The sequence below is a fragment of the Stenotrophomonas sp. genome (assembly GCF_059505245.1).
This window is the reverse complement of sequence record NZ_JCACKF010000019.1, coordinates 1-57,671: the sequence shown is the minus strand read 5'-3', so window position 1 is coordinate 57,671 and position 57,671 is coordinate 1. Positions and strand designations below refer to the sequence as shown.

The following is a 57,671-nucleotide window of genomic DNA, read 5'->3' as shown; positions in this document are numbered from 1 at the left end:
ACCGGCAAGCGGGTCGCCACCCGCAACCTGGTGATCTCGATCCCCTCGCTGCTGCTGGCCTTCTCGGTCTGGGTGCTGTTCTCGGCGGTGTCGATCAGCCTGCCGAAGATCGGCTTCAACTTCAGTACCGACCAGTTGTTCTGGCTGGTGGCGCTGCCCAGCCTGTCCGGCGCGACCCTGCGCATCTTCTATTCGTTCGTGATCCCGATCTTCGGCGGCCGCCGCTGGACCGCGCTGTCGACTGCCTCGCTGCTGGCGCCGACGCTGTGGCTCGGCATTGCGGTGCAGGACCCGGCCACGCCGTACTGGGTGTTTGTGGCCATCGCGATCCTGTGTGGCTTTGGTGGCGCGAACTTCTCGTCGTCGATGTCCAACATCTCCTTCTTCTACCCCAAGCAGAAGCAGGGCCTGGCGCTGGGCCTGAACGCCGGCCTGGGCAATGTGGGTGTGTCGGTGGCGCAGGCGGTGATCCCGCTGGTCATCACCGTGGGCGTGTTCGGGGCGCTGGGTGGTGCACCGCAGCCCACGGTGGAGGGTGGGGCGCCGCTGTTCCTGCAGAACGCCGGCTTCATCTGGGTGCCGGCCATCGCGCTGTGCGCCATCGCGGCCTGGTTCGGCATGAACGACCTGACCAGTGCCCGCTCGTCGTTCTCCGAGCAGGCGGTGATCTTCCGCCGCAAGCACAACTGGCTGATGTGCTGGCTGTACATCGGCACCTTCGGTTCCTACATCGGTTTCTCGGCCGGCTTCCCGATGCTGGTGAAGAGCCAGTTCCCGGACGTGAACCCGCTGGCCTACGCCTTCATCGGCCCGCTGCTGGGTGCACTGATGCGCTCGGTGGGTGGCAGCATGGCCGACCGCTGGGGTGGCGCGCGCCTGACCTTCTGGGTGTTCGCACTGATGATCGCGGCAGTGTTCGGCGTTCTGCACTTCCTGCCCAGCGATGGCCAGGGCGGCAACTTCCATGGCTTCCTGCTCAGCTTCATGGCCCTGTTCGTGCTCAGTGGCATCGGCAACGGCACCACCTTCCGCATGATCCCGGTGATCTTCCGCACCCTGCATGAGCGCTGGTCGGCCAACGACAACGCCGAGGGCAAGGCTACCGCCGCCCACCAGGCCAGCATCGAGTCGGCCGCGGTGGTCGGCTTCTCCGGCGCGATCGGTGCCTACGGCGGCTTCTTCATTCCCAAGAGCTACGGCTCGTCCATTACGTTGACCGGCAGCCCCGACATGGCGCTGTACGGATTCGTTGTGTTCTACGTCACCTGCCTGGCCGTGACCTGGTGGTGGTACTACCGGCGCGGTGCCGAGACACCCTGCTGACGACATGAAAACGCACCGCAGCCAGATGACACACACAGCCACGATGCCGATGTCCGCAAAGGGAGACCCCCGATGAGTTATTTCCTCGATCGCTTGCAGTTCTTCAAGCGTGACCCCCAGACCTTTGCCGATGGCCATGGATTTGCCAAGAGCGAGGGCCGCGACTGGGAAAACAGTTACCGTGCCCGCTGGCAGTACGACAAGATCGTGCGGTCCACCCATGGCGTGAACTGCACCGGCTCGTGCAGTTGGAAGATCTACGTCAAGAACGGCCTGGTCACCTGGGAAACCCAGCAGACCGACTACCCGCGCACGCGCCCGGACCTGCCCAACCATGAACCGCGTGGCTGCCCGCGTGGCGCCAGCTATTCCTGGTACCTGTACAGCGCCAACCGGCTGAAGTACCCGCTGATCCGCGGCACGCTGCTGCGCCTGTGGCGCGAAGCGCGCAAGAGCAAGGCCCCGGTCGATGCCTGGGCCAGCATCGTGGAGGACAAGGAGAAGGCGCGTTCGTACAAGACCCGCCGCGGCATGGGCGGCTTCGTGCGCCTGCAGTGGGAAGAGGCCAACGAGATCATCGCCGCCTCCAACCTATATACGGTGAAGCAGTACGGCCCGGACCGCGTGGTCGGGTTCTCGCCGATTCCGGCGATGTCGATGGTGTCCTACGCCGCCGGTGCGCGCTACCTGTCGCTGCTGGGTGGCGCCTGCCTGTCCTTCTACGACTGGTACTGCGATCTGCCGCCGGCCTCGCCGCAGATCTGGGGCGAGCAGACCGACGTGCCCGAATCGGCCGACTGGTACAACAGCCGCTACATCATCGCCTGGGGCTCGAACGTGCCGCAGACGCGCACGCCCGATGCGCACTTCTTCACCGAGGCGCGCTACAACGGCACCAAGACGGTGGCGATCTGCCCGGACTATTCCGAGCTGGCCAAGCTGACCGACCACTGGCTGCACCCCAAGCAGGGCACCGACGCGGCACTGGCCTTTGCGTTCGGTCATGTGATCCTGCGCGAGTTCCATGTCGATTCGCCCTCGCAGTATTTCCAGGACTACTGCCGCCAGTACTCAGACATGCCGATGCTGGTGCGCCTGGAGCGCCGCGACGATGGCCGCCTGGTGGCGGGCCGCTTCCTGCGTGCCAGTGAGCTGGGCGGGCTGGGTGAAGCCAACAACCCGGACTGGAAGACCCTGGCCTACGACGAGAACAGCGGCCAGATCGTGGTGCCCAATGGCTCGATCGGTTTCCGTTGGGGTGAGAAGGGCCGCTGGAACATTGAAGAGAAGGCCAGCAACGGCGCCGACACACACCTGCGCCTGAGCTTGTCCGACGCCAACGACGGCATCGAGGCGGTGAGCTTCCCGTACTTCGGTGGCATTGAAAGCGATGGCTGGACCGCCGCACCGGCCGAAGAAGTACTGGACCGCAACATTCCGGTGCGCCGGCTGGCCACGGCCGATGGCGGCGAGACGCTGGTGGCCACGGTCTACGACCTGCTGCTGGCCCAGTATGGCGTTGAGCGTGGCTTTGGCGGCGGCAACGTGGCATCGAGCTTCGATGACATGGTGCCGGGCACGCCGGCGTGGCAGGAGCGCATCACCGGCGTGTCGCGCGCCGAGGTGATCGAGATCGCCCGTGAGTTCGCGCGTACCGCCGACAAGACCCATGGCCGTTCGATGATCATCGTCGGCGCGGGCATGAACCACTGGTTCCACAACGACATGAACTACCGCGGCCTGATCAACATGCTGATCATGTGCGGTTGCGTGGGCCAGACCGGTGGCGGCTGGGCGCATTACGTGGGCCAGGAAAAGCTGCGCCCGCAGACCGGCTGGCAGCCGCTCGCGTTCGGCCTGGACTGGAGCAAGCCGCCGCGCCACATGAACGGCACCTCGTTCTTCTACTTCAATACCGGGCAGTGGCGCTACGAGAAGCTGCAGGTGGACGAGCTGCTGTCGCCGCTGGCCGATGCCAGCAAGTACGGCGGCAGCCTGGCTGACCTGAACCTGCGCGCGGTGCGCATGGGCTGGCTGCCGAGCACCCCGCAGCTGGACCGCAATCCGCTGCAGCTGGTACGCGAGGCCGAAGCGGCCGGCGTGGCCCCGGCGGACTACGCGCTGGGCAAGTTCAAGGATGGCTCGCTGGACTTCGCCTTCGCCGACCCGGACGCCAGCCAGAACCACCCCCGCATGATGTTCATCTGGCGCTCGAACCTGCTGGGTTCCTCGGGCAAGGGCCACGAGTACATGCTGCGGCACCTGCTGGGTACGCGCCACGGGCTGCAGGGCAAGGACCTGGGCGAAATGGGCGCAGTGAAGCCGCAGGAGGTGAAGTGGCGCGACGAGGCGCCGGAAGGCAAGCTGGACCTGCTGGTCACGCTCGACTTCCGCATGTGCACCACCGCGCTGTACTCGGACATCGTGCTGCCGACGGCAACCTGGTACGAGAAGGACGACCTCAACACCTCGGACATGCACCCGTTCATCCACCCGCTGTCGAAGGCGGTGGACCCTGCGTGGGAATCGCGCAGTGACTGGGACATCTTCAAGGAGGTGGCCCGCACCGTGAGCGAGATGGCGCCGGGCGTGCTGGGTGTGGAGAAGGACCTGGTGCTGGTGCCGACCCTGCACGACACCCCCAACGAGCTGGGCATGCCGTTCGGCGTGGCCGACTGGAAGAAGGGCGAGTGCGAGGCCATTCCGGGCCAGACCATGCCGTCGATGACGGTGGTGGAGCGTGACTACCCGAACCTGTACCGCAAGTTCACCTCGCTCGGCCCGCTGCTGGACAAGCAGGGCAACGGCGGCAAGGGCATGAGCTGGGACACCAAGCACGAGGTGGAATTCCTCGGCAAGTTGAACCACACCGTGCACGAAGAAGGCGTAAGCCAGGGCCGCCCGGCCATCTCGACCGCGATCGACGCGGCCGAAGTGATCCTGCACCTGGCGCCGGAAACCAACGGCCACGTGGCGGTGAAGGCCTGGGAATCGCTGGGTACCTTCACCGGCCGCGAGCACACCCACCTGGCCGTGGGCAAGGAGCACGAGGCGATCCGCTTCCGTGACATCCAGGCACAGCCGCGCAAGATCATTTCCTCGCCGATCTGGTCGGGCCTGGAAGACGACAACGTCAGCTACAACGCCGGCTATACCAACGTGCACGAGCTGATTCCGTGGCGCACGGTGACCGGTCGCCAGCAGTTCTACCAGGACCACGAGTGGATGATCGACTTTGGCGAGGCCTTCATGAGCTACCGGCCGCCGGTCAACACGCGCACGGTGGAGCCGCTGCTGAACCAGCGCCCGAACGGCAACAAGGAGATCGTGCTGAACTGGATCACCCCGCACCAGAAGTGGGGCATCCACAGCACCTACAGCGACAACCTGATCATGCAGACGCTGTCGCGTGGTGGCCCGATCGTGTGGATCAGCGAGGACGACGCGCGCAGCGCCGGCATCGTCGACAACGACTGGATCGAGCTGTTCAACGTCAACGGTGCGATCGCCGCCCGTGCGGTGGTCAGCCAGCGCGTGATGCCGGGCATGGCGATGATGTACCACGCCCAGGAACGCATCATCAACGTGCCGGGCTCAGAGATTTCCGGCACCCGCGGCGGCATCCACAACTCGGTGACCCGCATCGTGCTCAAGCCGACCCACATGATCGGCGGCTACGCGCAGCTGGCCTATGGCTTCAACTACTACGGCACCTGCGGTACCAACCGCGATGAGTTCGTGATCGTACGCAAGATGGACAAGATCGATTGGCTGGACGATGAACAGCCCGCTGGTGCTTCGGCATCGGCCAGCAAGGAGGTGGTGTGATGAAGGTCCGTGCACAGATCGCGATGGTGCTGAACCTGGACAAGTGCATCGGCTGCCATACCTGCTCGATCACCTGCAAGAACGTCTGGACCTCGCGCGAGGGCGTCGAGTACGCCTGGTTCAACAACGTGGAAACCAAGCCGGGCATCGGTTACCCGAAGGAATGGGAGAACCAGGACAAGTGGAACGGCGGCTGGGTGCGCACCCGCGCCGGCAAGCTGGTGCCACGCGCGGGTGGCCGCTGGCGCATGCTGGCCAAGATCTTCGCCAACCCGGACCTGCCGCAGATCGACGACTATTACGAGCCGTTCGATTTCGACTATCAGAACCTGCACACCGCCAAGGACAGCCAGCACCAGCCCACCGCGCGGCCGCGTTCGCTGATCAGTGGCGAGCGCATGCAGAAGATCGAGTGGGGCCCCAACTGGGAGGAGATCCTCGGTTCGGAGTTCAGCAAGCGCTCGCGCGACTACAACTTCGACCAGGTGCAGAAGGAGATCTACGGCGCCTTCGAGAAGACCTTCATGATGTACCTGCCGCGCCTGTGCGAGCATTGCCTGAACCCGGCGTGCGTGTCGGCGTGCCCCTCGGGCGCGATCTACAAGCGCGAGGAAGACGGCATCGTGCTGATCGACCAGGACAAGTGCCGCGGCTGGCGCATGTGCGTGTCGGCCTGCCCGTACAAGAAGATCTACTACAACTGGAAGAGCGGCAAGTCGGAGAAGTGCATCTTCTGCTACCCGCGCATCGAGATGGGTGAGCCGACCGTGTGCTCGGAAACCTGCGTGGGCCGCATCCGCTACCTGGGCGTGATGCTGTACGACGCCGACCGCATCGCCGAGGCCGCTTCGGTGGCCGCCGAGAAGGACCTGTACCAGGCCCACCTGAACATCTTCCTGGACCCGAACGACCCGGCGGTGATCGCCGCCGCGCGCAAGGAGGGCATCCCGGACAGCTGGTTGGATGCGGCCAAGCAGTCGCCGGTGTACAAGCTGGCGATCGACTGGAAGCTGGCGCTGCCGCTGCACCCGGAATACCGCACGCTGCCGATGGTCTGGTACGTACCGCCGCTGTCGCCGATCCAGTCCGCCGCCGAACGTGGCCGCGTGGGCATGAGCGGCGAGCTGCCGGACGTGGCTTCGCTGCGCATTCCGATGCGCTACCTGGCCAACCTGCTGACGGCCGGTGACGAGGCGCCGGTGGTACGCGCGCTGGAGCGGCTGATGGCCATGCGTGCCTGGCGCCGGGCCAGGAACGTGGACGGCGTGGAAGACACTGCGGTGCTGGAACAGACCGGGCTGAGCATCGCCCAGGTGGAAGAGATGTACCGCTACCTGGCCATCGCCAACTACGAGGACCGTTTCGTGATTCCGACCGGCCACCGCGAGTATGCCAACGACGCCTTCGGCGAGCGCGGCGGCTGCGGCTTCACCTTCGGCAACGGTTGCAATGGTGACAGCCCGGCCGGCCTGTTTGGGCAGCGCAAGACCACGACCTTCGTGGTGGACAAGGGCCCGAACCACCGCCGCAAGGAGGTGGTGTGATGAGCGTGCTCAAGCTGGTCGGGGTGTTGCTGGATTACCCCCGTGAAGAACTGTGGCAGCACGGCGAGGAACTGCTCGCTGCCTGTGACGACCCGGCGCTGCACGCCGCCCGCCGCCAGCAGCTGCGCAGCTTCGTGCAGCAGCTGCTGGCCACCGATGCGCTGGATGCGCAGGCGGCGTGGCTCGCCAGTTTCGACCGCGGCCGCTCGATGAGCCTGTTGCTGTTCGAGCACATCCATGGGGAGTCGCGCGACCGCGGGCAGGCCATGGTCGACCTGGTCGAAACCTACCGCCGCAACGGCTTCGAACTGCATGCGCGCGAGCTGCCGGATTACCTGCCGCTGCTGTTGGAGTTCCTGGCCCATCGCCCCGGCAGCGAGGCCCGCGAGTGGCTGCACCACATCGGCCATATCGCCGGGATGCTGGCCGCGCGTGCCGCCGAGCGTGAGCTGCCGCACCGGGTGCTGTTCGAGATCCTGGTCGAAGCCGGGGACGGCAAGGCCGATCTGCAGGCGCTGCGCCAGCGTGCCAGCGAAGAAGTCCGCGACGATACCGCCGAGGCCATGGACCGCTTGTGGGAGGAGGAGGCGGTGCGCTTCGGTGCCGAAGCCCCCGCCGAAGACTGCAAGCCGCCCGTGCGTTCGCCGGCCCGTCCTTCGCATCGAGAGGTCCAGCCATGAGTTACTCCCTGCATCAATTCGCCTTCCAGTACTACCCGTACATCGCCGTGGCCGTGCTGCTGATCGGCAGCTGGGCCCGCTATGACAAGGCCATGTACACCTGGCGCACCGGCTCCAGCCAGATGCTGTCGGACAAGGGCATGCGGATCGGCAGCAACTGCTTCCACATCGGCATCCTGGCCATCCTCGGTGGCCACCTGGTCGGTCTGCTGACCCCGCACGCAGTGTACGAGCACTTCATCACCTCCTCGCAGAAGCAGATGCTGGCGATGGTGGTCGGTGGTGTGTTCGGCGCACTGTGCTTCATCGGCATCAGCATCCTGCTGGTACGCCGCCTGTTCAACGCGCGCGTGCGGGCCACCGGCAGCTTCGGTGACACCCTGGTGCTGGTGTTGCTGTTCGCCCAGCTGTGCCTGGGCCTGTACAGCATCCGCATCTCGTCCGGCCACCTGGACGGCGGGGTGATGGTGCAGCTGGCCGAGTGGGCGCAGCATATCGTGACCTTCCGTGCCGGTGCCGCCGACTACATCGAGGGCGTCAGCTGGGTCTACAAGATGCATATCTTCCTGGGCCTGACCCTGTTCCTGATCGCGCCGTTCACCCGCCTGGTGCACGTGTGGAGCATTCCGATCAGCTACCTGTGGAGGCCGTACCAGGTGGTGCGCCGCCGCCAGGCCACGCTGCGCTACGGGCCGCGGGAGTAAGCCATGGGCAGCCTGCCGAAGTTCCTGCCGATCACCGTGATCGACTCCGCCGCGCCGGTTCCTGCCGAGGCGCATTCGCATCACCATGACGCGGCAGCGCAGGGGGCGCGCTCGCTCGGGCAGCCGGCGCCGTGCCGGCTGTTCGTGGACGAGACCGCGATCAGCGAGGCCGACATCGCCCGCGAGATGCAGCACCATCGGGCGATGCGCCCGGAACAGTCACGTGCCGAAGCGGCACGTGCACTGGTGGTGCGCGAGCTGCTGCGCCTGGAAGCGCAGCGGCTGGGCCTGCAGGCACCGGAGGGCAACCGGGTAAGCGATGAGGAAGTGCTGATCCAGCAACTGCTGGAAGACGCGATCGAAGACCGCGTGCCGACCGATGAAGACTGCCGGCGCTACTTCGTGCAGAACCCGGAGCGCTTCCGCTCTCCCGACCGTGTGCGCCTGCGCCATATCCTGCTGGCCGCGCCGGCCGACGACGTGGCTGGGCGCTTCGCCGCACGTACCGAGGGCGAGCGGCTGGTCGGGCTGCTGAAAGAGTCGCCGCACCTGTTCGCCGATTTCGCCCTGCGCCATTCGCGTTGCCCATCCAGCAGCGAGGGCGGCGACCTGGGCTGGCTGCAGCGTGGGCAGACCACGCCGGAGTTCGACCGCCAGGTGTTCCGCCTGCGCGAGGGCCTGGCCGGTTTCCCGGTGGAATCGCGCTGGGGCTACCACGTGGTCTGCGTCGATGCACGCGAGGAAGGCCAGCCGCAGCCGTTCGATGCCGTGTTGCCGCAGCTGCGCGACTACCTGGAACTGCAGGTGCGCCAGCGCGAGGTGCAGGCCTACCTGCTGCAGCTGCAGGAACGCTACCCGGTGCGCGGGCTGGATGCGATCGAAGCCGAAGCGGATATCGGCTGAAGCGGATATCGGCTGAATCCCCATGAACGAGGAGAATTCATGAACCAGGCCCTTGCCCCCGCCAGTGCCGGTCAGCAGCAACGTGCGCTGTGGCTGACTACGTTCGCCTTCACCGTGTGCTTTGCGGTGTGGATGATCTTTTCGATCATCGGCATCCAGATCAGTCAACAGCTCGGCTTGAATGACACCCAGTTCGGCCTGTTGATCGCCACGCCGGTGCTGACCGGTTCGGTCAGCCGGGTCTTCCTCGGCATCTGGTCCGACCAGTTCGGTGGCCGCAAGGTCATGGTGCTGGTGATGCTGTGTGGCGCAGTGGCCACCTGGATGCTGACCTACGCGCAGACCTACACCCAGTTCCTGATTGCCGCGCTGTGCGTGGGCATCGCCGGCGGCAACTTCTCGGTGGGCGTGGCCTACGTCTCCAAGTGGTTCCCGGCCAGCAAGCAGGGCACCGCGCTGGGCATCTTCGGTGCCGGCAACATCGGCTCGGCGGTGACCAAGCTGCTGGCGCCGCTGGTGATGGTGGCAGCCGGCTGGACCATGGTCGCCAAGGTCTGGGCCGTTGCGCTGGCTGTCACTGCGGTGCTGTTCTTCCTCTTCAGCAAGGAAGACCCGTCGCTGGAGCAGCGCCGCCGCGAGGGCGTGAAGCCGGTGCCGTTCGCCGAGCAGATGGCACCGCTGAAGAACCTGCAGGTCTGGCGGTTCTCGCTGTACTACTTCTTCGTGTTCGGCGGCTTCGTGGCGCTGGCGCTGTGGCTGCCGCACTACCTGGTGGGCGCCTATGGCATGGACGTGGGCCATGCCGGCATGCTGGCGGCGTGCTATTCGATCCCGGCCAGCCTGTTCCGCGTGGTTGGTGGCTGGATGTCGGACCGGATGGGCGCGCGCCGGGTGATGTACTGGACCTTCGGCGTGTCGGCCATCTGCACCTTCCTGCTGGCCTACCCGGATACCGAGTATGTGGTGAAGGGCATCCATGGCCCGATCCACTTCCATCTGGCCATCGGCGTGGTGATGTTCACCGTGCTGGTGTTCGTGCTGGGCTTCTTCATGTCGCTGGGCAAGGCCGCGGTCTACAAGCACATCCCGGTGTACTACCCCAAGCACGTGGGTGCCGTGGGCGGCGTGGTCGGCATGATCGGTGGCCTGGGTGGCTTCATCCTGCCGATCGTGTTCGGTGCATTGAACGATGCGGTGGGCATCTGGAGCAGCTGCTTCATGCTGCTGTTCGTGCTGGTGGCCGCTGCGCTGGCATGGATGCACTTCGCGATCCGTCGCATGGAACGCCGCCACTTCCCGCAGATCGACCGCGAAACCGATCTGCCCGAAGCCATCGATGCGGCCGCCGGCGAGCGGTTGCGCGGCGGGTGACGGTCTTTGCCGGCAAGCGGCCGGCACTACCAGGGCGGCGCGCCGTGCGTCCGTTGATCGTTCGCGCGGCGGGTGAAGGGTGCTGCCGGCCAGCGGCCGGCACTACCAAATGGTGGGTGAAGGGGTAGTGCCGGACGCTGGCCGGCAGCAACCGCCAGATGCGCCACGCTTGATTTCAATCAGGGCCACGCGAAGAGGAACGCCCGAAGATGTCTGCCATGAGCTTCCACGTTGACGAGAGCGAGGACACTGCGCTGCAGGCAGCATTGCTGCGGCAACCGCGGCACGTGCTGTTTCCGCCGGCTGACCAGTTCAGTACTGGTTTTGGCGAAAGCGGCTGGCGCGCTGCCATGCGCGCCAGCAATGAGCACCTGATCCCACGCGGCTTGACGCTCGGCTTCCAGGCCGGTCGTGGCGGGCGCGATGTGCCGCCGCAGGCCTATCTGGACACCTTGCTGCTGGCGCTGCGGCTGCAGGCCGACGTGCTGGCCGAGGACCGTGAAGTGGTGGCGATGGTGCTGCAGCTGGGGCTGGCCGAGACGCTGCCGCCGCCGCAGCTGGGCCAGCTGCTGGACGCGGTGCCTCAGCACCTGCGTACCGTGGCGCGACCGCAGGTGGAGGTGCGGCTGGATGCGGGCAGCGCGTTGGCGCCGGCGCAGCTGCGCGCGGTGGGCTGCACCCGCCTGAACGTGATTGATCGCGCCGACGCACCCGGGCCGACCCTGCTGGCACAGGCGCGACAGGTGGGCTTCACCGCGCGCTACTACCAGTTGCGGGTGCCGGGTCGCGAGGACGCCGGCTTCATCGAGCGGCTGCATGATGTACTGGCCGAGGCGCCCGAGCGCATCCTGCTGCCGGCGCCGTGTGCGCTGCCGGAACACCCCTCGGCCGTCCATTGGCTGCAGGCCTGGCGCCTGCTGCGCGCTACGGGTTACGAACCGATTGGTGGCGATCACTATCAGCGCGGCGATCTGCCGAACCCGCACGGTCCGGGCGATGGCCAGCGCCATTGCGATCTTGCCGGTGTGCCACGCCGCGACCGCAGCGATTTCATCGGCCTTGGGCTGTCCGCCTGCAGCCAGATCGGCGAGGTGTTCTACCGGCTGGAGGACGAACTGGGCGAATGGCGTGCGCGGCTGCAGGCGGGTCACATGGGAGTCTCCGCCGGGCTGATCCTGTCAGAGGACGAGCGGTTGGTGGCCGAAGTGGCGCAGAGCATCGCCTGTGACCATGCCCTCGATGCGGCTGCCTTCGAGTGGCGCAACGATGAACCGTTCGAGGAATGTTTCGCCGAACAGCTGCCCGCGTTGTCGCCGTTGCTGGCACGCGGCTGGGCGCAGTGGGATGCGCGCGTGCTGCGCCTGGCCGAAGAAGGGCGCCTGCTGTGGCGTATGATGGCCGCATGCTTCCGGCCGGCGGCCGCCATCGCTTGAGTCTTGCCCCGATGTCTTCAATTCCGCCTTCGCAGGGCCGTCTCGGCCGGGCCACACCCAACCCCGCCGCCGCCGATGATGGCGACGCACTGCACTTCTGCAGCACCTGCGCGTTCTCCGACGCATGCATGTCGCAGGGTTACGACAAGACCGCACTGGGCGATCTGCACGTGCTGGTCGACCATGTCGGTCCGTTCCATGCGGGTGACTACATTTTCCGCGCCGGCGAATCGTTCGATTCGATTGCTGCGGTGCGCGCGGGCATGGTCAAGACCTTCGTCGATGACAGCCAGGGTAACGAGCAGGTGCTGGGCTTCAGCCTGCCGGGTGAAGTGATCGGCCTCAACGCGATCCACGGTTCGCGCTTCCCCTGCAATGCGGTGGCGCTGGATACGGTGCACCTGTGCCGCATCTCGTTCCCCAAGCTGAGCTCGCTGGCCACGCGCATGCCGGGGCTGCAGGCCAAGCTGTTCAGCCTGCTCAGTGCGGAGATCGGCAAGGTCGCCACGCTGGCCGCCAACCACCGTACCGAAGAGCGCATGGCCGCGTTCCTGCTGGACATGTCCGAGCGTTACGCGCGGCGTGGTTTTTCCGCCACGCGCTTCAACCTGACGATGGCGCGTACCGAGATCGCCAATTACCTGCGGATGGCGCCGGAAACCGCCAGCCGCGTGCTGCGCCGCCTGAGCGATGATGGGATCATCGCGGTGAAGCAGCGCGAGATCCTGCTGCTGCAGCCCGAGCGCCTGGTGGCGCTGGCGGTGGCCGACGAATCCGATCCGAACTGAACCTGGCCGGGAGCCGACGATGAAGCGAGCTGGACTGTTGTTGCTGGGCCTGCTGGCCACGGTGCCGGCCTGGGCGGCCGACCTGACGGTGTCGGCGGCATCGAGCCTGACCGAGAGCTTCCGCGAACTGGGCGCCGCCTATGAGAAGGCGCACCCGGGGACCAAGGTGGATTTCAACTTCGCCGCGTCCGGCGTGCTGCTGCAGCAGATCAGCCGTGGCGCACCGGTGGATGTGTTCGCGTCGGCCGACGAAACCACGATGGACCAGGCCCAGCAGCAGGACCTGCTGGCGGCCGGTACCCGCGAGGTGTTCGCGGTGAATGCGCTGTGGGTGGTGGTGCCGCCGCAGGCCAAGGCCGCGCCGCGTACCTTGAAGGATCTGGCCGGTGCCGGCGTGCAGCGCATCGCACTGGGCAACCCGGACAGCGTGCCGGTCGGACGCTATGCCAAGGGCGCGCTGGAAGCGGCAGGCCTGTGGCCGTCGGTGCAGGGCAAGACCATCACCACGCAGAACGTGCGCCAGTCGCTGGATTACGTGGCGCGCGGCGAAGTGGACGCCGGCTTCGTCTATGCCACCGATGCGCAGGCAATGCCTGATCGGGTGCGCCGCGCCTTCGCGGTGCCGGTGGCGGGGCGCATTGCCTATCCGCTGGCGGTGACCAAGGCCAGCGCGCAGCCCGCCGAAGCAAAGCGCTTCACCACCTTCGTGCGTTCGGCACAGGGCCAGGCGATCCTGGCCAAGCACGGGTTCGGCAAGCCCTGAGGCATGGATCTCGACTGGAGCGCACTGTGGTTGTCGCTGAAGGTGGCCGGCTGGGCCACCGCGATCAATCTGGTGCTGGGCGTGGCACTGGGCGCGCTGCTGGCGCGTCGGCGCTTTTCCGGCCGTGAGCTGCTGGATTCGCTGCTGACCCTGCCGATGGTGCTGCCACCGACGGTGCTGGGCTATTACCTGCTGGTGCTGATCGGTCGCAACGGCCCGATCGGCGCGTGGCTGCAGTCGTGGTTCGGCATCAACCTGGTGTTCACCTGGCAGGCGGCGGTGATCGCGGCGGCGGTGGCTTCGTTGCCGCTGGTGTTCAAGCCGGCGCGCGCGGCGTTTGAGGAAGTGGACGGGCAGCTGGAGCAGGCCGCACGCACGCTGGGTGTGTCCGAAGCGGCGGTGTTCTTCCGCATCACGTTGCCGCTGGCCTGGCGCGGCATCCTCGCCGGCCTGCTGCTGGCGTTTGCGCGCGCGATGGGCGAGTTCGGCGCGACGCTGATGGTGGCGGGCAGCATTCCCGGCCGCACGCAGACGTTGTCGATCGCCATCTACGAGGCGGTGCAGGCCGGACAGGACGGCAAGGCCAATGCGCTGGTGATCCTGACCTCGGTGGTATGCATCGTGATCCTGTTGCTGGCCGCGCGGCTGGTAGGCGGGCGTCGCCGGGAGCTGCGCGATGTGGCTTGACCTGCAGGTGCAGCGCCGCCTGCAGGCGGCCGGCCAGGATTTCGTGTTGGACGTATCGCTGCAGTGCACGCAACGCCAGGTGGTGCTGTTCGGGCCCTCGGGCGCGGGCAAGAGCCTGACCTTGAAGGCGGTGGCCGGCCTGCTGCGGCCGGGCCAGGGCCATGTGCGCGTGCAGGGACAGACCCTGTTCGATGCGGCCACCGGTGTGGATCTGCCGCCGCAGCGCCGCCGGTTGGGCTACGTGTTCCAGGATTACGCGCTGTTCCCGCACCTGAGCGTGCGCCAGAACGTGGCGTTCGGGCTGCAGAAGGGCTGGTTGAATCCGCGCGTGGGTCAGCGATTCGATGCAGTGGAGCAGTGGTTGCACGCCTTCCGCATCGACACGGTGGGCGATCTGCTGCCATCACAGATTTCCGGCGGACAGCGCCAGCGTACCGCGCTGGCGCGCGCGCTGGTGACACAGCCGCAGGCGCTGCTGCTGGATGAACCGTTTTCCGCGCTGGACCATGATCTTCGCCATCATCTGCGCCAGGAGCTGGAGACCGTGCTGGACAAGACCGGCATTCCGCTGCTGTTGATCAGCCATGACCCGCAGGATGTGGCCATGTTCGGCCAGCAGGTGGCGCGCGTGGTGGATGGCCGCATGGTCGGCAATTGACCCGTGATGGACGCGCCGGCGATGGTTGGGCACATCTGATGGTAGTGCCGGCCGCTGGCCGGCAACCACGGAATCCTGAGCAGCCGGCCAGCGGCCGGCTCTACCGGTTCAAGGTCCGTGCGGTCCGGTGGTCATGGATCAGTACAGCTCGCAGTGCGTGCGGCCTTCATCGCGCAGCGCGTCCCAGTGCCCTTCGCCGCCGATGGCATCGATGGCCTCGCGCACCGCGCTTTCCAGGTGGCGCTTGTTGCCGCACAGGTACAGATGCCCACCGCGGGCCAGCACATCGCGCACTTCATCGCCGCGCTGCTGCAGCACATGCTGCACATAGATCTTTTCGGCGCCATCGCGCGAGAACGCGGTATGCAGGCCGGCCAGCACGCCACGCGTACGCCAGTCCAGCAGCTGGTCACGGTACAGGTAGTCGTGCTGGCGGTGCTTCTCGCCAAACACCAGGTGCACTTCGCGTTCGCAGGCGTTGGCCTGCAGTTCCTGCAGCAGGCCCATCAAGGGTGCGATGCCGGTACCGGTACCGACCAGCAGCAGCGGTGCCTCGCCGGTATCGGGCAGGTGGAAGCCGGGGTTGGAGCGGCAGTACACACGGGCATGGTCGCCGCCATGCAGGAGGCTGCCGGTGGCAGTGCCGAAGCGTTCGCGGCCGCGCAGGGTGTAGCGCACTTCGCGCAGGCACAGGCTCAGCTGGTCGTCGCACGGGTGCGAGGCGATCGAATAGGCGCGCGGCAGCCGCGGTGACAGCAGTTCGCGCAGCCGGGCAAGCGGCACGCTGTCCGGGGTGGCGTGGTCCTGCAGCACGTCCAGCAGGTCCAGGCCGTGCAGGTAGGCGTCCAGCTCGCGCTTCTGACTGACCTTCAGCAGGCCCTTCAGTGCCTCACTACCGCCCAGCCGGGCCAGTTCGCGCAGCACGCCCTTGCTCAGCAGGCGCAGCTCGCGGTCATGCAGGGCGGCCACGGCGGTGGTGTCGCCGTACCAGGTGGCCAATGCCTGCAGCAGGGCAGGGTCGTTCTCGGGTACTACGTGCAGGGTGTCGCCCGCGCGATAGGCCATGCCACTGCCGGCAATGTCCAGTTGCAGGTGCCACGCGGCCGGGTCGCTGCTGTTCAAGCGGCGGCGTTCGAGGATGCGCGCGGCAAAGGCATTGTCTTCGCCATAGGCGGTGACCTGCAGGTGCAGGTGCTGGCCAGCGCTGAGGTCACCCTCCAGCACCTGGCCCAGCACCGGCTGCCATTGCTGGAAGAACTGCTCGTAGCCCAGGTCGGCGTCCACCCGATGCAGCAGCGGCCGGGCCTGGCGCTCGCTCAATGCAGCATCCAGCGCCTTGGTGAAGCCGCAGAAGCTGGGGTAGCCGGTGTCACCAAGGCCGAACACCGCATAGCGCAGGCCGCGCAGCGTCGGGGTCTGGCGCAGTGTTTCGAAGAACTGCTCGCCATTGGCCGGCGGTTCGCCATCGCCGAACGAGCTGGAGATTGCCAGCAGCACATCGCCTTGGCCGAGACTGGCCACGTCGATGTCGTTGAACGGGAGTACCTGCGGCCCGTGCAGCTGCAGGCCCGCGCCCAGGCGCTGGGCCAGGGCGCGGGCGTTGCCCGACTCGGACGCAAAACCCACCAGCAGGCGGCTGAAGGGTGTACTGGTCGGGAGAGCGTTCACGCGGCCTCGTAGAAGTCGTCGAACTTTTCCTTGCTGAACTCGACCAGGTCGTAGTTCTGCATCAGGTCGTTCACCACGCGGCGGATGCTGATGTACGAGGTGATGTTGCCGTCGGCGTCGAACAGCGGCTGCACGGTGGTGTCGACCACGTAGAGCACGCCGCCTTTGCCAAGGTTGGGCACGATGCCGGTCCAGGTCTTGCCGGCCTTGATGGTGTCCCACATGTCCTTGTAGACGGCCTTGGGCACGTCCGGGTGGCGCACGATGCTGTGCGGCTGGCCGATCAGTTCCTCGCGGGCGAAGCCGGTGAGCGTGCAGAACAGGTCATTGGCGTAGGTGATGTTGCCCTGCAGGTCGGTGGTGGAGATCACCATGACGTTCTGCATGGCGTTCAGCAGCTGGGCGTTTTCGGGGGTGTAGCTCATCGCAGGGTCCTTGTGGATGCCGGCAGTGCCGGCGTGTTCGGGTCCTGCATAGAAATACGCCCGCGCGGCGGCGGGCGGTTTGACATTGGTCAAGCGCGTCGCTCGATGGCCTGCGACCGGGTGTCGCAGGAAGAATCTCTGTAGAGCCGAGCCCATGCTCGGCTCACGCGGCAAACGGGATTGCCGGCAGCCGGGCGCGGGCTCGGCTCTACAGGAGAGACACGGGCAGGAGGCGGGCGCCTGTCATGTGTACTGAGCTCATGACGCCTTGTCACAAAGAAATCGCCATGGCTTCACGGTTGATTGATCGCATGGCGGGCTATTGTCGTACTGAGCCTCTCGCTGACGTCCCCCACGTCCTGCGTCGACTTCCTTCCCAGCACAAGCGCCCGTCCGGGCGCCGCTGGCGTCTGTCTGCCTGAAGCATCCGAGATCATCCCCATGGCCCGCGCCGCCCAGTCCGCTTCACCCGTTGCGATCTCTCCGCTCACGCCCGTGCCGATCGGCACTCGCCGCGGCCACTCGCAACCGTTGGATCTCCCAGAACTGGTGCAGCGCGTGCTGTTCGTCGCCACCGAGATGGCCGACTTCATCAAGGCCGGCGGACTGGGCGATGTGGCCGCGGCGTTGCCGCGTGCGGTGCGCGGTGCATGTGATTCGCGCGTGCTGCTGCCCGGCTACCCGGAGGTTCTGCAGCGCCTGCCACAGCTGCGACCGGTGGGGCGGGTCAGCGCCCGAGCCGGGTTGCCCGCGTGCACGATCGGCATGGCGGTGCAGGCCGACGGCCTTCCTATCTACGTGCTGCTGTCGCCTGGGCTGTACGAGCGCGAGGGCTCGCCCTACGTGGATGGGCAGGGACAGGAGTGGAAAGACAACGCGGTCCGCTTCGCCACGCTTTCGCATGCGGCTGCGGAGATTGCGGCCGGGCGCGCCGGGCTGGACTGGGCGCCGCAGCTGCTGCACCTGAATGACTGGCCGGTGGCCATGGCTGCCGCCTACGTACGTTGGGACCGGACAGCCGTGCCGACCCTGCTGACCATCCACAACCTGGCCTACCAGGGGCTGTTCCCCTACGCGCTTGCGCCGGTGCTGGGCGTGCCGGCCGAACACCTGGATGAACTGCACTTCCACGGGCAGATGTCGTTCCTGCAGGGCGGCATCACCAATGCCACGCGGCTGAACACGGTCAGCCTGCGCTACGCGCAGCAGATCACCGCCCCGGATGACGGCTGCGGGCTGCATGACCTGTTGGCGCGCCGGGCGGCCGGCGGACACCTGAGTGGCATCGTCAACGGCATCGACGCCAGCTGGGATCCACGCCGCGACATCCACCTCAAGGCCCATTTCGGCATCGGCGAATGGACCGGGCGCGCCACCAACGCGCATGCGGTGCGCAAGGCGTTCGGGCTGGCGCCGTCGACCGGCCCGCTGTTCGCGGTGGTCTCCCGCCTGGTGCACCAGAAAGGCCTGGACATCACCTGCGACGTGGCACCGCAGATCGTGGCGGCCGGCGGCCAGCTGGTCATCATCGGCGGCGGCGAGCCGCAGGTGGAAGCGCAGGTGCAGGCGCTGGCCCGGCGCTACCCCGGACGGGTGGGCGCATTCATCGGCTTCGAAGAGGCGCTGGCCCGCCAGATGTTTGCCGGCGCCGACTTCCTGCTGATGCCTTCACGCTTCGAACCCTGCGGGCTGAGCCAGATGTACGCGCAGCGCTTCGGCTGCCTGCCCATCGCACACGCGACCGGCGGGCTGGTGGATACCGTCGAGGATGGCGTGACCGGATTCCTGTTCCACGGCGCCAATGCCGATGGCCTGCGCCGCTGCGTGGAACGGGCGATGCGCACCTTCCGCCTGCCCGGCCTGCTGCAGGCCATGCGCCGCGCCGCCATGCTGCGGCCGGGTGGCTGGGATGCGGCCGGACGCGCGTACCTGGCCCTGTACCAGCAGACCTGCCAGGTGGCCGCATGAGCCACGACAGCCTGCATCTGGCCGCCCTGGAGGATGAAGCGATCACGGAGACGGGATTGGATCAGCGTATCGCCCCGGCGCTGCAGGACCTCGTCCACGCGCGCCCGGCCGATGCATTCGCCTGGCTGGGCCCGCATCGCCAGCCAGAAGGCGGACGCCAGCTGCGCGTGCTGGTGCCGCATGCGCAGCGCGTCGAGGTGATTGCAGACGATGGGCGGCGCTGGAACCTGTCCCCTGGCCCGTTGCCCGGCCTGTTCGAGGGCGCGGCCGGTGACGCGGCGATACCGCTGCTTGCCCTGCATTTCGAACAGGGCGTGGAGCAGGTGCACGATGCCTATGCGTTCGGTCCACTGTTGGACGAAGCCCTGCTGCAGCGGTTCCATGCCGGCGATGCCGATGCGGCGCGGCAGCTGGGTGCGGTGCCGATGCAGGTGCAGGGCATTGCGGGCGTGCGCTTCGCGGTGTGGGCGCCCAATGCCCAGCGGGTCGCCGTGGTTGGCGATTTCAACGGGTGGGACGGCCGACGCCATCCGATGCGGCTGCGTCACACCGCCGGCGTGTGGGAGCTGTTCCTGCCGGGCGTGCAGGCCGGTGCCCGCTACAAATTCCGCATCGTCGGCGCCGACGGCCGGGTGATGCCCGACAAGTTCGATCCGATGGCGCGCTGGGCCGAGCTGCCACCGGCGACCGCATCGCGGGTGCCTTCGGCTGGGCCAATGGAGTGGCACGATGATGCTTGGTTGGCGGCCCGCCGCCTGGCCGGAACCTGCGCACCGCTGTCGATCTACGAAGTGCATGCGGGTTCCTGGCAGCGCAGCGACGACGGTGCGCCGCTGGACTGGGATGCCCTGGCCGACCGGTTGATTCCGTACGTGGCCGGTCTTGGCTTCACCCATATCGAGCTGTTGCCGGTGAGCGAGCATCCCTTCGGCGGTTCCTGGGGCTATCAGCCGCTGGGGATCTACGCGCCGACGGCACGCCATGGCACGCCACAGGCCTTCGCACGCTTCGTGGACCGCTGTCACCAGGCCGGCGTGGGAGTGATCGTGGACTGGGTGAGCGCGCACTTCCCCAACGATGCGCATGGCCTGGCCGGGTTCGATGGCACCGCGCTGTACGAGCATGCCGACCCGCGCGAAGGGGTGCACGCCGACTGGGACACGCTGATCTACAACTATGGCCGCAACGAAGTGGCCGCCTACCTGATCGGCAGTGCATTGGAGTGGGTGGAGCGGTTCCACATCGATGGTCTGCGCGTGGATGCCGTGGCGTCGATGCTGTACCGGGATTACAGCCGTGCCGAGGGGGAGTGGGTACCCAACGAGCAGGGCGGGCGCGAGAACCTGCAGGCGGTCGCTTTCCTGCGGCGGATGAACCAGACGCTGCGGGAGCGCTTCCCGGACGTGCTGGTGATCGCCGAGGAATCCACCGCGTGGCCGGGGGTGACAGCGCCGGTGGAGGAGGGCGGGCTTGGCTTCACCCACAAGTGGAACATGGGCTGGATGCACGACACCCTGCAGTACCTGGGGCGCGATCCGGTCCATCGTTCGCATCACCACAGCCAGATCAGCTTCGGCCTGGTCTACGCCTTCTCCGAACGGTTCGTGCTGCCGCTGTCCCACGACGAGGTGGTGCATGGCAAGGGCGCGCTGCTGGCCAAGATGGCGGGCGAGCCGGCACAGCGGCTGGCCCAGCTGCGCGCGTATTACGGCTTCATGTGGGCGCACCCGGGCAGCAAACTGCTGTTCATGGGCGGCGAGTTCGGTCAGGGCCATGAGTGGTCGCACGATGCGGCACTGGACTGGGCACGGGCGGCCAGCAACGAGGGCCAGGGCCTGTCGCGCCTGGTGGGCGACCTCAATAACGTGCTCCGCGCCGAACCTGCGTTGCATCGCGACGAACGCGACGAACGCGGCTTCGACTGGAGCGTGGCGGACGACAGTCGCAACAGCGTCTACGCCTTCATCCGCCGGGATCCTGCCGGCAGCGGCCGCACCCTGCTGGTGGTGAGCAACTTCACCCCGCTGCGTCGCGACGGCTACCGGGTCGGGGTGCCGCAACCGGGGCGCTGGAGCGAACGGCTCAACACCGACAGCGCGTATTACGGTGGCGGCAATGCGGGAAACCTCGGCGCAGTGCATACCGAGCCGAGGCCGATGCACGGCCACGCGCAGTCGCTGCGGCTCACGCTGCCGCCGCTGTCCACGCTCTACCTGCAGGTTGATGCATGACGACAATGGCGCCGCGCCTGGGCGCATGGCCGGTGGCCGGTGACGAGGTGGAGTTCCGGGTGTGGGCGCCGGACGCAGTCGCGATGGCGCTGTGCCTGCACGGCACCCAGCGGCCGATGCAACGCGAGCCGGACGGCTGCCACTGGCTGCGAACGCCGGCATCGCATGGCGACCGCTACCGGTTCCGCCTGCCTTCTGGCCAGGACGTGCCCGACCCGGCCTCGCGCTGGCAGCCGGACGGCATCGACGGCGACAGCGCGGTGGTGCTGGATACCGACGCGACGGGGCCTGCCTGGCAGGGGCATGCCTGGCAGGACCTGGTGATCTATGAGGTGCATATCGAGGCCGGGGGCGGCTTCGCGGCGTTGACCGCGCAACTGCCGATGCTGGCCGCGCTGGGCATCACCGCCATTGAACTGATGCCGGTCGCGCAGTTTCCCGGGCAGCGCAACTGGGGCTACGACGGCGTGTTCCCGTATGCGCCGGCCCATGCCTACGGCGGGCCGGCAGCGCTGAGGGCCTTCATCGAGGCGGCGCACGATGCAGGGCTGTCGGTGCTGCTGGATGTGGTCTACAACCACTTCGGACCACAGGGCAACCACCTGCGCGACTACGCGCGCGGGTTCTTCCGTGACGACCGCAGCACGCCGTGGGGCGAGGCCATCGACTTCCGCCAGCCCTGGGTGCGGCGCTTTTTCATCGACAACGCGCTGATGTGGTTGCGCGACTACGGCTTCGATGGCCTGCGCCTGGACGCGGTGCACGCCATTGACGATGACCATTTCCTGCAGCAGCTGGCCGATGAGGTACGTGCGGTGGCCCCGCACGCGCACCTGGTGCTGGAGAACGAACGCAACCAGGCGCGGTGGCTGCGCGGCGCCTACCAGGGACAGTGGAACGATGACTTCCACAATGCGCTGCACGTGATGCTGACCGGCGAGCAGGAGGGCTATTACGCGGGCTATGCCGGTCGCGCCGAAGCACTGCTGGCGCGCTGCCTGGCCGAAGGATTCGCCTGGCAGGGTGAACCGGACCTGCGCGGCGATCCCCGCGGCGAACCCAGCGCCGACCTGTCGCCCGCGCGTTTTGTGGTATTCGCGCAGAACCATGACCAGGTGGGCAACCGCGCTTTCGGCGAGCGCCTGTCGATGCTGACCGATCCTGCGCCGCTGCGCGCGGCGCTGGCGCTGACCCTGCTGACGCCGATGATCCCGCTGCTGTTCATGGGCGAGCCGTGGCAGGCGCAATCGCCGTTCCTGTTCTTCACCGACTACGCGCCGCCGCTGGACGAGGCGGTGCGCGAAGGGCGTCGACGTGAGTTCGCTGGTTTCAGCGCCTTTGCCGAGGCCGCCGCACGCGCGCGTATTCCGGACCCGAACGATGCGGCGACCCTGCAGGCGTCGTACACGCCGCCGCCCGGCGATGATCCCTGGTCGCAGCACTGGCTGCGCTGCACGGGTGAGTTCCTCGGCTTGCGCAGGCGCTATCTGCAGCCGGGCCTGCTGCAGGCGCGGTCGCTGGGCGCGCGCGTGCTGGGCCAAGGCGCGGTGCAGGCGGGCTGGCAGTTGCCATCGGGCCAATGGTGGATCGCGATCAACGTGGGCCCTGTGCCGGTGGCGCATGCGGTGCCGGCCGGCGAGTGCGTCGTGGGGCCGGACGCTGCCGGGATGCTGCCGGCAGGCGGCGGCGTGCTGGCCTGCTGGGTCGCCGCATGAATACGGATGCAGCGGTGCGGGAGACGGCCCGCCGTGCGGGCCTGCTGGTCCGCTGGACCGACGTGGCCGGTGCCGCGCGCGAGGTCGCACCGGACGTGCTGCGCGCCGTGCTGGAGGGGCTGCAGTGCGAGGCGGTGCCCGAGCACGCTGGCCTGCGCACGGCCTGCTGCGGACAGCTGCTGGTGATGCCGGAGGCAGCCGGTGCAGCGTGCTGGGTGGATGAGCAGGGCGCAGCGTTGCCCGCCCGTGCCGATGCGCAGGGCCGCTGGCGCGTGCCGGACCAGCCCGGCTACTGGCAGTGGCGCCGGGGCGACCAGCAACAGGCGGTTGCGGTGGCGCCACAGCGTGCCTGGTGGCCGCGGGGCACGCTGCGCGGCTGGGGCCTGTCGGCGCAGGTCTACAGCCTGCGCGCGCCCGGTGATGCCGGCATCGGTGACAGTGCCGGCTGTGCACGATGGAGCGAGCTGCTGCACCGGCACAGCGGCGACGCACTGGCGTTGAGCCCGCTGCACGCGGGCATGCCACCGGGCCCAGGCTACAGCCCCTATTCGCCCAGCGACCGGCGCTGGCTCGACCCGCTGCAGGTCTCCCTGCCGCAGGTATTGCCCGATGCCGCCAACAGCGTGCTGGGCGGGGACGAGGCGCTGGCGGCGGCGGTGGAAGCGGGGACTGCCGCACGTCGCATCGACTGGCCGCACTCGGCGGCAGTGAAGTGGCGCTGGATACGGCAGGTTCGCCAATGGATTGCAGCGCAGGCACCGTCGCAGCACGCGCAGATCGAAACCTGGCGTGCCATGCAGGGCGATCCGCTGCGGCACTATTGCCAGCATGCCGCCGACCGGTTCACCGGCAGCGCGGACGACCATGCGTTTGCGCAGTGGTTGGCACAGCAGGGCTGGGCGCAGGTACACGCCACGCTGCGCGACGAGGGCGCTTCGATCGGGTTGATTGCCGACCTGGCCGTGGGCTGCGCGCCGCAGGGCGTGGAGGCACGCACCGGGGGTGCTGATCTGCTGCAGGGACTTGAGCTGGGGGCGCCGCCGGACGCGTTCAATCCGCTCGGCCAGGCCTGGGGCATCACCAGCTGGTCACCGATGGCGTTGCAGCGCGAGGGCTTCGCACCCTACCTTCGCGTGCTGCGCGCCGTGATGGCCGGCCGCGGAGGCCTGCGCATCGATCACATCCTGGGCCTGCTGCGGCTGTGGGTGTTGCCCCGTGGCGCGGGCGCCGGGCAGGGCGTGTACCTGCGCTATCCGTTCGATGATCTGATCAACCTGCTGGTGCTGGAGTCCTGGCGGCATCGCTGCGTGCTGATCGGCGAAGACCTGGGCGTGGTTCCGCCGGGCATGCGCCAGCGGCTGGCAGCCCGGGGCATTCTGGGCATCGAGGTGCTGCCGTTTGCCCGAAACGGCGCGCGCTTCCTGCCGGCGCCGCAGTGGCGCCGCGATGCAGTGGCCATGCCCTCCACCCATGACCTGCCACCGCTGGCCGGCTGGCTGCGCGGGCGTGACCTGCGCTGGCGTGCACGCCTGGGTGAGCTGGCGGATCTGCCAGCGGCACTGCGCGCGCGCGCCAGCGACGCGCAGGCACTGTCTGCGGTGGTTGGCGGCGAGGGCGCGCCGCTGGACGCCAGGGCGCTGTCTCTGGTCGCCCACTCGGCGTCCCGGCTGGCGTTGCTGCCGCTGGAAGACGCGCTGGGCGGTCGCGCACAGGTGAACCTGCCAGGCACCGTCGACGGCCATCCCAACTGGCGCCGCCGCCTGCCGCCGACGTGGGATGCTGACGCGGCCGATGCGCGCGTGGCGCGCCTGAGTGCCACGCGCCGCAGGACCGGGCAATGACGGGGTTGCGTGCCACCGCGCGCCTGCAGCTGCACGCAGGCTTCGACCTCGGGGCGGCTGCCGCGCAGGTGCCGTACTACGCCGCGCTGGGCGTCAGCCACCTTTACCTGTCACCGATCGCTGCGGCGGTGCCCGGGTCGACGCATGGCTACGATGGCATCGACCCGGCTCGCATCAATCCGGAACTGGGCGGTGAAGCGGGCTTCCGGCAGCTGGCGGAAGTGACGCGCGCGCACGGCATGGGCCTGATCCTGGACATCGTGCCCAACCATCTGGCGGCGTCCCCGCACAGCCAGTGGTGGAGCGATGTGCTGATGCACGGGCCTCGAAGCCCCCACGCAGCTTGGTTTGACATCGAGTGGGAGGCGCCGGGCTGCGAGGGCCGGCTCTGGCTGCCGGTACTGGACCGGCCGTTGCACGACGCGGTACGCGACGGCGTGGTGCGCGTGGTGGTGGACAACGCGCGGCCCGTGCTGCGCCACCATGGCCTGGCATTGCCGTTGTCGCCGCGCAGCCATCCGCTGGAACCCGCGCAGTGGCCGGCGTGGGCCGAACGCTGCAACCGCAGCGTTGAACGGTTGCACACGCTGCTGCAGCGGCAGCACTACCGTCTGGCCTGGTGGCGCACGGCCGGCGATCAGGTGAACTACCGGCGCTTTTTCGATATCAACGAACTGGCCGCGCTGCGGGTGGAGCGCGAGGATGTGTTCGAGGCAGTGCATGCGCTGCCGCTGCGGCTGGTACGCGAGGGATGGGTGGACGGCCTGCGCATCGACCACGTGGATGGCCTGTCCTGCCCGGGCGCGTACCTGCAGCGCCTGCGTGAATCGCTCGACGCCGCCTGCGCGGCCGGCGGTCGTGACCCGCAGACCGTCAGCCTGCATGTGGAGAAGATACTGGCCGAGGGCGAGCAGCTGCCCGACGGCTGGGCCTGCGACGGCACCACCGGCTATGACTTCATGGACCAGGCCGGTGCCTGGTTGCACGATCCGGCGGCTGCGCCCGCGCTCTCGCGCACGTGGCAGGCGCTGGGCGGTGACCCGCGCAGCTTCGACCGGATCCAGCAGGACGCCCGCGCCATGTTGCTGCGCCAGGGCCTTCATGCCGACTTCCAGCGGCTGCTGCGCAGCGCGCAGCAGGTCCTGCAGCCGCGGCTGGCCGAAGCCGATATCGGAGTGGCTGCGCTGGCCCGCGCATTGGCTTCCGTGCTGGGGCATTACCGCACCTACCGGCCCTATTCGCTGCAGGGGGCGGGTGAACGAAAGGCGCTGGCGGACGCTTCCGCCGCAGCGCGCCAGGCACTGGACGGTGCCGCACGCGCGGCGCTGGACCTGTTGCTGGCAGCGCTTGCCGGCGAGGCGCAGGCCGAGCGCGTGCTGCGTGCGCGTTTCGGTCAACTGGCCGCGCCGTTGAATGCCAAGTCGGTGGAAGACACCGGGTTCTATCGCTATTTCAGGCTGCTCTCGCGCAACGACGTCGGCAGTGATCCGCAGCGGCTGGGCATGGAGGGGCGCGCGCTGCTGGAACACGCCACTGCGCGCCTGCGTCGCCATCCCAGGGCGTTGCTTGCGCTTGCGACCCACGATCACAAGCGCGGCGCCGACAGCCGGGCACGGCTGGCGGTTCTCAGTACCTGCACGTTCGAATGGCGGGACGCTGTGCGGCGCTGGAACCGGATGTCGACCCGCGCCGGCGCGCCGATGCCGTTGCCGGGTGCCGAGGCCTACGCACTGTGGCAGGCGCTCGTGGCCGCATGGCCGATGCACGGTGCCCCTGGCGCCGACTTCGCCTTGAGGATGGTGCAATGGCTGACCAAGGCATTGCGCGAGGGCAAGCGGGTCAGCAGCTGGTCAGACCCGGATGTGGCCGTGGAGGAGGCCGCCGCGCAGTGGCTGCACGCGCTGCTGGACGCAGCGCCCTTGCAGCCGGTGCGCGAGGCGCTGGCGACGTTCGTGGCGCGCATCGCGCCGGCCGGCGCCTGCAACGGCCTGGCGCAGCTGTGCCTGCAGCACTGCCTGCCCGGCGTGCCCGACCTCTACCAGGGCGGCGAAGGCTGGGACCTGAGCCTGGTGGACCCGGACAACCGGCGTGCCGTGGACTATCCAACGCGGCAGGCGTGGCTGCGCGATACGCGCGGGTGGCCCGCGCTGCTGGAAGACTGGCGGGACGGTGGCATCAAGGCATTCCTGCTGCGGCAATTGCTGGAGTGCCGCCGCAGGCACCCGCACCTGTTCCTGCATGGCCAGTTGCAGCCGCTGTCCGCGCCTGCGCGCTCGCCGTGGCTGGCGTTCACGCGCAGGCATCAGGCGCAGGTGCTGCTGGTGATCGTGCGCCGGGGTTCGCCCGCCGCCGTGCCCGGGCCCAGCCTGCACGCCGCGCACGACGTCGGCACCGGCGCAGCACTGCACGGTGTGCCGACAGGCCCCATGCGCAACCTCCTGGACGGGCGCATCGAACATTTCAACGCAACCGCGGACGTGGGCAGGCTTCTGGCTGGCAGCCCGCTGGCGATATGGATCAACGAGGAGACAGGTAGGGATGGACAGCAGGGAACGACGGCAGCGGATTGAGGCATTGGCCCACCAGATCTGGGAAGCGGAGGGGCGCCCGGACGATCAGCAGCAGCGGCACTGGCACATGGCCGAGCGCCTGGTGGAGGCCGAGATTGCCGCGGCGCGCGGCGAGGAGGGCACCGATGGCCAGCCGTAAGTGGACGCAGACCTCGCGCGTGCGCGAAGGCCGGCCGTTCCCGCTGGGCGCGACGTGGGACGGGCTGGGCGTGAACTTTGCGCTGTACTCGCGGCATGCCACCCGGGTGGAGCTGTGCCTGTTCGACGCGCGCAACCGTGAAGTCGAGCGCATCGTCCTGCCTGAGTACACCAACGAGATCTGGCACGGCTACCTGCCGGACGTGCGGCCCGGGCAACGCTATGGCTATCGGGTGCACGGCCCGTATGCGCCGGAGGAGGGGCATCGCTTCAATCCCAACAAACTGTTGCTGGACCCCTACGCCAAGCAGATCGTCGGCGAGCTGAAGTGGGCGCCGCACCTGTTCGGCTACACCCTGGGCCACCGCGATGGCGATCTCAGTTTCGACCGCCGCGACAGCGCCAGCTACATGCCACGCTGCGCGGTGATCGATCCGGCCTTCAGCTGGGGTGTCGAACGTGCACCCGCAACGCCCTGGGACCGGACCGTGATCTACGAAGCGCACGTGCGCGGACTGACCATGCAGCACCCCGATGTCCCGCAGGCCGAGCGCGGCACCTTCTCTGCCCTGCGCCACGACGCGGTGGTCGACCACCTCAGCCATCTGGGGGTGACCGCCATCGAGCTGCTGCCGGTGCATGCCTACGTGGATGACCAGCAGCTGCTCGAGCGCGGGCTGCGCAACTACTGGGGGTACAACACCATCGGCTTCTTCGCGCCGCAGCCACGCTACCTGTCGCTGGGCACCGTGGCCGAGTTCAAGCAGATGGTCGCGCGGCTGCACAGTGCCGGCATCGAAGTGATCCTGGACGTGGTCTACAACCACACCGCCGAAGGCAATGAGCTGGGCCCTACGCTGTCCTTCAAGGGCATCGACAATGCCAGCTACTACCGCCTGGCCGATGATCGCCGCTATTACATCAACGATACCGGCACCGGCAACACGTTCGACCTGACCAATGCCGGCGCGCTGCGCATGGTGATGGACTCGCTGCGCTACTGGGTGACCGAGATGCGGGTGGATGGGTTCCGTTTCGACCTGGCCACCATCCTTGGCCGCGAGCGGCATGGCTTCGATGCCTCGGGCAGTTTCCTTGATGCGGTACGCCAGGACCCGGTCCTGAGCCAGGTGAAGCTGATTGCCGAGCCATGGGACATCGGCCCGGGCGGCTATCAACTGGGCCAGTTCCCGCCGGGCTGGGCGGAATGGAACGACCGCTTCCGCGATACGGTGCGCGCGCTCTGGCGCGGCGATGGCGGCCAGTTGCCGGAATTCGCCACGCGCTTCACCGGCTCGGCCGACCTGTTCGAACATCATGGCAGGCGGCCCTCGGCCAGCATCAACCTGGTGACGGCGCACGATGGGTTCACACTGCACGATCTGGTGAGCTACAACGATCGCCACAACGAGGCCAACGGCGAAGACAACCGCGATGGCCACTCGCACAACCTCTCCAGCAACCACGGTGTGGAGGGCGACACCGATGATGCGGCGATCCTCTCGTTGCGTGCGCGGCAGATGCGCAACCTGCTGGCCACGCTGCTGCTCGCGCAGGGCACGCCGATGCTGCTGGCCGGCGATGAGTTCGGCCATTCGCAGCAGGGCAACAACAACGCCTACTGCCAGGACAACGCGCTGAGCTGGATCGACTGGGAGCGTGCGGCATCGCCGGCTGCACAGGCGCAGGTGGCGTTCGTACGCCGGGCGCTGTCGCTGCGCCGACGCTATGGCCTGCTGCGCAGGAACCGGTTCCTGCGCGGCGAATACGATGAAGCGCTGGGCCTGCGCGATATCGACTGGCGGCATCCTGACGGCCGCAGCATGGAGGAAGCGGACTGGCATGACGCAGGGCTGCGTGCGCTGCTGATCGTGCTGGACGGCCGCAGCCCGGACAGCGGCCTGCGCGAGCCCGGGCGGCATGTCAGCCTGGCCTTGCTGTTGAACGCCGGGGACCAGCCGCAGCGGTTCAGTGTGTCGGATGAAGCCTTGTCGTTCCGGCGCGTACTCCTGCAGACCGACGAAACGCCGTTGGAGCCGGATGAGGCAGGTGCCTGGACCCTGCCGCCGCGCAGCCTGTGCCTGCTGGCGGCAAGCAGCAGCGCGTGATTGCACTGCTGCGCCACTACGGACCGCCGGGCATTGCCCGGCGGTCCGGTAGCTACCCCATCAGATAGCGCAACACACCCGCAGAGACCACGCCGATCAGCACCGTCGGCAGCATCGACAGCCGCGTGGCGGCCAGCAGGGTGATCGCCAGCGCGGCCAGGTCGGCGGGCTTGTCGGCGACGAAATCCGGAGCGATCACCGAGATCAGCACGCAGCCCGGGGCGGCTTCCATCACCGTCACCGCGCGCTTGCCCAGCGTGCGGTTGCGCAGCGCGAGGAAGCCGACGATGCGGGTCAGGTAGGTGGCGGCGGCCATCAGCACGATGGTCAGCACCGAGGACCAGTGGATCAGGCCGTTGAAGATCATGCTGCGTCCTCCGCCAGCAGCCAGGCGGCGGCCAGGCCGGCCAATGCGCCGCTGGCCACGTACCACGCACCCGGGATCAGCAGATAGGTGGCGGCGGCCACGACCAGGCTGACCAGCCACGGGCGCGCGGCCTTCATGCCCTGCCACATGCCGCGCAGCAGCACCAGGAACACGGCGGGGAAGGCCATGTCGAAGCCGTAGGCGTGGATGTCGCCCAGCAGCGGCCCGACGATCGCACCCAGCGCGGTGCAGGCCACCCAGACGGTGTAGAGGCCCGCGGAGACGCCCAGGTAGTAGGCCAGGCTGAAGCCGAGCGCACGGCGGCGCGCATCGGCCACGCCCATCGCCCAGCTTTCGTCACACATGAAGAACAACGCCGGCAGCACCCGGCGGCGCGGCAGGTGCTGCAGTAGTGGGGCCAGGCTGGCGCCCATCAGCAGATGGCGGCTGTTGACCAGTGCGGTGATCGCCACGATCAGTGCGATGTGCGGTGGCGAGGTCCACAGTTCGACGGCGGCGAACTCCGAGCCGCCAGCGAAGTTGAGGCCCGTCATCAGTGGCACTTCCAGTGCGCTCAGGCCTTTCTGGGCGGCCTGCGCGCCGAGCACCAGGGCGAAGGGAATGAAACCGATCATCACCGGCACGGCGGCGCGCAGGCCGCGCAGGAATTCGGCACGCGGCGCGGTATCGCAGGTGTCGGGCAGGGGGAGGGTGGTACGGGCGTCCATGGAACGGCACAACGAGGTGGGGGTGGCCCATGCTAGCGGTCCGATCGCGAAATCGGGTTGCGTTGATGCCACTGGATTCTGGATGATTGATATTTCATGCGGCCAAAAGTGACAAGGACGAAATCCCATGCAGTATCAGCTCGACAACCTCGATCGGCGTATCCTCGACGCCCTGCAGCGCGACGGCCGCCTGCAGAACCTGGAGCTTGCCCGGCTGGTCGGGCTGTCGCCGTCGGCCTGCCTGCGTCGGGTGCGGCTGCTGGAGGAAGGCGGCTACATCGACCGCTACGTGGCCTTGTTGAACGAGGCCAAGGTGGGCCGTGGCTTCACGGTATTCGTCCGCGTGTGGCTGCGCGGGCAGGACGAGGACACCACCAATCACTTCATCAACAGCATCAAGTCTTTCCCGGAAGTGCTTGAATGCCATCTGATGGCCGGTGACTGCGATTTCCTGCTGCGGGTGGCGGTGGCCGACCTTGATGCCTACCGGCAGTTCCAGATGCAGCACCTGAACCGGATCGCCGGGGTGCAGAACACCAAGACCGAGATTCCGATGCAGCGGATCAAGCAGACGACCCAGCTGCCGCTGTGAAGGGCGGGGGTTTGCGGCCGGGTTGCACCCGGCGCCCGCAGGTAGTGCCGGCCGCTGGCCGGCAACCCCAGAAGCAACAGCCGAAGCAACAGCGTGCATTCCGTTGGATGGCGGGGTGGGTCCGGTTGCAGGGGACGCCGTAGACCCTTCCATGGGGGCTTGGCCGCGGCATCCATGCCGCGGACACCCCTGCAACCAGACCCACCCCGCCTTCGACAGTTTCCCGCGATCTGCCGGAACGGCATGAACTGCTCCTGGTGGGTGTCGACCTTGGTCGACACGTTTGGGCCGGCACGGGGTCGGATCCCGTTGCTTCGCAACGGGCTCTGACCCCAGGCGTGGATGAGGTGGTCTGTTCGATTTATTGATTCCTGATGGGTGACTGGCTTCACGTCGGCTGTAGGCGGCGGTCATCGCAATGACATGTGGCCCCGCTACGGTTTGAGCCCGCTTGCGGGTCGCGCGCGGGCCGGGGTGCTGGTCCTAGTGCGCGTCCACTGCAGCTGCTGTCGCTGCCGAGGGTCATGTGTTCTACGTCAGGGGGCTGAATGGACACCATGCGGTCAGAACTTGGAAGGTGGCCATCGTCGCGTGGCTGCTGCTGTCCTTTGCCGCTGCCGGGCAGGACGGAGTTCATGCCTACGACATCCCTGCGCAACCGCTGGAACAGGCGGTCGAGCGCTTCAGCGTCATCAGTGGGTGGTCGGTGATGTACCCGGGCGACCTGGCCGCGGGCCGCAGCAGCCATGCGCTGCGCGCCAGCCTGGAGCCGCTGCCTGCCTTGCAGGTGCTGTTGCAGGACTCCGGCATCGAGGTCGAGGTGATCGGCGCGCAGCGCGTGGTGCTGCGCCGGGGCACGTCCTCGGCCGCCGAACCCGGTGTTGGCGCCGAACTTCCCGAGGCCGAACGTCGGCGTCGCTATGGCGGGCTGCAGCAGCGGCTGCGTGCGGCGTTCTGTGACGACCCGGAGATCGCGCCCGGCCGCTACGCCGCGACGCTGCGCTTCCGCATCGACAGTGCGGGCCGGGTGAGCGAGCCCGAGCTGCTGTCCGGCAGTGGTAGTGCCCGCCGCGATGCACGCCTGCTGCAGGCGCTGCAGGGCCTGGTGCTGGCGACCGAGGCCGCCGCGCTGGCGCAGCCGGTGACCCTGCAGATACGTCCTTCCGGCACCGACCACGACTGTGGCGGGCGCGCGCCCCTTCCATGACTTCAAGGATTCGAACATGAGCAACGTTGCGGCTGGCGCAGTTGACCTGATGGACCACCTTCTGGGGGCCTACGACGAGCTGAAACGCCGGTTGGTGCGCAAGCTGGGATCGGAGGAGCTGGCCGGTGACGCGCTGCAGGACACCTGGATGCGCCTGAGTGCGCGCCGTGACCGCCTGGACGCCGTGCAGAACCCTGCGGCCTACCTGCTGCGCATGGCGATGAATACCGTGATCGACCGCCAACGTGCCGACCATCGCCTGCTGAGCCTGGAAGAGGTGGAGACGCTGATGGACATGGCCGACCCGGCACCGGGGCCGGCGCAGGCGGCCGAACTGGACTTCGCGCTGGAGGACATGGTGGGCCTGCTGCAGCGCATGCCCGAGCGGCGTCGCCGCATCCTGCTGGCAATCCGCGTCGATGGCCTGCAGCAGCGTGACGTCGCCGATCACCTCGGCGTGTCGCTGCGGCTGGTGCAGCGTGAGCTGAAGGCGGCCCAGGACTACCTGGCCGAGCGCAGCGGGCAGGGGCGCCAGGTGCGGTTCTGAGCGGCGGCATCCGTCTACACTTTGACGCCGAGCAGAACCCCGCAGCGTGCGGGTCCGGCATGAGCCCCCATGGATCCTGACGATCACCCGCAACGCCCGCTGGATGCCGTCGAGCGCCAGGCGCACGCGTGGGTGGTGCGCCTGACCTCGGGCGAGGCTACTGCGGCCGACGGGCGCAGCTTCCGCGCGTGGTGCGAGGCTGATCCCCGTCATCGCGAAGCATTCGGCCGTGCGCGCCGGCAATGGGAGCAGGTACGCCTGGCCGGCGAGCAGCTGCCTGCCGCCGCACGCCAACCGGTCGCGCCGACGCCGACCCAGCGCTGGAGCCGGCGTGCCTTCCTGGGCGCCGCGATTGCCGCCCCGGCCAGCCTGGCAGTGGTGGCGGCGATCCGTCCGCCGCTGGGGCTGTGGCCCTCGGTGACGGCGATGACGGCCGATTTCCACACCGGTACCGGTGAACGGCTGCAGATCGCACCTTCGCCACAGCTGAAGATCGAGCTGGATACGCAGAGCAGCCTGCGCCGCCGTGCGGACACGGAGGGCGAAGGCTTCGAGCTGGTGCAGGGCCAGGCTGCGATCGAGACCCGGGCCGGCCTGCGCCTGGCCCTGTTCGCAGGGGCGGGCTGCGTGATTGCCGATGAAGGGGCGGTGCGCCTGGACGTGCGCAACACCCACGGCCAGGTACGGGTGACCTGCCTGCAGGGCAGCGCCCGGATCGAGCACCCGCAGGGCCGCCTGCAGCTGCAGGCGGGCCAGCAGACCCGGTACGACGAGCGCCTCAGTGGCGTGGTGGCCGAAGCCGTGGCCTCGGAAGTGAGTGCCTGGACCGAAGGCATGCTGGTGTTCCGCCGGGCGCCGCTGCGCGAGGTGGTGGAGGAGATCAACCGCTACCGCCGCGGCAAGGTGCTGCTGGGTGAATCGGCATTGGCGCGCGCCCCGGTCAGCGGCCGCTTCCGCATCGATGATCCGGATGCGGCGCTGGAGCAGCTGCGACTGACGATGTCGCTGGATCTGCGTCGCTTTCCAGGTGGCATTGCCGTCCTTGGTTAGGTGAAGACGCTGGCCGTGCGCGCCGCGCAGGGCTGTTGCAAGCAAGGAGACGCCAAGGATGCGCAACGAGACCATCGGTGTGCTGGATCTGCGCCGCAATCTGTCGGCGTTGCTGGAAACCACCCAGCGACGGCCGTTGATGGTGCACCGCTACGGCTCGCCATGGGTATGCGTGGTATCGGACGCACAGTGGCAGCAACAGGCCGTGCTGCTGGACTTCGATCCGCAGTCGCACCCGCTGGCGATGCTGTTGCGCCTGCAGCAGCAGGTGCTGCCGCTGGCTGAAACCGGTGTGTTGCCGCCTGCGGCGCTGGCACGCGCACTGCTGCTGATGGACATGCATGGCATCAGGGATCTCGCGCAGCTGCACGAGCAGGTGCTGCACCACCGGCTGTGGCACTGGTTCGTGGCGGGCACCCGCGGGGTGATGGACGGCTGGCAGCTGCCCGCGGTGCGCATTGCGATGGCGTCGTGGTGCGATGACGTGGACATGACAGACGCGCTGGTCGCGTTCGCCGCGCGCAGCGACGTGGCGGTACTGGCCCGCCGCTGCGGGGGTGACGCACCGCGCCTGCAGCGCGAAGCCTGCAGGCGGATGACGCTGCGATGACGTTGCCGATGAAGCACCACCCAGCGCACAGAGCGGCATTCGCGCTGTCGCTTCACCTGCCTTGCTGACGTCTTCTCCAGAGTACGACGCACCGCGCGTCGCGGAGCACGGGCGACGCAGATGGCAGACAGTCGCAGGATCAGCATGCTGGAGCTGGATCGCCACCTGAGCCGGTCACTGGAGCAGGCGCGGCACACGCCCTTGAATGTGCAACGCTACGGGCACTCGTGGGTCTGGGTGCTGTCCAGTGATGCCTGGGCCGATGCGGCGCGCTGGGCGGTACTGGACAGCAGCGCGCATCCATTGGCGGCGCTGCGGCGCGCCCTTGATCTGCAGCTGCGGCCGTGGTCCGAAGCAGCCATGAACGCGCTGCCGCTTGACGCAGGCGATGCGCGGCTGCTGCAACGTGCGGCCCTGCTGGTGGTCGTGCGTGATCTCAACAGTGCGCAGCGCGTGTACGACGATCTGCGCTATCACCAGGCCTACCGCACGTTCATCGGCCTCGACCATGGCACCGCGTGGTCGCCGATGCAGTGCGTGCGCCTGTTGCAGGCGTGCGCGCTTCCGCTGCTGCGCGGCTGCATCGACGAAACGCTGTCCAGTGTGCCGCCACACCTGCTCGAGGCGGCACGCGTACCGGCTGCGCCGGCGCCTGCGCAGGCACATGCGCAGCGAATTGCCGGCGGATGTTTATCGTACTGACACATGCACCGCTGACCATGGCGCAGCGGTCTCTTCCAGGATGACGAGGGCGGAACAATGGCAAGGCAGGTGGGTGGTCGCAGGGCTCGGCAGCAGGGTTTCAGCCTGATCGAGATCATGGTGGTGGTGGTGATCATCGGCATTCTCGCGGCATTGATCGTGCCGCGCTTGATGGACCGTCCCGACCAGGCGCGCGTGGTGGCAGCGCGCCAGGACATCGCGGCGCTGATGCAGGCGCTGAAGTTGTTCAAGCTGGACAATGGTCGCTATCCCAGCGCCGAGCAGGGCCTGCAGGCGCTGGTGAAGCCGCCGCAGGGCAGTGGCGCGATGCCGGTCACGCCCTATCTGGATCGCCTGCCGAATGACCCGTGGGGCCATCCGTACCAGTATCAGGTGCCTGGCACACATGGCGACATCGATGTGTTCTCGCTGGGTGCGGACAGCAAGCCCGGTGGCGACGCCGGGAACGCGGACATCGGCTCCTGGCAGCTGTGAGGCAGGCCGATGTCAGCCCGGATGCGGTCTGTTTCGAGTGTCCGTCAACGTGGCATGGCGGTGATCGTCGCCCTGCTGGTGGTGGCACTGGTGGCAGTGATTGCCACTGCACTGCTCACCCGGCAGTCGGCCCAGCTGCGCGCGCTGCGTGGTGACCAGCTGCGCGCACAGGTACGCATGGCCGTGGACGCAACGCTGGAACGTGCGGCGCAGCAGCTGCGTGCGGATGCAAAGGAACAGCTGACCACGGTGCGCAGCGGGCGCTGGGCGCGCCCATTGGAGCTGCAGGCGCCGTTGCCGGTGCGGCTGCAGCTGGTCGATGCGCAGTCGATGTTCAACCTGCGCAATCTGCTTGCGCATGGCAGGCCGGACCCCGAGGCGCGGCGCGCGTTCATCACGTTGTGTGCCGGGCAAGGGCTTGGCCAAGGCGCCTGCACATCCGCCGCGGACCACATCCAGGCGCGCCTGCGCGATGGCGACATGCAGGCGCAGGCGCCGCTGCCGCGCGAATCACTGATCGAACAGGTGCTGCCGGGTGCCGATCCGGTGGCGTTGCAGGCGCTGGCGCGACGCACCGTGGTGTTGCCGGCACAGACCCTGGTCAACGCCAACACCAGCGACCTGCGCGTTCTGCAGGCGGTGACGCCTGCGGTCGAGCCGGCACGGCTGCAGGCGCTGCTCGGTGAGCGCGACGCTGGCCATTGGCTGCTCAATCGCGGCGACATCGCCAACCGACTCCAACTGAGCAACGAACAGATGGCGGTACTTCCCTTGGGTATCCATAGCGAGTGGTTCCTGGCCGTCGGCCAGGTGCAGGCTGACGGCAGCGCGGTTGATTTCCGCGCGCTGCTCTGGCGCGAGTACCGCGACGATGGCGTACGTGTGCAACGCGTGTGGACGAGGATCGGCGCATGAACGCGCAGCTTCGGGTACGCCTGCCGACGCTTGAGGGTCTGCACTCCAACAGCGCGGTGGACTGGGCGCAGCTGCACAAGGGCGAGGTGCTGGCTCACGGTTGCGCCACGCTGGCGGCGCTGGGCCTGCGGCATCCGCGGGCTGCGGTGCATGCCTGCCTCGATCCGAGCGACCTGATCCTGCTGGAACTGCAGCTGCCACCGTTGTCCGGGCGACGCCTGCAGTTGGCGTTGCAGGGTGAGGTGGAGGCGATGTTGCTGGACGACCTGCAGGACGTCGCGCTGGCCCACGGTGCGCAGGCGGCTGACGGCACGGTTCCGGTGGCCTGGCTCGGCCAGCAGGCGGTCCTGCAGGCGCAGCAGTTGCTGGCCTCGTGCGGACTGCAGCTGCAGGCACTCCATCCGACGCCGCTGCTGCTGCCCTGGCAGGACGGACAGGCCACGCTGCAGGTCAGCGGCGAGCACCTGCTGGTGCGAAGCGGGCGCGATCGGGGGTTCGTCCAGTGGTATGGCGGACGTGATGCGTGTGCAGTCATGCAGGCGCTGGCCGTGCGCCTGCGACAGGCCGGCGTGCAGGCCGTGCAATGGATCGGCAGCGTACCGCCGGCGTGGCCGGACAGCCTGCCGGCCACCGCCGTCATGAAGGAACGGCAGGCATGTGGCCCTCTGCCGGGGTGGTCACTGCCGCTGCCCGGTGCGGGTCGGCAAGCGCCACGCCTGGCAATCGGCCTCGCGTTGGCGGCAGTGCTGCTGGCCGCGCTCGGCCTGCAGCTGCAGGTCTGGCGTTGGCGGATCGAGGGCGAGGCGCTGCAACAGGACATGGCGCGGCAGTTCAGCGCACGCTTCCCGGAGATCACCGATGTGGTGGATCCGGTGCTGCAGGCAAGGCGTGCTCTGGCGGTGCCGCCACCGGCGCCACCGTTGCCGCCGTTGCAACGGCAGGTAGCCAGCACGCTGCTGGCGGTTCCGGAACTGGCCGGGCAGGTGCGCAGCCTGCATTACCAGCCCGGCCAGCTCGACATGGAGCTGGATGCCGATGCCCAGGCATTGGCCGACGATCCGCAGCGGCTTGAGCACTGGCAGCAGGCGCTGCAGGTGCAGGGCCTGCTGCTGGCGCGCGACGCCGGTGGGCGCCTGCGGGTGAGCGGAGCGGGACAGTGACGGCCCGCACCCTGCGGTTGGGCGGCGGGCTGGCCGGCCTGCGGCAGCGCTGGCAACGCCTGCCACCGCGCGACCGGCGGATGCTGTGGGTGATGGTGGTGGCGCTGCTGGTGGCGGGCCTGTGGTCGTTGTGGCTGGAGCCACTGCTGAAGCAGCGCACGCACTGGCAGGCCGAGCTACCGCGGCTGCAGGCGCAGTGGCGCGCACTGGCACCGCTGCTGCGCGTCCGTGAGCGCCAGCAGCTGGCGCAGGGCCAGCATCCGACACTTCCCGGGCTGCGCGATGGAATCAAGACCGCCGGCCTTGCCGACGGCCTGCATATCGAAGCGCGTGACGGGCGCTGGCACCTGCAGGTGCAGGCGGTGCCCGCCGATGCGCTATGGAACTGGCTGCTGCCGCTGCTGGCCGACCCGGCCATCGAGCTGCAGCAGCTGCAACTGACACGCACAGGGGACGCGAACATGCCGGCGGCACGGATTTCCGGAAACATCGTGATGGTGGCCACTGCGGGTGCCCATCCATGAGGGCGATGCGCAGCCTTGCCTGCAGTACTGCATTGGCCCTGATCGTGGGCATGGCCCACGTGCCGGCGCCGGTGGCAGCGCAGGACACACGCGATGAGCCGGTGCAGCTGAACCTGGTGGATACCGATATCGGTGGCGTGCTGCGGATGGCGGCACGGTTCACCGGCCGCCAGTTCCTGGTCGACCCACGGGTGACCGGCAAGATGACGGTGGTCTCCGATGGCCCGATCAGCCGTACCCAGGCCTATCAGCTGCTGCTGGGCGCGCTGCGCATGCGCGGCTTCGCCGTGGTCGAGAATGGCGGCGTCAGCCGGGTGGTGCCGCAGGCCGACGCCAAGCTGCTCGGTGGCCGGGTGGGCAGTGGCGGTGCAGGGGGCGAGATCGCCACGCGCACCTTTCCGCTGCGCTACGAGAACGCCGCCGCGCTGGTGGCGGTGCTGCGGCCGATGATCAGCCCGGACAATCCGATCACGGCGAACCCGGGCAACAACACCCTGGTGATCACCGACTATGCCGACAACCTGGAGCGCATCGCGCGGGTGATCGCCAGCGTCGACACGCCGGCCGGCATGGACACCGATGTGGTGAAGCTGCAGCAGGGCATCGCCGTAGACGTCGCGGCGATGGTCGCGCCGCTGCTGGATGCGCAGGGCGCAGAGCCCAGCCAGAAGGTAGTGGTGATGGCCGACCCCCGCAGCAACAGCGTGCTGCTGCGTTCCAGCAGTCCCGGGCGCACCCGTCTGGCCCGGCAGCTGGTGGAGAAGCTGGACCGCGCGCAGGACGAGTCCGGCAACCTGCATGTGGTCTACCTGCGCAATGCCCAGGCCAATCAGCTCGCCGGCGTGCTGCGCGGCGTGGTTGCGGGGCAGAGCGATGCGCCGGCAGTGGGCAGCAATGAAGGCATCACGCCACTGCCTGGCGATGCAAGCCGTTCCGCACCGGCGCAGCCGTCGCAGCCACAACAGGCCAGGACCGGCAGCAATGCGCTGGAATCGCAGCGGCTGGATCCGAACCGCCGCGACCCGATCGACGCCGGGAGCACCGGCTTCAGCCAGAACGGCATTTCGGTGCAGGCGGACGTGGCCACCAACACGCTGTTGATCTCGGCGCCGGAACCAGTGTACCGCAACCTGCGCCGGGTGATCGACCAGCTTGACCAGCGCCGTGCACAGGTGCTGGTGGAAAGCCTGATCGTGGAGGTCAACCAGACCGACGCGGCCGAACTGGGCGTGCAGTGGATGCTGGGCAATGGCCGCACCTTCGGCGGCACCCACTTCGGCGGCACCAGCGGTGGCAGCGGGCTGAACACCACCGCGCGCACCACCCTGGACGTGCTGCCCAAGGATGGCCTGAAGATCGGGGTGATCGACAGCACCATCAACCTGCCCGGCGTCGGCCAGATCCTCAACATGAAGGCGCTGGCCAACGCGCTGCAGAGCAAGGGCGGTGCCAACATCCTGTCCACGCCGAACCTGATGACGCTGGACAACGAGGCGGCCAGCATCATGGTCGGGCAGACCGTGCCGTTTGTGAGCGGCCGCTACGTGACCGACGGTGGCGGCGGCAGCAACAATCCATTCCAGACCATCGTGCGCGAGGACGTGGGCCTGAAGCTGCGGGTACGCCCGCAGATTTCCGAGGGCGGCACGGTGAAGCTGGACATCTACCAGGAAGTCAGCAGCATCGATGCGCAGAGCGCGAACAGCACGGCCGGCATCATCACCAACAAGCGCGCACTGGATACCAGCGTGCTGCTGGACGATGGCCAGATCATGGTGCTGGGTGGCCTGCTGGAAGACAGCGTCAGCCATGGCCGTGACGCGGTGCCGGGGCTGGGGAAGATTCCGGTGCTGGGTGCCTTGTTCCGCAGCGACACACGCAGGCGCGCCAAGACCAACCTGATGGTGTTCCTGCGTCCGCACGTGGTGCGTGACCCGGCCGCCGGCCAGCGCCTGACCCGCGACCGCTATGACTACATGCGCAACGCGCAGGCTGGCGCGCAACCGGTGCAGAGCTGGGCATTGCCGGCGCTGTCGGCACCGCAGCTGCCGCCGCAGGACCTTTCTGTACTCGGCCAGGGCAATGCGCGCGATGGCCAGGGCCAGCCGCTGCAGAACACCAGCCTGGCAGCGTTGTATCCGGCCGGTGACGGCGATGCGCAGCTGGTGCAGTTCGCACAGGGGCTGGACCCGACCCATGCCCGCCAGGGCGTGGCGCAGGTGCGGGCGCTGGGCCTGCAGGCCTATGCCGAGGCGACGCCGGGCGAGAGTGGCCAGCGCCTGCGGGTGCGGCTGCCGCGCGACCCGGCGACGCTGGACCCGGCACTGCAGCAACTGCGCGGGCTGGGCTACACGCCGGAACTGGTGATCGGACCGTGAGCGCCGCCGCGTCACTGCCGTACGCCTGGGTGCGCAGCCATGGGGTGATGCTGTCCGAGGTTGGCGGTGAGCCTGTGCTGCTGGGTACCGTCGATACCGCAGCGTGGGCTGTGGCCGAACTGCGCCGCCGGCATGGACCGTTGCCCTTCCAGGCACTGGATGCCGCGAGGTGGCAGCAGCGGTTGGCTGAGCAGTACCGTGACGGCGGCGACGCCGCTGCCGTGGTCGGTGCCGCCGAGAGCGAAGTCGATCTGGACCGGCTGATGCAGGACATGCCGGAAGTCACCGATCTGCTGGACGCGCAGGATGATGCGCCGGTGATCCGCATGATCAACGCGCTGCTGGCGCAGGCCGCACGTGATGGCGCCAGCGATCTGCACATCGAGCCGTTCGAGACCCATTCGGTGGTGCGCTACCGGGTGGACGGCACGCTGCGCGACATGGTGCAGCCACGGCGCGCACTGCACGCAGCGCTGGTATCGCGCATCAAGATCATGGCCCACCTGGACATCGCCGAGAAGCGCCTGCCGCAGGACGGGCGCATCGCGATCCGCGTGGGTGGGCGTCCGCTGGATATCCGAGTCTCCACGGTGCCGACCGGGCATGGCGAGCGCGCCGTGCTGCGACTGCTGGAGAAGGATGCCGGCCGTCTGCAGCTGCAGCGCCTTGGCATGGCCGATGACACCCTGGCCACGTTCACCGGATTGATCCGGCAGCCGCATGGCATCGTGCTGGTCACCGGCCCGACCGGTAGTGGCAAGACCACCTCGCTGTACGCCGCGTTGGGCCAGCTCGACAGCAGCACCAGCAACATCCTCACCGTGGAGGACCCGGTGGAGTACGACTTCGCCGGCATCGGCCAGATCCAGGTGAACGCGCGCATCGGCATGAGCTTCGGCACCGCGCTGCGCGCGATCCTGCGCCAGGACCCGGACACCATCATGATCGGCGAGATCCGCGACCTGGAGACCGCACAGATTGCGGTGCAGTCGTCGCTGACCGGCCATGGCGTGCTGGCGTCCCTGCATACCAACGACGCGATCTCGGCAGTGACGCGCCTGGCCGATATGGGCGTGGAACCGTTCCTGCTGGCCTCGTCGCTGCGCGGTGTGCTGGCGCAGCGGCTGGTGCGGCGGCTGTGTACCCAATGCCGGCGTGCCGAGGTGGATGGGGACGGCCGTACCGTATGGCGCGCGGTGGGTTGCGCGGCCTGTGCCAACAGCGGCTACCGGGGGCGTACCGGCATCCACGAGTTGTTCGTGGTGGACGATCGCGTGCGTACGCTGATCCATGAAGGGCAGGGTGAACCTGCACTGCGCGAGGCGGCGCGGCGTGCCGGCATGCTGACCTTGCGTCAGGACGGCCAGCGTTGGGTCGACAGCGGGGTGACCACGCTGGAAGAGATCCTGCGCGTCACCGGCGACGACTGAGGCTTGCATGGCGCTGTTCGACTACCAGGCCGCCAACGCGCAGGGCCGCATCGAGAAGGGCCAGCTGGACGCTGACAGCCCGCGCGGCGCGCGACAGGTGCTGCGCGGTCGTGGGCTGACACCCGTGCAGGTCAGCGTGGCGCGCAGTGCCGGCAGTGGCTGGGCTGCCCGGCGACTGTCTGCCAGCGAGCTGGCCTGGGCCACGCGCCAGCTGGCCAGCCTGCTGGCCGCCAGCCTGCCGTTGGAAGCTGCATTGAGTGCGGTCATCGACCAGGCCGAGCGCGCGCATGTGGCCCAGGCACTTGCCGCCGTGCGCGCCGACGTGCGGGCCGGCCAGCGCCTGACCGTGGCCCTGGCCGCGCGGCCACGCGATTTTCCGCCGATCTATCGGGCGCTGGTGGGCGCTGGTGAAGACTCTGGTGACCTGGCACGGGTGATGGAGCGCCTGGCCGACTACATTGAAGAACGCAACGCGCTGCAGGCCAAGGTACTGACCGCCTTCATCTATCCGGCGGCGATCAGCCTGGTGTCGGTGGCGATCGTGATCTTCCTGCTCAGCTATGTGGTGCCGCAGGTAGTGACCGCGTTCGTTCAGGCACGGCAGACGCTGCCGATGCTGACCCAGGTAATGCTGGCCGCCAGCGCGTTCGTGCGCAGCTGGGGCATGTGGGCAGGGCTGGGCATCGCTGCGCTGGTGGTGGCCTGGCGGCTGGCGTTGCGCCGGCCGGAACTGCGCCTGCGCTGGGACGCGATGCTGCTGCGGGTCCCGATGGTCGGGCGCTTCGTGCTGGGTGTGAACAGTGCGCGCTTTGCCTCGACGCTGGCGATCCTGCTGGATGCTGGTGTGCCGCTGCTGCGTGCGCTCGAAGCGGCGCGGCAGACGCTTGGCAATGCGCTGCTGGCGCGCTGTGCCGATGATGTGGCTGCTCGCGTACGCGAAGGTGCGGCACTGGGTGCTGCGTTGAAGGTACAGAAGGTCTATCCGCCGATCCTGGTGCATCTGGTGGCCAGCGGCGAGAAGACCGGTTCGCTGGCGCCACTGCTCGAACGCGCCGCGCAGACGATCTCGCGCGAGATCGAGCGTCGCGCGATGGCGCTGACCGCACTGCTGGAACCGACCATGATCCTGGTGATGGGTGGCGTGGTGTTGACGATCGTGCTGGCGGTACTGATGCCGATCATGGAAATGAACCAGCTGGTGCAGTGATGCGCAACGCGCATCACGGGTGGAGTCGACTGCTTCCCAAGCACACTTCGACAGGACCAGCGCTCCGTGCACCAGTCGACGAACAGTCGACTCTACCCGGTCGCCGTCTTCGATTCTCCACACAATCCTCCACACCTTTTTCCGATCTTCCACAGGTTTCTTAAGCGGCCTGTCATCGGCGCGGACCAGCATGGACACGTCGCCGCAGAGTGGGCTGGGAGGCCCTCGGCGGCAGCAGGCGTGTAGTGACCGTTCCTCCCTTGGTGTTTCCCTTCGCAGTAAACCCTTCAGGAGAAGATCATGAACAAGTGCAAGACCCTGGCCGCGCTGGTTGCCACCGCGCTGCTCGCTACCGTGGGCGCCGCCTCGGCGCAGACCGTGACCGGCGGCGGTGCCTCGTTGCCGGCCGACCTCTACAAGGGTTCGTCCGACAGCATCCTGCCGGCGAACTTCAGCTACGCCGTGACCGGTTCGGGCACCGGCAAGAAGGCGTTCCTGGAAAACAACTCGCTGCTGTTCTCGACCACCGGCACCGTGCACTTCGCCGGCAGCGATTCGGTACTGAGCGGCACCGAGCTGAACACCTACACCACCAACTTCAACCAGCCGACCAATGCCAACCGCTACGGCGCGCTGATCCAGGTGCCGTCGGTGGCCACCTCGGTCACCATCCCGTTCAACAAGGCCGGTTCGGCGGTGAACCTGAGCGTGGCGCAGATCTGCGGCGTGTTCTCGGGCGCGATCAGCGACTGGTCGACCATCGATGCCAACCGCAGCGGCCCGATCCAGGTGGTGTATCGCGCGGAAAGCAGCGGCACCAGCGAAATGTTCAGCCGCTTCCTGACCGCGGCCTGTGCCGCTGAGAACGCTGAAACCTCGAAGCTGGTGGGCGGCAAGTTCGCCATCAAGTCGACCTTCGCCGACCTGTACAAGCGCGATGCCAACGGCAACCTGCCGGCGTTCCTGGTGGCCGCCCCGGCCACCGGCGGCACCTCGCTGTACAACGCTGTCTACGCGGCTGAAGGCCGTATCGGCTACGTTGGCCCGGACGTGATTCCGAACCTGACCGATGCGACCAAGGTCGCCAAGGTCAAGGGCTTCTCGCCGGACCAGGTGAGCGTGCAGGCCACCCTGGACACCGTCGCTCCGCCGACCGGCACCGATGCAGAGAACCCCGCCAACTGGGTGCCGGTGTTCGGCAACCCGTCGGCCGGCTATCCGATCGCCGGCTACACCAATCTGGTGATCGGCCAGTGCTACAAGGATTCGAGCGTCGCCACCAGCCTGCGCGGCTTCCTGGCCCGCCACTATCCGGCGACCTACACCGTCGCGTATGAGAAGTCGATCACCGACCACGGCTTCATCCCGCTGACCAAGGCCTGGCGCGATGCGATCCGCAACCGCTTCGTGCTGGCCAGCAGCACTGCCGGCCTGAACAACCCCAGCACCTGCGCCGGCATCGGCCGTCCGCTGTAATCCGCAGCATGGGTTGAATCCTGCTTGACCCGACGCCGGCCTCTGGGCCGGCGTCGCCATTTCCGCGACGGTGCCGCGGTTGCAGCGTTTGGCTGTCGGCTTCGTCTCGCGTGAACCGTCTATCAGTGGCAGGGCATGCGTTGCGTGTGCCTCCCCGATCGCCGCCGCAGCTGCGGCCCACCAGGTTGATGAGGTTCCGATGTCGCACCCGCTTCCGTCCGCTGTTCATCCGGCCGCGTCGATGCGCCGCAATCATCCGATGGCGTGGGCCATCGCGGTCGCACTGGGGAGCATGGTGGCCCCGGCCAGCCAGGCGCAGCAGGCGTTCAGTCCGGGCTGGTTCGCCGAACGGGGCGCGGCCCAGGGCAGCGCGGCACAGAGTGGCCGGATGCCCAACGGCGTGCCGATCCAGTTCCAGTTGCCGGCCCAGCAGCAGGATGCGGCACGGCAGAAGCTGCAGCAGTCGATCGACAATCTTGGCACTGCGGCGCAGGCGATTGCCCTGCAGCAGCGCCTGCAGGAACAGGCGCGGCAGGCGCGCCGCGAGGCTGGCTTCATCGTTGCCGATGGCCTCGGCAAGGACGGCCTGAGCGTCGACCAGAACCCGCTGACCCGTGGCTGGCTCAATGCGCGCGACGTGATCCAGTCGCAGGGCAGCGACGGGAGGGTGCAGGTCACGGTCGAGCAGACCGCGGACAAGGCGATCCTGAACTGGGAGACCTTCAACATCGGCGGCAACACCACGCTGAATTTCCTGCAGAACCCTGACTGGGCCGTACTGAACCGCGTCAACGATCCGCAGGCGCGGCCCAGCCAGATCCTGGGCCAGCTGAAGGCCAGTGGCACGGTGTTCGTGGCCAACCGCAACGGCGTGGTGTTCGGCAACAACAGCCAGGTCAATGTACGCAATCTGCTGGCGGCTGCAGCACGGATCAGCGATGCGCAGTTCGGCGACAACGGCCTGTACAGCCCCGACGCCAGCAGCAGCGCGCTCAGCGATGCATTCGGCAAGGTGATGGTGGAGCGGGGCGCGCGCATCGCGACCCATGAGCCGACCAGTGCGACGCGCGGCGGTGGCTACGTGCTGCTGGCCGGGCACAGCGTGGACAATGCTGGCCAGATCGAAGCGCGCAAGGGCCAGGTGCAGCTCGCAGCAGGTGACAGTTTCGTGATCCGGCGCGGCGTGGGTACGGCCGCCAACACCAGTTCCACCACCCGCGGCAATGAAATCGCGCCGCGCTTCATCGCTGGCAGCACGGCTGGCAGCGTGCGCAATACCGGTCTGCTGCGCGCACTCGAGGGTGACGTGACCCTGGCCGGACGCAGCGTCGAGCAGGCCGGTGTGGCCGTGGCCAGCACCACGCTTGCACAGCGCGGCACCGTGCATCTTCTGGCCTCGGCCAGTGATGCAGGCAGCAGCGTCACGCTTGCTGACGGAGCCACCACGGCGGTGCTGATCGAGGACGATGGCAAGACCACGGTGCTGGATACGCAGCGCGACGCCCTAATCAAGGAATCGGCCGAGCAGGACGCGATCCGCGCTGGCGCGCGTTCGGCAACCTTCGACAATCTGTCCCAGCACAATGATCGCCGGGACCAGTCGCGGGTGGAGATCGTCTCGGGGGGCAACATCCATTTCAGCGCGGATTCGCTGACGGTTGCCACGGGCGGCCAGATCATTGCCGATGCGGCGGCCCGTAGCTACGTGGACGATGCCGCGCGCGTGGACGTGTCCGGCGCAGTGGGCGTGCGGGTGTCGATGGAGAGCAACAATGTCCAGGTCAAGGTGCAGGGCAACGAACTGCGCGATGCCCTGGACAACCGCGACAGCGGCAAGCTGACCAGCAGCGAAGTCTGGGTCGACCGCCGCAGGCTGGTCCACGTTCCGGCCGGTACCGGGGGCTACGAGGGTGAGCGCTGGTACGCCGCAGGCGGCCTGCTGGAAGTGGGGGGCTACCTCGACAACCAGGGGCACTCGATCGGCGAATGGGCTGCGCAGGGAGGCACCGTCCTGCTGGGCGGCAGGGAAGTGATCACGCAAGGTGGCTCACGCATCAACCTTGCCGGCGGCAGCCTGGATGTGCAGAGCGGCGTGGTCCGGCAGAGCTGGGTGCGCGGCGTTGATGGCCAGGTCTACCGTCTTGATGAGGCGCCAGCGGAGATGCTGTTCGATGGCCTGTACAGCGGCCATGAAGTGAAGCAGGAACGCTGGGGCATCACCGAGACCTTCCGTGATCCGATCGTATTCGCGGCGCAGCGGGTCGATAACGGGTACACGGTCGGCCGCGATGCAGGACGGCTGATCGTCTCCGCACCGACCGCGGTGCTGGATGGAAAGGTTGAGACTGCCACCTTCCAGGGCGCGCAGCAGAACCGCAGGCCGGATGCCGCACTGGATGGCTATGCACAGGCGCAGACGGCGGTCGCGCGCAATGCGCAGTTGTACCTGGGGCGCTATGACGGCCAGGGCCGCAGTGGTGTGTTCGGCTCGGATGTGCGCCTGGGCGACAAGGCTCCGACGAAGACGGCGTGGTCGCTGGCGGCTCCGGTCAACGAGGAGCTGCGTGACACGGTGTGGCTGGATATCGCAGAGCTGAGTGCCCAGCAGTGGGGGCGGATCGACCTGGCGACCGCCGATCGCATCCGCATCGACAGCAGCCTTCGGCTTCAGGCCGGCGGGCAGCTCAACCTGACCGGCAGCGAGGTGGAGCTGGCAGGCGACATCGGCATTGCCGGCGGCCAGTTGTCGGCGGGCAACCTGCTGGATGTCCAGGGCCGGCCGACGGCGCTGCTGCACGATGGCCGCGCCCGCACCGTCATTGCCGACGGAACGCGGATCGACCTCTCCGGCGAATGGAGCAACGCCTCACTGGCGATGCCGCGCGACGCGAGCGGTGCCTGGACGGATGGCGGCCGCCTGAGCCTGGGCAACAGTCATGACGTGGCCGTGGGCGCCAAGGCAACGGTTGACGTCGAGGCCGGTGCTGCGCTGGACCTGCGCGGCAAGGCCCATATCGGCAAAGGCGGCAGCGTCACCCTGCAGGCGAACAGCAGTACGGTGACGACCGACGGCAGTGGCCGGGTGCAACTGGGTGAGGGAAGCCGGTTCAGTGGTCGAGGACAGGGCGGTGGTTCTTTCTCGCTGGGTACCGGTGGCCAGGTGCGGGTGGGCGATGCGGACCTGGCGGGCGCGTCGCTGCGACTGGACCCCGGCCTGTTCGGCAGTGGCTTCGCGCAGTACGACATCAATGGCCACCACGGCGTGGAGGTGGCCGATGGCGCGCGGCTGGTCGCTGCCCTGCCAGGCCTGCGCCTGACCCAGGACGCGCCGATGGCGACCGACCGGGCGTCCGCACTGGCGGCGTGGGACGAACCGCTGTACAGCGCCGATCCGTCGAGCGGGCGCGTCAGCCAGCGCGCGGGTGCGAGCATCAGCCTGCGTTCGGAGCGCAACAGCGTGGGCGGTGACCTGCGGGTCGGCAAGGATGCACTGGTGGCGGTCGATCCAGGCCAGACGATCTCGCTGCTTGGTGCGGGCAACATCGATGTTGAAGGCACGCTGCGCGCGAAGGGCGGACGCATCCTGATCGACGATGTGCGCCCGGAGAACGCGCTGTACGCCGGGCAGCGCACCGAACGCACCTGGCGTTTCGCCGAAGGCGCGCTGCTGGATGCCGATGCAGACGCGATTTCGCTGCCCGATTCCAGCGGCCGTCTGCGCGGGCAGGTGCGCGCGGGTGGACGCATCGAGATCGGCGGGGCGCTGGACTGGGAGACCACAGCATTCGTCGACAACCGACCACCGGAAGCCTTCGTGGTGGTCGAACGCGGTGCGCGCCTGCAGGCGCGGGGTGCGTCGGCCGAGCTGGACGTCGACGGCCAGGGCCGCGTGCGCGTGGACAGCGATGGCGGGCAGATCGTGCTGCGCTCGGCCAATGCGCTGTACCTGGACGGCGGGATGGATGCGGCCGCCGGCGGTGCCGGCGCACGCGGCGGCACCCTGGGGCTGGCCTTTGGCGGCAGCATCCATGCACGTGGCGCCAGCGAGGAGGTACTGCGGTCACGTGCGATCACCCTCAGCCAGCACAGCGCGCCGGGGCAGCCACTGCCGACCACATTGGAGTATGGCCACGCCGCGTTGTCGGTCGAGCAGCTGCAGGCTGGCGGTTTCGACAATCTGTCCGTGTTCGGTGACATCCGCGCGGTCGGCGACGTCGACCTGCGCCTGGCCCAGAGCCTGCGCATCCACGGCCAGGGTACTTCGAGCCTGGGCATGGCCGTGGATGCCGGGCCATCGTCGGGGCTGCGACTGAGTGCGCCCTACGTTCGCCTGGCGCAGGCACGCTGGCGCCAGATGCCGGGCGAGAACCTGCAGGGCACCGCCGCGGTCGCTTCGTCCGGGCCGGAAGATCACGCGCTGGCGGTGCAGGCCGGGCTGATCGACATCCGCGACGTCACCTGGCTGCCGGGTTTCAAGCATGTGGCGCTGGAAAGCCGCAGTGACGTGCGCCTGACCAACGGCATTGCCAGCAGTGGCAACACCAGCGCGTTGATGACGGCTGGTTCGATGGACGTGACCGCTGCGCGCCTGTATCCCACCACAGGCGCGGTCGGCACGCTGGTGGCCGGCGCGTCGGCGCAGACCGTGCAGACCGCTGATTACTGGTCCGATCCGGATGCCGTGCTGCGCATCCACGGCACCGGTGCGGCCACGAAGCCGGCGCCGGAATCGGCGCTGGGTACGCTTCGCCTGGTGGCCGCCACGGTGCAGCAGGGCGGCAACGTACAGGCGCCGATGGGCACGCTGCAGCTGGGTGGCCTGATCCAGAACGGAACCGTCGGCAGCCGGGTGGAACTGCTGCCAGGCAGCGTAACCTCGACCAGTGGCGCCGGCTTGTCGCTGCCCTATGGTGGCACCGTCGATGGTGTTGACTGGCGGGTCGGTACGCGCAGCCTGGGTTCGCTGACGCCGGCCGGTATCTCCTCGATGGGGGTGACACTGAAGGCCAACGAGATCGAGGTGGCGCCGGGGGCCCTGCTGGACATGTCCGGCGGTGGTGAGCTGACCGGCGCCGCCTTCGTGTCAGGACGCGGTGGCTCTGTCGACGTCCGGCGAACGGCGTTGGCCGACGCCAACCCGCGCTACGGGTTCAGTGCGTCGGGCAACCCGGTGTACGCGATCGTACCGGGACGCGCCGGGGCGTTCGCCCCCAGTGGCGAAGAAGGGTTCGCAGCTCCGGCGGTGGGCCAGCAGATCACCGTGCCGGCTGGCGTGCCCGGCCTGGCGGCCGGCACCTACACGCTGATGCCGGCAAGCTATGCGCTGCAGCCCGGCGCATTCCGGGTGGAGCTGGGCGCCACCGGCACCTCCGGCATCGTGCAACCGATTGCGACCGGCACCGGCACCTGGCGTGTGTCCGGGCAGCAGCGCACGGCGCTGGGCGCGGCAATCTCGCCGTTGCTCACCGACATCCTGCTGACTCCCGCGGCAGTGGTACGCCGGCACTCGGGCTACAACGAAACCTCCTACAACAGCTTCGCGCAATCGGTAGCTGACCGCCGCGGCGAGTCGCGTGGCTGGCAGACCATCGATGCGCTCGGGTTGACCCTTGCGCTGGGCGAAGGTGCAGGTCGTGCAGACACGCCTGCCATCCACTTCGCCGGCACCGCGCGGTTCGCGGCTGCCACCGACAAGGGGCGTGGTGGCACGCTGGCAGCCACGTTGGCGAGCCCGGCGGTCGGTTCGCTGGAGATCGTCGATGGCAGCGCGCCATCGCAGGCGCGTGATCGCGGCGCCACCTTCAGCGACGACGCGCTCAATGCCTTCCTGCCGGCGCGGATGATGATCGGCGGGCAGTTCAACCAGGAGGCCTCGCAGGTTGCGGTGACCGGCCAGGCGCGCAGCGTGGCGATCCGTTCCGGCGTCACCTTGAACGCACCGGAAGTGCTGGTGGCAGCGGCCTCCGGTGGCAGCGGCGTGCTGGTCGAGGCCGGTGCGACCCTCGATACACTGCCGTTCGCATCCGCCAACGCGAATGCCAGCGCGACCCTGCCTTACCAGGTCTCCGGCGGCCTGCTGGCGGTGTCCAACCAGCGCCTGAACCTGATCACCGGCACCACCGGGGTGGAGGCCGGTCCGGTGGCGATCGACATCGGCGGATGCCAGGCGGCGTGCGACGGCCAGACGCGGCTGGTTTCCGATGGCAGCATCGCGGTAGCGACCGATGGCGCGCTGCAGATGCGCGACTCGGCCAGCTATGGCACCCGCCAGCTCGGCCTGAGCATGGCGGCGCTGAACCTCGGCAGTGCCGAAGCGATCGCCCAGGCCGCTGCGGCCGGGGCGCTGCCCAGTGGCATGACCATGAACCAGTCCGTGCTGCAACAACTGCTGCGCGGCAATGATGCGACCGGCGCGCCGGCGCTGGACACGCTGAGCCTGGTCGCGCGGGAGTCTGTCAACGTGTACGGCAGCGTCGACCTGGATGCGCGCGACAGTGCCACCGGCCGCAGTGGCCTGCAGACACTTGTGCTCGGTGCGCAGGCCATCCGCGGCTACGGTGCGGCGACCGACCGCGCGCGCATCCTGGTGGACACGCTGGTCTGGGACGGCTCATTGGCGGCGGGCCAGGCGCCGGGCAGCGACGCGACGGTGCCGCCGGCCGAGCCGATGGTGGACCGGCTCGGGGCCGGGCAACTGGACATCGTCACCCGCCAGCTGCAGCTGGGGCGGGCGCCATTCAGCCGTCCCAGCTCTGAAGTACCTGCGAACCGGCAGGTGCTCGGCTTCAGTGCGCTGAACCTGAGGGCTTCGGAGCAGCTGTCGTTCTCCGCGCAGGGCACGCTGGACGTATTCCAGCAGCGTGGCGACTATCTGGCCGACAAGGGGTGGCAGTACAGCGGAGGCAACCTCGGTATCGATACACCGCTGTTGGCCGCCGATCCCGCCGCGCAGCTGCGCGTGCGCACCGGCGGCGACTTCCGCCTGCAGGGGGGCGCCGGCAAGACGGGTGGCGATGCACTGGGCAGTGAGTTGAGCATCGACGCCAACCGGATCGCGCTGGACAGCACGATCGCGCTGGCGTCCGGACGGCTGTCGGCGAACGCGCGCGAGGGCATCACGCTTGGCAGCCGGGCCGCGCTGGATCTGGCCGGGCGCAAGGTCTCGCTGTACGACGTGGACAAGTTCAGCTGGGGCGGCGATGTCCTGCTGTCCAGCGACACGGGTGACATCCGCGCCGATGCGGCCTCCCGCATCGATGTTTCCGCACGCAACAACCGCGGCGGGCGCCTGACGGTCACCGCAATGGCCGGCCGAGCCGATCTGGCCGGTGTTCTGCAGGGTGCCGCCACTGGTCGCTACGATGCCGGTGGCACGCTGGTGCCCTACGACGGTGGCGAACTGGTGGTGCGGGCACGCCAGCTGCAGGACTTCGCCGGCCTCAACCAGCGATTGACCGCCGGCGGCGTCGTCGGCGGTCGCGGCTTCCAGATCGGTGAGGGCGATCTGCGGATCGGCGACGAAGTGAAGGCGCGCCGGGTCGATATCAGCGTCGACGCGGGCAGCCTGACCGTGGCCGGCCGCATCGATGCCAGCGGCGAGCAGGTCGGCAGCATCCGCCTGTACGCCCGCGATCAGTTGCAGGTGGACGGCACGCTGGACGCGCACGGTACCGGCCTGCGCGTGGACAGCCATGGCAAGATCATCGACAGTCCCAACCGGGCCACCATCACGCTGGGCAGCGCCGAGGGTGCCGTCGGCCTGGGCAGCGCGGCGCAGCTGGACCTGCGTGCGGGCAGCGACGTTGCCGTCGGTGGACGTCCTGGCCAGAACGATGGCACCCCGCGCGGCACGCTGAAGATCGATGTGCCGCGGCTGGGCAGCAACGACGCGGCGATTGCCGCGGCCACCGGCCTGCGCATCGATGGCGCGGCCGACATCCAGCTCAATGGTGTTCGCCGCTACGACGATGCGCCCCTGGCAACCACCGCTGACGTGCGCGGCAACCGCGCGCAGCTGGTCACCCAGCAGTGGCTGGACCAGGTGGTCGATCCGCACAGCGTGGCCTGGATCGATGGTGCGCTGGGCAACGCGGATCTGCAGCAGCGCACGCGGGCGCTGGGCGATGTGCGCCTTCGTCCCGGCGTGCAGGTGCTGGCGCGGCGCAGCGACGCCAACCCGGACGGCGACCTGACCATCGCCGGCGACATCGATCTGTCCGGCTACCGTTATGGCCCCGATGCCAACCGCGCCGATCCATCGCGGCGTGGCTTCGGCGAATCGGCCTCGCTGGTGCTGCGCGCCGAAGGCAACATCAACGTCTACGGCAGCATCAACGATGGGTTCGCACCGCCGCCGTCCACGCCGGATGAGGGCGGCTGGCAGCTGTACGAGGGCCGCAATGGCAGCGCGGGGCACACCCCCTTTGGCGGTGGGCTGGTGGTGCCGGTGGACGGAGTGAAGCTGCAGGCCGGCACCGAGTTCCAGGCCGGCACCCGCCTGAACTATGACGTGCCGGTCGAATCGGTAACGCTTCCGGTCGGTACCGTGCTGCCCGCGCCGATGGTGATCTCGCAGAACCTGCGGCTGCCTGCAGGCACGGTGCTGGGTGCGGCGGTGACCACCGACTCCGGGCAGACGCTGGCCGCGGGCACCGTGCTGCAGGAGCCGCTGATGCTGGCGGCCGGTGCGCGGCTGGGAGCCGGCTTCCGCCTGCGCAGTGCGGTACAGATGGCGGCACAGGAGTGGCCCGCCGGCGCGGTGCTGCCGGTTGCGCTGCGCCTGGCACGCGAAGTCGCGCTCAAGGTGGGCGCGTACATCCCGTCGTTGACCAAGGTGGAGCTGCCCGGCGACGCGCCGGTGAATCTGAGGCCGGCCGATGCCGGCGGCAACCAGGGGCGCAACTGGGCGCTGGCGCCGATGCTGGCCGAGGGCACCACCTCCTGGGACCTGACCGTGGTTGCCGGCGCCGATGCCGGGGCAGCCGACCCACGCAGCCGGCGCTGGGGCAGCGATGGCAGCGTGGTGCTGGCCGATACCCACCAGGGCTCGATCGGCACGGTCAAGACGGAAATCATCTGGGTGGGGGATCGCGCGTTGACCGAGCAGGCATCGTTGGACTGGATCGGCGACACCTCCTATGCAGGCCGTCCGATCGCGGAGCTGGCCGACATGTTCGGCTTCACCGAAGACGAGTTCTGCGCGATGTCGGCCGACTACTGCGGCCCGGCACCCCGCCAGGTAGCCGCGCAGGGCTCGCTGGATTACTGGGGCGACGAGTCCTACGTAGGCACCCCTGCGAAGGACTTCGCCGCGATGTTCGGCATGACCGAAGACGAGTTCTGCAGCACGGCGCCCACCTACTGCGCCGGCGGCGGCACGCAGACCGAAGTGACCACTTACGGCAAGCGCGCAGGCACGCCGGCGTGGAGCGTGCTGCGCACCGGCAAGGGGGACCTCGAACTGCTCGCTGCCGGTGATGTCGTGATGAAGTCCGGCTTCGGTGTGTACACGGCGGGCGCTCCCACCACGCTGGGCGAGGGCCGCGACGCTGCCTTCAATTCGCCCCGTGCAGCGGCCCCTTGGAACACCGCAGTGCTGGGGCCGAACCTGGTGCCGGGCAGCTATGACGCCGCGATGGCAAGCTACCAGGCCTGGTATCCGGATCATGGTGGCAACCTGCGCGTCGAAGCCGGACGCGATATCGTCGGCGACGCCTGGACCGCGCGCGCAGAGTCGGGCAGCAGCGATCGCGACTGGGCGCTGTACTCCAGTGCCGCGGTCGGCAACTGGCTGTGGCGGCAGGGTACCGGCGGCACCACTGGGGTCGAGCCGGTGCCGACCAGCTGGTGGGTGAACTTTGGCGCCTACACCAACGTGTCCGCTGCCGCCGGCGCTTCTCCACGGATGGTTGGTTTCACCGGCTTCGGCACATTGGGCGGGGGCAACCTGACGCTGGAGGCCGGGCGTGACGCCGGCGTGCGCGATGCGATAGGTGACGCGTTGGTCTCGACGATCGCACCGCGCTCGGGTGCGATCATTGCTGCGGTGGGATCGACCGGCCGGGTCAGCGATGGCCAGCTGCACCTGACCGGCGGCGGCGACCTGCAGCTGCGTATCGGTGGTGCGCTGAATCCGAACCTGCAGGCGACGATCTCCAGCCTCAACCCCTCCAGGGCGGGACAGAATCTCGACCTCAACGGTACCTTCAGCAACCTGCGTGGGAGCCTGCAGCTCGATGCGGGGCGCATCGGTGCAATGGGCGTCACCCTGGAAAGCTACGCGACGCTGGGTAAGCAGCGGGCGGCAGACCTGTTTGCGCCTGACGCCGCCCGCGCGATGGGCGGGCCGGTGCTGGTGCTGGGCGACGCCGCCGCGCAGCTGCAGGCGCGGGGCGATGTGGTGCTCGGCGGCGTCGCCGATGCCGGCCGGGTTCCGCTGGCCAACTACAGCGCGGTGCTGCAGGATGATGGCGCGCACGCTGCAGGCAGTACGTGGTTCTCCCTGTGGACCGCCAACACGGCCGTGGATCTGTTCAGTGCCGGTGGTGACCTCGCGCCAGGCCTCGCCGGGCCGGAAAACGTGACGGGCAGCAATCTGTGGCGGGAGCAGGTCCAGCTTGTTCTGCGTGGCGGTGATGATCTGCTGAATTACTGGCTCTATCCTTCGCGCTTCAGCGCGATTGCTGCGCAGGGTGACATCAAGCTGGACCGGATCAGCGCCACGCCGGGGACGCAGGATGTGATCCTGCTGGCACCCTCGGCGACAGGACGGCTGGACGTTCTAGCCGGTGGAGGCATCTTCGCCCAGCCTGGCGCGACCCAGATCGCGCGCTCGGCCAGTGACGCGCGCCTGCCGGGACCCTTCGACCCGGCATTCCTGGCCGAGCAGGGGGATTCCGCAGGCAATGCGACCCGCACGCGGCACAACCTGTCCGTCGACGGCAACACGGCATCGCCGGCGGGGTCGCTTCCACTGTTCGCATTCGGTCCGAATACGCCGCTGTCCACTGTGTCTGCGGCACTGGCGCCGAGCCGCTTCTACGCGGTGCAGGGCGACATCATGGGTCTGGCCACCGGCGCCCAGCGCACGCTGAATCCCAACGCGGGGCAGCGCACGCAGTTGAACTGGTTCGAGGCCGCCGGCGCCGTGCAACTGCGGGCAGGCCGGGACATCCTCGGGGTGTCGATGACCGCGTTGAACACCGCGCCCACCGACATCACGGTGGCGGCGGCGGGCCGCGACATCGTGCATCTGAACGCGACCATCGCTGGCCCCGGCAACACCGAGATCAGTGCCGGCCGCCAGCTGCGCCAGGAGGATGCGGGCAGCATCCTCAGCCTCGGTGGCATCGTGCAGGGCGACACCCGTCCCGGCGCCAGCATCGCGCTGACGGCCGGCAACCAGCAGATCGACTTCGCGGCCCTGCGTGCACGCTATCTGGACCCTGCCAACCTTGCCGATCCCGCGCAATCGCTTGCGTCGCAGCCGGGCAAGGCAGCCAAGGTGTACGACCAGGAACTGAAGCAGTGGCTGCAGCGACGCTTCGGCGTGGCGGCCGAGGGCGACGGGGCGCTGGCCGCGTTCGATGCGCTGCCGCAGGAACAGCAGCGCATCTTCCTGCGCCAGGTCTATTACGCCGAGCTGCGCGAGGGTGGACGGGAATATACCGATGCAGAAGGGCCCCGCTTCGGCTCCTACCTGCGTGGGCGCGAAGCCATCGCCACGCTGATGCCGGACAGGAATGCGGCCGGTGCGACGATCGACCGTACCGGCGATATCGTGATGTACGGTGGCTCCGGCGTGCGTACCGAGGCGGGCGGCAACATCGAACTGATGGCACCGGGTGGGCAGATCGTGATCGGTGTGCAGGGCGTGGTGCCACCCGCCAGCGCCGGCCTTGTCACCCAGGGGCAAGGTGATATCCGGCTGTTCAGCCAGGACAGCGTGCTGCTGGGCCTGTCGCGGGTGATGACCACCTTCGGTGGCGACATCCTGGCGTGGTCGGAGCAGGGTGACATCAATGCCGGTCGTGGTTCGCGGACGACGTTGCTGTACACGCCACCGCGCCGCGTCTATGACGGCTGGGGCAATGTGATCCTGTCGCCGCAGGCCCCGGCCAGCGGTGCCGGCATCGCGACCTTGAACCCCATTGCCGAAGTACCGCCGGGGGACGTCGACCTGATCGCACCGCTTGGCACCATCGATGCGGGCGAGGCCGGTATCCGCGTCTCGGGCAACATCAACCTGGCCGCACTGCAGGTGCTCAACGCGGCCAACATCCAGGTGCAGGGCGAGAGCAAGGGCCTGCCGGTGCTGGCATCGGTGAACGTCAATGCGCTGGCCTCGGCCAGTGCGGCAGCCAACAGCGCCAGCCAGGCGGCACAGGATGTGATGCGCAAGAGCCAGGACGAGGCACGGCGCAACCAGCCGTCGGTGATCAGCGTGCAGATCCTCGGCTTCGGCAGTGGCACCAGCGCCATCAATCCGCCGGCGCGTGGCAACACTGCCAACAGCGGTTATGACGCCAACAGTGCCTTCCAGTTCCCGCAGGCAAGTCGCGACGAGGGCACACAGCGCCGGTAGGTGCCGTCCTTGGTCGGCACACGTTGCTGCCCACCAAGGTCGGCAGTAGATCCACGCCATGCGTGGATGCGACCGGGCCAGCCGCCACGGAACGGAAGCGGACCCAGCCAGGATGGCACGGAGGGCAGGGAGCGGCCATCAGCGGTGAGGACCACCGACACGGCGCCGCCGGGTGCAGGAGCGCGCCCGGCGGCAGGCTCGGCAGTAGACCCACGGCATGCGCAGATGCCCGGACCAGCCTCAGTGCCGACCAACGGTCGGCACCCACCAGGGCGGGCCGGGCAGTAGAAGCCGCTCGGCAGTAGCAACTGTCTTGTCAGGGGCAGCCGAGGGCCACCTCGGCGTCCCGCTTAC

At 68.4% G+C, this 57,671-nt stretch carries 38 protein-coding genes (1 of these 38 running past the window's edge); 34 read left to right on the top strand and 4 right to left on the bottom strand.

Annotation, left to right across the window (positions count from 1 at the left end; genetic code table 11):
- From AC5JLE_RS08380 to AC5JLE_RS08325, 12 genes are all read left to right on the top strand, one after another.
- Positions 1-1,323, top strand: the 3' portion of a protein-coding gene (locus tag AC5JLE_RS08380; RefSeq protein ID WP_032959971.1) for a NarK family nitrate/nitrite MFS transporter. The gene continues 96 nt to the left of window position 1, outside the view; only the last 1,323 of its 1,419 coding nucleotides appear in the window; its start codon lies beyond the left edge, outside the window; its stop codon occupies positions 1,321-1,323.
- 72 nt (positions 1,324-1,395) lie between these two features.
- A complete protein-coding gene (locus AC5JLE_RS08375) occupies positions 1,396-5,151 on the top strand; it encodes a nitrate reductase subunit alpha (RefSeq protein ID WP_496065198.1) in 3,756 nt (1,251 codons plus the stop codon).
- Complete coding sequence (narH, locus tag AC5JLE_RS08370) at positions 5,151-6,695, top strand: nitrate reductase subunit beta (protein ID WP_496065197.1); 1,545 nt, start codon at positions 5,151-5,153, stop codon at positions 6,693-6,695. The genes AC5JLE_RS08375 and narH overlap by 1 nt, the downstream gene beginning before the upstream one ends.
- Entirely contained in the window at positions 6,695-7,375 is a 681-nt protein-coding gene (narJ, locus tag AC5JLE_RS08365; protein ID WP_496065196.1) for a nitrate reductase molybdenum cofactor assembly chaperone, read from the top strand. The genes narH and narJ overlap by 1 nt, the downstream gene beginning before the upstream one ends.
- On the top strand, positions 7,372-8,079 hold the full coding sequence (narI, locus tag AC5JLE_RS08360) for a respiratory nitrate reductase subunit gamma (protein ID WP_010485313.1): 708 nt from the start codon (positions 7,372-7,374) through the stop codon (positions 8,077-8,079). Before narJ ends, narI begins: the two co-directional genes overlap by 4 nt.
- Positions 8,080-8,082: 3 nt before the next feature.
- Complete coding sequence (locus tag AC5JLE_RS08355) at positions 8,083-8,982, top strand: peptidylprolyl isomerase (RefSeq protein WP_032959967.1); 900 nt, start codon at positions 8,083-8,085, stop codon at positions 8,980-8,982.
- 39 nt (positions 8,983-9,021) lie between these two features.
- The gene (locus AC5JLE_RS08350) at positions 9,022-10,353 is read left to right on the top strand and encodes an MFS transporter (RefSeq protein ID WP_038646068.1); all 1,332 of its coding nucleotides are present in this window, start codon (positions 9,022-9,024) and stop codon (positions 10,351-10,353) included.
- 218 nt (positions 10,354-10,571) lie between these two features.
- Complete coding sequence (locus AC5JLE_RS08345; RefSeq protein ID WP_496065195.1) at positions 10,572-11,786, top strand: oxygen-independent coproporphyrinogen III oxidase; 1,215 nt, start codon at positions 10,572-10,574, stop codon at positions 11,784-11,786.
- A gap of 11 nt (positions 11,787-11,797) precedes the next feature.
- Positions 11,798-12,574, top strand: coding sequence for a helix-turn-helix domain-containing protein (locus tag AC5JLE_RS08340; protein ID WP_032959964.1), 777 nt, complete (start codon positions 11,798-11,800; stop codon positions 12,572-12,574).
- A gap of 19 nt (positions 12,575-12,593) precedes the next feature.
- The gene (gene modA / locus AC5JLE_RS08335) at positions 12,594-13,337 is read left to right on the top strand and encodes a molybdate ABC transporter substrate-binding protein (protein WP_032959963.1); all 744 of its coding nucleotides are present in this window, start codon (positions 12,594-12,596) and stop codon (positions 13,335-13,337) included.
- Between the two features lie 3 nt (positions 13,338-13,340).
- Positions 13,341-14,024, top strand: coding sequence for a molybdate ABC transporter permease subunit (gene modB / locus AC5JLE_RS08330; protein WP_496065194.1), 684 nt, complete (start codon positions 13,341-13,343; stop codon positions 14,022-14,024).
- Positions 14,014-14,682, top strand: a complete 669-nt coding sequence (locus tag AC5JLE_RS08325; protein ID WP_496065193.1) for an ATP-binding cassette domain-containing protein — start codon at positions 14,014-14,016, stop codon at positions 14,680-14,682. The genes modB and AC5JLE_RS08325 overlap by 11 nt, the downstream gene beginning before the upstream one ends.
- 138 nt (positions 14,683-14,820) lie before the next feature.
- Here the strand turns inward: AC5JLE_RS08325 and AC5JLE_RS08320 are convergent, their stop codons facing one another.
- Both AC5JLE_RS08320 and AC5JLE_RS08315 read right to left on the bottom strand, forming a co-directional pair.
- Positions 14,821-16,350, bottom strand: a complete 1,530-nt coding sequence (locus AC5JLE_RS08320; RefSeq protein ID WP_496065192.1) for a diflavin oxidoreductase — start codon at positions 16,348-16,350, stop codon at positions 14,821-14,823.
- Positions 16,347-16,775 carry a PAS domain-containing protein gene (locus AC5JLE_RS08315; protein ID WP_164110450.1) on the bottom strand — a complete coding sequence of 143 codons (429 nt, stop codon included), beginning with the start codon at positions 16,773-16,775 and terminating at the stop codon, positions 16,347-16,349. Before AC5JLE_RS08315 ends, AC5JLE_RS08320 begins: the two co-directional genes overlap by 4 nt.
- Positions 16,776-17,216: 441 nt before the next feature.
- Between AC5JLE_RS08315 and glgA the strand changes: the two genes are divergently transcribed.
- Genes glgA through glgX form a run of 7 tightly spaced genes read left to right on the top strand, consistent with a single transcriptional unit; the run spans position 17,217 to position 29,346 of the window.
- A complete protein-coding gene (gene glgA, locus AC5JLE_RS08310; RefSeq protein WP_080354736.1) occupies positions 17,217-18,743 on the top strand; it encodes a glycogen synthase GlgA in 1,527 nt (508 codons plus the stop codon).
- Positions 18,740-20,974 carry a 1,4-alpha-glucan branching enzyme gene (locus AC5JLE_RS08305; RefSeq protein WP_241883973.1) on the top strand — a complete coding sequence of 745 codons (2,235 nt, stop codon included), beginning with the start codon at positions 18,740-18,742 and terminating at the stop codon, positions 20,972-20,974. Before glgA ends, AC5JLE_RS08305 begins: the two co-directional genes overlap by 4 nt.
- Positions 20,971-22,689 (top strand): malto-oligosyltrehalose trehalohydrolase, encoded by a 1,719-nt coding sequence (gene treZ / locus AC5JLE_RS08300; RefSeq protein ID WP_164110446.1) that lies wholly within the window; start codon positions 20,971-20,973, stop codon positions 22,687-22,689. The genes AC5JLE_RS08305 and treZ overlap by 4 nt, the downstream gene beginning before the upstream one ends.
- On the top strand, positions 22,686-24,530 hold the full coding sequence (locus AC5JLE_RS08295; RefSeq protein ID WP_241883972.1) for a 4-alpha-glucanotransferase: 1,845 nt from the start codon (positions 22,686-22,688) through the stop codon (positions 24,528-24,530). Before treZ ends, AC5JLE_RS08295 begins: the two co-directional genes overlap by 4 nt.
- Positions 24,527-27,100, top strand: a complete 2,574-nt coding sequence (gene treY / locus AC5JLE_RS08290; RefSeq protein WP_241883971.1) for a malto-oligosyltrehalose synthase — start codon at positions 24,527-24,529, stop codon at positions 27,098-27,100. The genes AC5JLE_RS08295 and treY overlap by 4 nt, the downstream gene beginning before the upstream one ends.
- Positions 27,069-27,239, top strand: coding sequence for a DUF2934 domain-containing protein (locus AC5JLE_RS08285; protein WP_014647380.1), 171 nt, complete (start codon positions 27,069-27,071; stop codon positions 27,237-27,239). The genes treY and AC5JLE_RS08285 overlap by 32 nt, the downstream gene beginning before the upstream one ends.
- On the top strand, positions 27,226-29,346 hold the full coding sequence (glgX, locus tag AC5JLE_RS08280) for a glycogen debranching protein GlgX (protein WP_496065191.1): 2,121 nt from the start codon (positions 27,226-27,228) through the stop codon (positions 29,344-29,346). The genes AC5JLE_RS08285 and glgX overlap by 14 nt, the downstream gene beginning before the upstream one ends.
- 52 nt (positions 29,347-29,398) lie before the next feature.
- Here glgX and AC5JLE_RS08275 read toward each other — a convergent pair whose 3' ends face one another.
- On the bottom strand, positions 29,399-29,713 hold the full coding sequence (locus AC5JLE_RS08275; RefSeq protein WP_032959954.1) for an AzlD family protein: 315 nt from the start codon (positions 29,711-29,713) through the stop codon (positions 29,399-29,401).
- Positions 29,710-30,441, bottom strand: coding sequence for an AzlC family ABC transporter permease (locus tag AC5JLE_RS08270; RefSeq protein ID WP_049439472.1), 732 nt, complete (start codon positions 30,439-30,441; stop codon positions 29,710-29,712). The genes AC5JLE_RS08275 and AC5JLE_RS08270 overlap by 4 nt, the downstream gene beginning before the upstream one ends.
- A 127-nt stretch (positions 30,442-30,568) precedes the next feature.
- Between AC5JLE_RS08270 and AC5JLE_RS08265 the strand changes: the two genes are divergently transcribed.
- The 15 genes from AC5JLE_RS08265 to AC5JLE_RS08195 all read left to right on the top strand — a co-directional run bounded on the left by AC5JLE_RS08265 (position 30,569) and on the right by AC5JLE_RS08195 (position 57,317).
- Complete coding sequence (locus AC5JLE_RS08265; protein WP_005413654.1) at positions 30,569-31,033, top strand: Lrp/AsnC family transcriptional regulator; 465 nt, start codon at positions 30,569-30,571, stop codon at positions 31,031-31,033.
- Between the two features lie 526 nt (positions 31,034-31,559).
- Positions 31,560-32,240: a TonB-dependent receptor gene (locus tag AC5JLE_RS08260; protein WP_423172638.1), complete on the top strand. Its 681-nt coding sequence runs from the start codon at positions 31,560-31,562 to the stop codon at positions 32,238-32,240.
- 16 nt (positions 32,241-32,256) lie between these two features.
- On the top strand, positions 32,257-32,787 hold the full coding sequence (locus tag AC5JLE_RS08255) for an RNA polymerase sigma factor (protein WP_241883968.1): 531 nt from the start codon (positions 32,257-32,259) through the stop codon (positions 32,785-32,787).
- Between the two features lie 69 nt (positions 32,788-32,856).
- A complete protein-coding gene (locus AC5JLE_RS08250) occupies positions 32,857-33,837 on the top strand; it encodes a FecR family protein (RefSeq protein ID WP_111206989.1) in 981 nt (326 codons plus the stop codon).
- A 58-nt stretch (positions 33,838-33,895) separates the two neighbouring features.
- The gene (locus tag AC5JLE_RS08245; RefSeq protein ID WP_049439478.1) at positions 33,896-34,447 is read left to right on the top strand and encodes a hypothetical protein; all 552 of its coding nucleotides are present in this window, start codon (positions 33,896-33,898) and stop codon (positions 34,445-34,447) included.
- A gap of 144 nt (positions 34,448-34,591) precedes the next feature.
- Positions 34,592-35,149: a hypothetical protein gene (locus AC5JLE_RS08240; protein ID WP_241883967.1), complete on the top strand. Its 558-nt coding sequence runs from the start codon at positions 34,592-34,594 to the stop codon at positions 35,147-35,149.
- Between the two features lie 57 nt (positions 35,150-35,206).
- Positions 35,207-35,644, top strand: coding sequence for a type II secretion system major pseudopilin GspG (gene gspG / locus AC5JLE_RS08235; RefSeq protein ID WP_014647371.1), 438 nt, complete (start codon positions 35,207-35,209; stop codon positions 35,642-35,644).
- Positions 35,645-35,653: 9 nt separating this feature from the next.
- Positions 35,654-36,559, top strand: coding sequence for a type II secretion system minor pseudopilin GspK (gene gspK, locus AC5JLE_RS08230; RefSeq protein WP_164165885.1), 906 nt, complete (start codon positions 35,654-35,656; stop codon positions 36,557-36,559).
- Positions 36,556-37,719 carry a type II secretion system protein GspL gene (gspL, locus tag AC5JLE_RS08225; RefSeq protein ID WP_496065190.1) on the top strand — a complete coding sequence of 388 codons (1,164 nt, stop codon included), beginning with the start codon at positions 36,556-36,558 and terminating at the stop codon, positions 37,717-37,719. The genes gspK and gspL overlap by 4 nt, the downstream gene beginning before the upstream one ends.
- Positions 37,716-38,243: a type II secretion system protein M gene (locus tag AC5JLE_RS08220; RefSeq protein ID WP_496065189.1), complete on the top strand. Its 528-nt coding sequence runs from the start codon at positions 37,716-37,718 to the stop codon at positions 38,241-38,243. The genes gspL and AC5JLE_RS08220 overlap by 4 nt, the downstream gene beginning before the upstream one ends.
- Complete coding sequence (gene gspD, locus AC5JLE_RS08215) at positions 38,240-40,621, top strand: type II secretion system secretin GspD (protein ID WP_496065188.1); 2,382 nt, start codon at positions 38,240-38,242, stop codon at positions 40,619-40,621. The genes AC5JLE_RS08220 and gspD overlap by 4 nt, the downstream gene beginning before the upstream one ends.
- Positions 40,618-42,051: a type II secretion system ATPase GspE gene (gspE, locus tag AC5JLE_RS08210; protein ID WP_496065187.1), complete on the top strand. Its 1,434-nt coding sequence runs from the start codon at positions 40,618-40,620 to the stop codon at positions 42,049-42,051. The genes gspD and gspE overlap by 4 nt, the downstream gene beginning before the upstream one ends.
- 7 nt (positions 42,052-42,058) lie before the next feature.
- Entirely contained in the window at positions 42,059-43,258 is a 1,200-nt protein-coding gene (gspF, locus tag AC5JLE_RS08205) for a type II secretion system inner membrane protein GspF (protein WP_049404346.1), read from the top strand.
- Between the two features lie 300 nt (positions 43,259-43,558).
- A complete protein-coding gene (locus AC5JLE_RS08200) occupies positions 43,559-44,734 on the top strand; it encodes a substrate-binding domain-containing protein (protein ID WP_049404349.1) in 1,176 nt (391 codons plus the stop codon).
- 199 nt (positions 44,735-44,933) lie between these two features.
- Entirely contained in the window at positions 44,934-57,317 is a 12,384-nt protein-coding gene (locus AC5JLE_RS08195; RefSeq protein ID WP_496065186.1) for a filamentous hemagglutinin family protein, read from the top strand.
- The last annotated feature ends 354 nt before the right edge of the window (positions 57,318-57,671 follow it).

Coding starts and splice junctions, on each gene's coding strand:
- modB (WP_496065194.1), top strand. CDS start 13,341: ATGGATCTCGACTGGAGCGCACTGTGGTTGTCGCTGAAGGTGGCCGGC.
- AC5JLE_RS08265 (WP_005413654.1), top strand. CDS start 30,569: ATGCAGTATCAGCTCGACAACCTCGATCGGCGTATCCTCGACGCCCTG.
- AC5JLE_RS08350 (WP_038646068.1), top strand. CDS start 9,022: ATGAACCAGGCCCTTGCCCCCGCCAGTGCCGGTCAGCAGCAACGTGCG.
- AC5JLE_RS08255 (WP_241883968.1), top strand. CDS start 32,257: ATGAGCAACGTTGCGGCTGGCGCAGTTGACCTGATGGACCACCTTCTG.
- gspG (WP_014647371.1), top strand. CDS start 35,207: ATGGCAAGGCAGGTGGGTGGTCGCAGGGCTCGGCAGCAGGGTTTCAGC.
- narH (WP_496065197.1), top strand. CDS start 5,151: ATGAAGGTCCGTGCACAGATCGCGATGGTGCTGAACCTGGACAAGTGC.
- gspK (WP_164165885.1), top strand. CDS start 35,654: ATGTCAGCCCGGATGCGGTCTGTTTCGAGTGTCCGTCAACGTGGCATG.
- AC5JLE_RS08250 (WP_111206989.1), top strand. CDS start 32,857: ATGGATCCTGACGATCACCCGCAACGCCCGCTGGATGCCGTCGAGCGC.
- AC5JLE_RS08375 (WP_496065198.1), top strand. CDS start 1,396: ATGAGTTATTTCCTCGATCGCTTGCAGTTCTTCAAGCGTGACCCCCAG.
- gspF (WP_049404346.1), top strand. CDS start 42,059: ATGGCGCTGTTCGACTACCAGGCCGCCAACGCGCAGGGCCGCATCGAG.
- gspL (WP_496065190.1), top strand. CDS start 36,556: ATGAACGCGCAGCTTCGGGTACGCCTGCCGACGCTTGAGGGTCTGCAC.
- AC5JLE_RS08295 (WP_241883972.1), top strand. CDS start 22,686: ATGAATACGGATGCAGCGGTGCGGGAGACGGCCCGCCGTGCGGGCCTG.
- narJ (WP_496065196.1), top strand. CDS start 6,695: ATGAGCGTGCTCAAGCTGGTCGGGGTGTTGCTGGATTACCCCCGTGAA.
- modA (WP_032959963.1), top strand. CDS start 12,594: ATGAAGCGAGCTGGACTGTTGTTGCTGGGCCTGCTGGCCACGGTGCCG.
- AC5JLE_RS08325 (WP_496065193.1), top strand. CDS start 14,014: ATGTGGCTTGACCTGCAGGTGCAGCGCCGCCTGCAGGCGGCCGGCCAG.
- AC5JLE_RS08245 (WP_049439478.1), top strand. CDS start 33,896: ATGCGCAACGAGACCATCGGTGTGCTGGATCTGCGCCGCAATCTGTCG.
- glgX (WP_496065191.1), top strand. CDS start 27,226: ATGGCCAGCCGTAAGTGGACGCAGACCTCGCGCGTGCGCGAAGGCCGG.
- AC5JLE_RS08340 (WP_032959964.1), top strand. CDS start 11,798: ATGTCTTCAATTCCGCCTTCGCAGGGCCGTCTCGGCCGGGCCACACCC.
- gspD (WP_496065188.1), top strand. CDS start 38,240: ATGAGGGCGATGCGCAGCCTTGCCTGCAGTACTGCATTGGCCCTGATC.
- AC5JLE_RS08195 (WP_496065186.1), top strand. CDS start 44,934: ATGTCGCACCCGCTTCCGTCCGCTGTTCATCCGGCCGCGTCGATGCGC.
- AC5JLE_RS08285 (WP_014647380.1), top strand. CDS start 27,069: ATGGACAGCAGGGAACGACGGCAGCGGATTGAGGCATTGGCCCACCAG.
- AC5JLE_RS08345 (WP_496065195.1), top strand. CDS start 10,572: ATGAGCTTCCACGTTGACGAGAGCGAGGACACTGCGCTGCAGGCAGCA.
- glgA (WP_080354736.1), top strand. CDS start 17,217: ATGGCCCGCGCCGCCCAGTCCGCTTCACCCGTTGCGATCTCTCCGCTC.
- AC5JLE_RS08200 (WP_049404349.1), top strand. CDS start 43,559: ATGAACAAGTGCAAGACCCTGGCCGCGCTGGTTGCCACCGCGCTGCTC.
- AC5JLE_RS08305 (WP_241883973.1), top strand. CDS start 18,740: ATGAGCCACGACAGCCTGCATCTGGCCGCCCTGGAGGATGAAGCGATC.
- AC5JLE_RS08315 (WP_164110450.1), bottom strand. CDS start 16,775: ATGAGCTACACCCCCGAAAACGCCCAGCTGCTGAACGCCATGCAGAAC.
- AC5JLE_RS08270 (WP_049439472.1), bottom strand. CDS start 30,441: ATGGACGCCCGTACCACCCTCCCCCTGCCCGACACCTGCGATACCGCG.
- AC5JLE_RS08275 (WP_032959954.1), bottom strand. CDS start 29,713: ATGATCTTCAACGGCCTGATCCACTGGTCCTCGGTGCTGACCATCGTG.
- narI (WP_010485313.1), top strand. CDS start 7,372: ATGAGTTACTCCCTGCATCAATTCGCCTTCCAGTACTACCCGTACATC.
- AC5JLE_RS08355 (WP_032959967.1), top strand. CDS start 8,083: ATGGGCAGCCTGCCGAAGTTCCTGCCGATCACCGTGATCGACTCCGCC.
- treY (WP_241883971.1), top strand. CDS start 24,527: ATGACGGGGTTGCGTGCCACCGCGCGCCTGCAGCTGCACGCAGGCTTC.
- treZ (WP_164110446.1), top strand. CDS start 20,971: ATGACGACAATGGCGCCGCGCCTGGGCGCATGGCCGGTGGCCGGTGAC.
- AC5JLE_RS08240 (WP_241883967.1), top strand. CDS start 34,592: ATGCTGGAGCTGGATCGCCACCTGAGCCGGTCACTGGAGCAGGCGCGG.